Source organism: Pseudomonas sp. PME37.24/006, assembly GCF_055556635.1.
On the sequence record NZ_JBVHNL010000002.1, the window covers coordinates 396,380 to 451,417 of the forward strand.

The 55,038-nt window shown below is 60.0% G+C and carries 56 protein-coding genes, 4 tRNA genes and 2 pseudogenes (2 of these 62 only partly in view); 29 read left to right on the top strand and 33 right to left on the bottom strand.

Annotation, left to right across the window (positions count from 1 at the left end; genetic code table 11):
- From cysW to cysP, 3 genes are all read right to left on the bottom strand, one after another.
- Positions 1-519, bottom strand: partial view of a sulfate ABC transporter permease subunit CysW gene (gene cysW / locus ACZ3GY_RS07295; protein ID WP_465909501.1) — the 5' portion only. The gene continues 312 nt to the left of window position 1, outside the view; only the first 519 of its 831 coding nucleotides appear in the window; its start codon is at positions 517-519; the stop codon falls past the left edge of the window.
- Positions 516-1,364: a sulfate ABC transporter permease subunit CysT gene (gene cysT / locus ACZ3GY_RS07300; protein WP_463564828.1), complete on the bottom strand. Its 849-nt coding sequence runs from the start codon at positions 1,362-1,364 to the stop codon at positions 516-518. Before cysT ends, cysW begins: the two co-directional genes overlap by 4 nt.
- 133 nt (positions 1,365-1,497) lie before the next feature.
- Positions 1,498-2,511: a thiosulfate ABC transporter substrate-binding protein CysP gene (gene cysP / locus ACZ3GY_RS07305; protein WP_465909502.1), complete on the bottom strand. Its 1,014-nt coding sequence runs from the start codon at positions 2,509-2,511 to the stop codon at positions 1,498-1,500.
- 257 nt (positions 2,512-2,768) lie between these two features.
- Between cysP and ACZ3GY_RS07310 the strand changes: the two genes are divergently transcribed.
- The 3 genes and pseudogenes from ACZ3GY_RS07310 (at position 2,769) to ACZ3GY_RS07320 (ending at position 4,282) form a co-directional block, all read left to right on the top strand.
- The gene (locus ACZ3GY_RS07310; protein WP_463564826.1) at positions 2,769-3,665 is read left to right on the top strand and encodes a formate/nitrite transporter family protein; all 897 of its coding nucleotides are present in this window, start codon (positions 2,769-2,771) and stop codon (positions 3,663-3,665) included.
- Positions 3,666-4,074 (top strand): annotated as a pseudogene (locus ACZ3GY_RS07315) (cupin domain-containing protein); the annotation flags it as partial.
- Positions 4,075-4,141: 67 nt separating this feature from the next.
- Positions 4,142-4,282 carry a hypothetical protein gene (locus ACZ3GY_RS07320; protein WP_465909504.1) on the top strand — a complete coding sequence of 47 codons (141 nt, stop codon included), beginning with the start codon at positions 4,142-4,144 and terminating at the stop codon, positions 4,280-4,282.
- Between the two features lie 236 nt (positions 4,283-4,518).
- On the opposite strand, the gene ACZ3GY_RS07325 is transcribed toward ACZ3GY_RS07320, so the two are convergent.
- From ACZ3GY_RS07325 to ACZ3GY_RS07350, 6 genes are all read right to left on the bottom strand, one after another.
- Entirely contained in the window at positions 4,519-5,535 is a 1,017-nt protein-coding gene (locus tag ACZ3GY_RS07325; protein WP_465909505.1) for an ABC transporter substrate-binding protein, read from the bottom strand.
- A gap of 110 nt (positions 5,536-5,645) precedes the next feature.
- The gene (locus ACZ3GY_RS07330; protein WP_465909506.1) at positions 5,646-6,512 is read right to left on the bottom strand and encodes an ABC transporter permease; all 867 of its coding nucleotides are present in this window, start codon (positions 6,510-6,512) and stop codon (positions 5,646-5,648) included.
- A gap of 13 nt (positions 6,513-6,525) precedes the next feature.
- Positions 6,526-7,389 (bottom strand): ABC transporter ATP-binding protein, encoded by an 864-nt coding sequence (locus ACZ3GY_RS07335; RefSeq protein ID WP_463564825.1) that lies wholly within the window; start codon positions 7,387-7,389, stop codon positions 6,526-6,528.
- A gap of 5 nt (positions 7,390-7,394) precedes the next feature.
- Positions 7,395-8,438, bottom strand: coding sequence for an ABC transporter substrate-binding protein (locus ACZ3GY_RS07340; RefSeq protein WP_463564824.1), 1,044 nt, complete (start codon positions 8,436-8,438; stop codon positions 7,395-7,397).
- 51 nt (positions 8,439-8,489) lie between these two features.
- Positions 8,490-9,383: a TauD/TfdA dioxygenase family protein gene (locus tag ACZ3GY_RS07345; protein WP_465909507.1), complete on the bottom strand. Its 894-nt coding sequence runs from the start codon at positions 9,381-9,383 to the stop codon at positions 8,490-8,492.
- A 268-nt stretch (positions 9,384-9,651) separates the two neighbouring features.
- Positions 9,652-10,431: a MetQ/NlpA family ABC transporter substrate-binding protein gene (locus ACZ3GY_RS07350; RefSeq protein WP_465909509.1), complete on the bottom strand. Its 780-nt coding sequence runs from the start codon at positions 10,429-10,431 to the stop codon at positions 9,652-9,654.
- A 221-nt stretch (positions 10,432-10,652) separates the two neighbouring features.
- Between ACZ3GY_RS07350 and ACZ3GY_RS07355 the strand changes: the two genes are divergently transcribed.
- The 4 genes from ACZ3GY_RS07355 (at position 10,653) to tcyN (ending at position 13,992) form a co-directional block, all read left to right on the top strand.
- The gene (locus tag ACZ3GY_RS07355; RefSeq protein WP_465909510.1) at positions 10,653-11,651 is read left to right on the top strand and encodes a D-cysteine desulfhydrase; all 999 of its coding nucleotides are present in this window, start codon (positions 10,653-10,655) and stop codon (positions 11,649-11,651) included.
- A 96-nt stretch (positions 11,652-11,747) separates the two neighbouring features.
- A complete protein-coding gene (gene tcyJ, locus ACZ3GY_RS07360) occupies positions 11,748-12,545 on the top strand; it encodes a cystine ABC transporter substrate-binding protein (protein ID WP_465909511.1) in 798 nt (265 codons plus the stop codon).
- On the top strand, positions 12,542-13,210 hold the full coding sequence (gene tcyL / locus ACZ3GY_RS07365; protein ID WP_465909512.1) for a cystine ABC transporter permease: 669 nt from the start codon (positions 12,542-12,544) through the stop codon (positions 13,208-13,210). Before tcyJ ends, tcyL begins: the two co-directional genes overlap by 4 nt.
- A 26-nt stretch (positions 13,211-13,236) precedes the next feature.
- Positions 13,237-13,992 (top strand): L-cystine ABC transporter ATP-binding protein TcyN, encoded by a 756-nt coding sequence (tcyN, locus tag ACZ3GY_RS07370; RefSeq protein WP_465909514.1) that lies wholly within the window; start codon positions 13,237-13,239, stop codon positions 13,990-13,992.
- 23 nt (positions 13,993-14,015) lie between these two features.
- On the opposite strand, the gene ACZ3GY_RS07375 is transcribed toward tcyN, so the two are convergent.
- From ACZ3GY_RS07375 to gorA, 3 genes are all read right to left on the bottom strand, one after another.
- Positions 14,016-15,395, bottom strand: a complete 1,380-nt coding sequence (locus ACZ3GY_RS07375; protein WP_465909515.1) for an FAD-binding oxidoreductase — start codon at positions 15,393-15,395, stop codon at positions 14,016-14,018.
- A gap of 73 nt (positions 15,396-15,468) precedes the next feature.
- Positions 15,469-16,092, bottom strand: a complete 624-nt coding sequence (locus ACZ3GY_RS07380; protein ID WP_463564816.1) for a trimeric intracellular cation channel family protein — start codon at positions 16,090-16,092, stop codon at positions 15,469-15,471.
- Positions 16,093-16,099: 7 nt separating this feature from the next.
- Entirely contained in the window at positions 16,100-17,455 is a 1,356-nt protein-coding gene (gorA, locus tag ACZ3GY_RS07385; protein ID WP_465909516.1) for a glutathione-disulfide reductase, read from the bottom strand.
- A gap of 119 nt (positions 17,456-17,574) precedes the next feature.
- Between gorA and ACZ3GY_RS07390 the strand changes: the two genes are divergently transcribed.
- Entirely contained in the window at positions 17,575-17,997 is a 423-nt protein-coding gene (locus tag ACZ3GY_RS07390) for a VOC family protein (RefSeq protein WP_465909517.1), read from the top strand.
- A 57-nt stretch (positions 17,998-18,054) separates the two neighbouring features.
- On the opposite strand, the gene galU is transcribed toward ACZ3GY_RS07390, so the two are convergent.
- Positions 18,055-18,891 (bottom strand): UTP--glucose-1-phosphate uridylyltransferase GalU, encoded by an 837-nt coding sequence (gene galU / locus ACZ3GY_RS07395; protein ID WP_465909518.1) that lies wholly within the window; start codon positions 18,889-18,891, stop codon positions 18,055-18,057.
- A 147-nt stretch (positions 18,892-19,038) separates the two neighbouring features.
- On the opposite strand from galU, the gene ACZ3GY_RS07400 reads away from it, so the two are divergent.
- Both ACZ3GY_RS07400 and ACZ3GY_RS07405 read left to right on the top strand, forming a co-directional pair.
- Positions 19,039-19,290, top strand: a complete 252-nt coding sequence (locus ACZ3GY_RS07400) for a hypothetical protein (protein WP_463564812.1) — start codon at positions 19,039-19,041, stop codon at positions 19,288-19,290.
- A 279-nt stretch (positions 19,291-19,569) separates the two neighbouring features.
- On the top strand, positions 19,570-20,358 hold the full coding sequence (locus ACZ3GY_RS07405; protein WP_465909519.1) for an outer membrane protein OmpK: 789 nt from the start codon (positions 19,570-19,572) through the stop codon (positions 20,356-20,358).
- A gap of 128 nt (positions 20,359-20,486) precedes the next feature.
- Here the strand turns inward: ACZ3GY_RS07405 and ACZ3GY_RS07410 are convergent.
- The 4 genes from ACZ3GY_RS07410 to ACZ3GY_RS07425 form a co-directional block, all read right to left on the bottom strand.
- Positions 20,487-20,573: transfer RNA gene (locus ACZ3GY_RS07410), tRNA-Leu, on the bottom strand.
- Positions 20,574-20,762: 189 nt separating this feature from the next.
- Entirely contained in the window at positions 20,763-21,098 is a 336-nt protein-coding gene (locus ACZ3GY_RS07415; RefSeq protein WP_042554592.1) for an ElaB/YgaM/YqjD family protein, read from the bottom strand.
- Between the two features lie 92 nt (positions 21,099-21,190).
- Positions 21,191-21,442 (bottom strand): hypothetical protein, encoded by a 252-nt coding sequence (locus ACZ3GY_RS07420; RefSeq protein WP_463564809.1) that lies wholly within the window; start codon positions 21,440-21,442, stop codon positions 21,191-21,193.
- A gap of 93 nt (positions 21,443-21,535) precedes the next feature.
- Positions 21,536-21,787: a DUF1652 domain-containing protein gene (locus ACZ3GY_RS07425; protein ID WP_463564808.1), complete on the bottom strand. Its 252-nt coding sequence runs from the start codon at positions 21,785-21,787 to the stop codon at positions 21,536-21,538.
- A 224-nt stretch (positions 21,788-22,011) separates the two neighbouring features.
- Here ACZ3GY_RS07425 and ACZ3GY_RS07430 point away from each other — a divergent pair, with 224 nt between their 5' ends.
- Entirely contained in the window at positions 22,012-22,248 is a 237-nt protein-coding gene (locus ACZ3GY_RS07430) for a YgaP family membrane protein (RefSeq protein WP_465909520.1), read from the top strand.
- 273 nt (positions 22,249-22,521) lie between these two features.
- Here ACZ3GY_RS07430 and ACZ3GY_RS07435 read toward each other — a convergent pair whose 3' ends face one another.
- A complete protein-coding gene (locus tag ACZ3GY_RS07435) occupies positions 22,522-22,734 on the bottom strand; it encodes a hypothetical protein (protein ID WP_465909521.1) in 213 nt (70 codons plus the stop codon).
- A 164-nt stretch (positions 22,735-22,898) separates the two neighbouring features.
- Here ACZ3GY_RS07435 and ACZ3GY_RS07440 point away from each other — a divergent pair, with 164 nt between their 5' ends.
- Entirely contained in the window at positions 22,899-23,189 is a 291-nt protein-coding gene (locus tag ACZ3GY_RS07440; RefSeq protein ID WP_463564805.1) for an Arc family DNA-binding protein, read from the top strand.
- Between the two features lie 95 nt (positions 23,190-23,284).
- Here the strand turns inward: ACZ3GY_RS07440 and ACZ3GY_RS07445 are convergent.
- A pseudogene (locus tag ACZ3GY_RS07445) lies at positions 23,285-23,724 on the bottom strand (hypothetical protein).
- 146 nt (positions 23,725-23,870) lie between these two features.
- Here ACZ3GY_RS07445 and ACZ3GY_RS07450 point away from each other — a divergent pair.
- Positions 23,871-24,104, top strand: coding sequence for a hypothetical protein (locus ACZ3GY_RS07450; RefSeq protein WP_225832446.1), 234 nt, complete (start codon positions 23,871-23,873; stop codon positions 24,102-24,104).
- Between the two features lie 214 nt (positions 24,105-24,318).
- Positions 24,319-24,612 (top strand): hypothetical protein, encoded by a 294-nt coding sequence (locus ACZ3GY_RS07455; RefSeq protein ID WP_463564804.1) that lies wholly within the window; start codon positions 24,319-24,321, stop codon positions 24,610-24,612.
- A 173-nt stretch (positions 24,613-24,785) separates the two neighbouring features.
- Here ACZ3GY_RS07455 and ACZ3GY_RS07460 read toward each other — a convergent pair.
- From ACZ3GY_RS07460 to gacA, 5 genes are all read right to left on the bottom strand, one after another.
- Positions 24,786-24,859: transfer RNA gene (locus ACZ3GY_RS07460), tRNA-Cys, on the bottom strand.
- Positions 24,860-24,898: 39 nt separating this feature from the next.
- Positions 24,899-24,974: transfer RNA gene (locus tag ACZ3GY_RS07465), tRNA-Gly, on the bottom strand.
- Positions 24,975-25,040: 66 nt separating this feature from the next.
- Positions 25,041-25,601 carry a CDP-diacylglycerol--glycerol-3-phosphate 3-phosphatidyltransferase gene (pgsA, locus tag ACZ3GY_RS07470; RefSeq protein WP_463564803.1) on the bottom strand — a complete coding sequence of 187 codons (561 nt, stop codon included), beginning with the start codon at positions 25,599-25,601 and terminating at the stop codon, positions 25,041-25,043.
- 33 nt (positions 25,602-25,634) lie between these two features.
- Positions 25,635-27,473, bottom strand: a complete 1,839-nt coding sequence (gene uvrC, locus ACZ3GY_RS07475) for an excinuclease ABC subunit UvrC (RefSeq protein WP_465909522.1) — start codon at positions 27,471-27,473, stop codon at positions 25,635-25,637.
- Positions 27,460-28,104, bottom strand: a complete 645-nt coding sequence (gene gacA / locus ACZ3GY_RS07480) for a response regulator transcription factor GacA (RefSeq protein ID WP_463564801.1) — start codon at positions 28,102-28,104, stop codon at positions 27,460-27,462. The genes uvrC and gacA overlap by 14 nt, the downstream gene beginning before the upstream one ends.
- 322 nt (positions 28,105-28,426) lie before the next feature.
- On the opposite strand from gacA, the gene ACZ3GY_RS07485 reads away from it, so the two are divergent.
- Positions 28,427-28,633, top strand: coding sequence for a hypothetical protein (locus tag ACZ3GY_RS07485; protein ID WP_465909523.1), 207 nt, complete (start codon positions 28,427-28,429; stop codon positions 28,631-28,633).
- A 132-nt stretch (positions 28,634-28,765) separates the two neighbouring features.
- Here ACZ3GY_RS07485 and ACZ3GY_RS07490 read toward each other — a convergent pair.
- Positions 28,766-28,856 (bottom strand) — tRNA-Ser (locus ACZ3GY_RS07490).
- 179 nt (positions 28,857-29,035) lie between these two features.
- Here ACZ3GY_RS07490 and ACZ3GY_RS07495 point away from each other — a divergent pair.
- Positions 29,036-29,704 (top strand): Bax inhibitor-1/YccA family protein, encoded by a 669-nt coding sequence (locus ACZ3GY_RS07495; protein WP_042553664.1) that lies wholly within the window; start codon positions 29,036-29,038, stop codon positions 29,702-29,704.
- A gap of 62 nt (positions 29,705-29,766) precedes the next feature.
- On the opposite strand, the gene ACZ3GY_RS07500 is transcribed toward ACZ3GY_RS07495, so the two are convergent.
- From ACZ3GY_RS07500 to ACZ3GY_RS07515, 4 genes are all read right to left on the bottom strand, one after another.
- Positions 29,767-30,366: an START domain-containing protein gene (locus ACZ3GY_RS07500; RefSeq protein ID WP_465909524.1), complete on the bottom strand. Its 600-nt coding sequence runs from the start codon at positions 30,364-30,366 to the stop codon at positions 29,767-29,769.
- Between the two features lie 36 nt (positions 30,367-30,402).
- A complete protein-coding gene (locus ACZ3GY_RS07505) occupies positions 30,403-30,663 on the bottom strand; it encodes a YkgJ family cysteine cluster protein (RefSeq protein WP_465909525.1) in 261 nt (86 codons plus the stop codon).
- Positions 30,664-30,745: 82 nt separating this feature from the next.
- A complete protein-coding gene (locus ACZ3GY_RS07510; RefSeq protein WP_465909526.1) occupies positions 30,746-32,656 on the bottom strand; it encodes a sensor histidine kinase in 1,911 nt (636 codons plus the stop codon).
- Positions 32,653-34,866, bottom strand: a complete 2,214-nt coding sequence (locus ACZ3GY_RS07515) for a putative bifunctional diguanylate cyclase/phosphodiesterase (protein WP_465909528.1) — start codon at positions 34,864-34,866, stop codon at positions 32,653-32,655. Before ACZ3GY_RS07515 ends, ACZ3GY_RS07510 begins: the two co-directional genes overlap by 4 nt.
- 192 nt (positions 34,867-35,058) lie before the next feature.
- Here ACZ3GY_RS07515 and ACZ3GY_RS07520 point away from each other — a divergent pair, with 192 nt between their 5' ends.
- Positions 35,059-35,601, top strand: a complete 543-nt coding sequence (locus ACZ3GY_RS07520) for a 3'-5' exonuclease (protein WP_463564794.1) — start codon at positions 35,059-35,061, stop codon at positions 35,599-35,601.
- A gap of 83 nt (positions 35,602-35,684) precedes the next feature.
- Positions 35,685-35,966, top strand: a complete 282-nt coding sequence (gene ppnP / locus ACZ3GY_RS07525) for a pyrimidine/purine nucleoside phosphorylase (RefSeq protein ID WP_463564793.1) — start codon at positions 35,685-35,687, stop codon at positions 35,964-35,966.
- A gap of 188 nt (positions 35,967-36,154) precedes the next feature.
- Here the strand turns inward: ppnP and ACZ3GY_RS07530 are convergent, their stop codons facing one another.
- Entirely contained in the window at positions 36,155-36,631 is a 477-nt protein-coding gene (locus ACZ3GY_RS07530; RefSeq protein ID WP_225832476.1) for a DUF1289 domain-containing protein, read from the bottom strand.
- A 395-nt stretch (positions 36,632-37,026) separates the two neighbouring features.
- Here ACZ3GY_RS07530 and acnB point away from each other — a divergent pair, with 395 nt between their 5' ends.
- On the top strand, positions 37,027-39,636 hold the full coding sequence (acnB, locus tag ACZ3GY_RS07535) for a bifunctional aconitate hydratase 2/2-methylisocitrate dehydratase (protein WP_225839719.1): 2,610 nt from the start codon (positions 37,027-37,029) through the stop codon (positions 39,634-39,636).
- 225 nt (positions 39,637-39,861) lie between these two features.
- Positions 39,862-41,211 (top strand): pyridoxal phosphate-dependent decarboxylase family protein, encoded by a 1,350-nt coding sequence (locus ACZ3GY_RS07540; RefSeq protein ID WP_465909529.1) that lies wholly within the window; start codon positions 39,862-39,864, stop codon positions 41,209-41,211.
- Positions 41,212-41,228: 17 nt separating this feature from the next.
- On the opposite strand, the gene ampC is transcribed toward ACZ3GY_RS07540, so the two are convergent.
- Complete coding sequence (gene ampC, locus ACZ3GY_RS07545; RefSeq protein WP_465909530.1) at positions 41,229-42,371, bottom strand: class C beta-lactamase; 1,143 nt, start codon at positions 42,369-42,371, stop codon at positions 41,229-41,231.
- Between the two features lie 268 nt (positions 42,372-42,639).
- Here ampC and alaC point away from each other — a divergent pair, with 268 nt between their 5' ends.
- The 8 genes from alaC to ACZ3GY_RS07585 all read left to right on the top strand — a co-directional run bounded on the left by alaC (position 42,640) and on the right by ACZ3GY_RS07585 (position 52,856).
- Positions 42,640-43,884, top strand: coding sequence for an alanine transaminase (gene alaC / locus ACZ3GY_RS07550; RefSeq protein ID WP_465909531.1), 1,245 nt, complete (start codon positions 42,640-42,642; stop codon positions 43,882-43,884).
- Positions 43,885-44,120: 236 nt separating this feature from the next.
- Complete coding sequence (locus ACZ3GY_RS07555) at positions 44,121-45,521, top strand: sigma-54 interaction domain-containing protein (RefSeq protein WP_465909532.1); 1,401 nt, start codon at positions 44,121-44,123, stop codon at positions 45,519-45,521.
- A gap of 289 nt (positions 45,522-45,810) precedes the next feature.
- Positions 45,811-47,202 (top strand): GntP family permease, encoded by a 1,392-nt coding sequence (locus ACZ3GY_RS07560; protein WP_465909533.1) that lies wholly within the window; start codon positions 45,811-45,813, stop codon positions 47,200-47,202.
- Between the two features lie 52 nt (positions 47,203-47,254).
- The gene (locus ACZ3GY_RS07565) at positions 47,255-48,022 is read left to right on the top strand and encodes a 3-hydroxybutyrate dehydrogenase (protein WP_465909534.1); all 768 of its coding nucleotides are present in this window, start codon (positions 47,255-47,257) and stop codon (positions 48,020-48,022) included.
- Between the two features lie 39 nt (positions 48,023-48,061).
- Entirely contained in the window at positions 48,062-49,408 is a 1,347-nt protein-coding gene (locus tag ACZ3GY_RS07570; protein ID WP_465909535.1) for a short-chain fatty acid transporter, read from the top strand.
- Positions 49,409-49,420: 12 nt separating this feature from the next.
- Positions 49,421-51,376, top strand: a complete 1,956-nt coding sequence (locus ACZ3GY_RS07575) for an acetoacetate--CoA ligase (protein ID WP_465909536.1) — start codon at positions 49,421-49,423, stop codon at positions 51,374-51,376.
- Positions 51,377-51,548: 172 nt separating this feature from the next.
- Entirely contained in the window at positions 51,549-52,268 is a 720-nt protein-coding gene (locus ACZ3GY_RS07580) for a substrate-binding periplasmic protein (RefSeq protein ID WP_465909537.1), read from the top strand.
- Between the two features lie 69 nt (positions 52,269-52,337).
- A complete protein-coding gene (locus ACZ3GY_RS07585; protein WP_465909538.1) occupies positions 52,338-52,856 on the top strand; it encodes a thioredoxin family protein in 519 nt (172 codons plus the stop codon).
- Here ACZ3GY_RS07585 and ACZ3GY_RS07590 read toward each other — a convergent pair.
- A complete protein-coding gene (locus ACZ3GY_RS07590) occupies positions 52,853-53,464 on the bottom strand; it encodes a DJ-1/PfpI family protein (RefSeq protein WP_465909540.1) in 612 nt (203 codons plus the stop codon). The genes ACZ3GY_RS07585 and ACZ3GY_RS07590 overlap by 4 nt on opposite strands.
- 104 nt (positions 53,465-53,568) lie before the next feature.
- On the bottom strand, positions 53,569-54,783 hold the full coding sequence (locus ACZ3GY_RS07595; RefSeq protein ID WP_465909541.1) for a PilT/PilU family type 4a pilus ATPase: 1,215 nt from the start codon (positions 54,781-54,783) through the stop codon (positions 53,569-53,571).
- 148 nt (positions 54,784-54,931) lie between these two features.
- On the opposite strand from ACZ3GY_RS07595, the gene ACZ3GY_RS07600 reads away from it, so the two are divergent.
- Positions 54,932-55,038: the 5' portion of a peptidylprolyl isomerase gene (locus ACZ3GY_RS07600; protein ID WP_463564781.1), read on the top strand. 172 nt of this gene lie beyond the right edge of the window; 107 of the gene's 279 nt are visible here — the first part of the coding sequence; the start codon lies at positions 54,932-54,934; its stop codon lies off the right edge, out of view.

Sequence of the window (55,038 nt, forward strand, 5' to 3'; positions counted from 1 at the left end):
CAGGCACAGCGCAGAGGTTTCCTCGTCATTGCCCTGAGACTGCATGACTGGAATCAAGATGCGCGCCACGTAAGGCGCGGTGACGAACACCGTGACCATGACGATGCCGGGCCAGGCGAACATCAATTGCATGTCGTTATCGTAGAACCATTGGCCCAGGGCGGTTTCCAGCCCGTAGACCACCAAGTAGCAGAGACCGGCGACCACCGGCGACACGGCATAGGGAATGTCCACCAGGGTGGTCAGCAGCTTGCGGCCGCGGAAGTCGTAATGGGTCACGCACCAGGCCAGCAGGATGCCGAAGCACAGGTTCAGCGGCACGGTGAGCGCGGCGACCAGCAGGGTCAGGCCGATAGCGTGCTGCATGTAGTCCTGGGACAGGTTGTCGACCAACGCACTCCAGCCGCCGCTGAGCGCCTTGGTGAAAATCAGCGCCAGGGGAACCAGCAGCAGCAGCGCGACTGCACCGAGGCCAAGGATGATGAGTAACCATTGATGCCACTGCTGAGGCTTTTTCATCGACTTTGCCTCTGCCATTTGAACAGGCGCCCCTGCACTACCTGCAAGGCGAAGAGCAGGAACAGTGAGGCCAGGAGGATCACCGACGCGATCGCCGCCGCAGCCGGATAATTGAATTCCTGCAGGCGCACGAAAATCATCAGTGACGACACTTCGGTTTTGAATGGAATGTTGCCGGCGATCATGATCACTGCGCCAAACTCGCCCAGGCTGCGAACGAACGATTGCGAAGCCCCGGTAATCAATGCCGGCGCCAGGCTGGGCAGCACCACATGAGTGAAACTCTGCACCTTGTTGGCCCCCAGCGTGCTGGCCGCTTCTTCGTACTCCGTACCCAGGCTCTGCAACACGGGCTGTACGGTGCGCACCACAAAGGGCAGGCTGGTGAATACCATAGCGATCAGCAAGCCTGGGTAGGCGTAGGCGATCTTGATACCGGCAGCGTCGAAATACTGGCCAAGCCAGCCACCGGGCACCAGCAAGGTCGCAAGGGTCAACCCGGCGACTGAAGTCGGCAGCGCGAACGGCAGGTCAACCAGCGCATCGACCAGGCGGCGGCCAGGGAATTCGTAGCGGGTGATGATCCAGGCGATCAGCAGACCAACCAGCAGCGCTATCACCGTCGAATAGAAGGCACCACTGATGGTGACCTTGTAGCTCTGCACCACACGCGGGTCACTGATCGCTTGCCAGTATTGCGCCCAGCTCATGTCGCTGACGTAAAGCAACAGAGCGGACAGCGGAAACAGGATGACCAGCGACAGGTAGAAGACGCTGAAACCGAAGCTCAGGCCGAAGCCCGGCAGCAATGGATTCTGCAGAAAGAAAACGGGGGTCTTGCTCACTCGAAAGTCCTTCAATGCACAAACCGCCGGAAGGTCGGCGGTTTGTGAAATACAGCTGATGCGGTTCAGCCCTCAGTGATCATTACGATCTCGGAAGCCGCAGGGCCGACGCGCAGCAGATCGCTGCAGTCAATTACCGGCCTTCGGCCAAAAGCTGGTCAAGAATAGCATTGCCATCGAAGTGCTTGGCAGTGATCTCGTCCCAGGTACCAAGGACTTCGGTCGGGTTGATCAGACGCAGATCCTGGAACTGGCCCGCGGTTTCGGCGGCCACTTCCTTGTCTTGTACGCGGTAGTGGTAGGTGGTCAGCAGCTTCTGGATGTCCTTGCTGTACTGGAAGTCCAGATAGGCTTTGGCGACATCGCGGGTGCCCTTCTCGTCGACCACCTTGTCGACCACAGCAACCGGGAATTCGGCCAGCACGCTTACCGGCGGCACGACCACTTCGAACTCGCCGGATTTGAACTCTTCGCCCTTTGCAATATTGACCACTTCCGATTCGAAGCTCAGCAGCACGTCACCCTGACCATTCTGGGCGAAGGCCACGGTCGCACCACGGCCACCGGTGGGGAAGTTCTCGACGTTGCGGAGGATCTTGCCGACGAATTCCTTGATCTTGGCTTCGTCACCCTTGAACGCTTCGTTGGCGTACAGCCAGGCGCCCAGGTAGCTGTAGCGAGCGTTACCGGAGGTTTTCGGGTTCGGGAACACCAGCTTCACGTCGGAGCGAGCCAGATCGTCCCAGTTTTTGATGTTCTTCGGGTTGCCCTTGCGCACCAGGAAGGCAGTGGTGCTGTAGTACGGCGAGCTGCTGTTGGGGAACTGCTCGGCCCAATCCTTACGCACCAGGCCACGTTTGGCCAGGATATCCACGTCGGTAACCTGGTTGAAGGTCACGGTGTCGACCTTCTTGCCTTGAATGATGTCCTGCGCCTGGCGCGAGGTGCCGGCGAACGACTGGTCGATCTTCAGATCCTTGCCGGTCTCGGCTTTCCAGTGGGCCTGGAACTTGGGGTTGATCTCGGCGAACAGCTCACGAGCGACGTCATAGGAGGCATTGAGAATGGGCTTGTCCGCAGCCAGCGCAGCGGCGCTACCGAGCAGCGAGGTGGTGACGGCAGTCGCCAGCAGGAGTTTCTTGAGCATGATCCAGGGTTTCCTTACGAGGGGGCAGATAAGGGTGGTAGCCTGCCTGATGGCCTTATGCCTTAAAAGAACCTTTTTATCATAATCATATTCCACTACGCACTAGGGGCTGTTGACATTTCACGCACGGCTGCGCCGTAGCCCACTTTGCCGCGAGGCAAGGAACGCCTTTATCACGGCAGAACGAAGCCGGGCGCCTCAGGTCTGAATCCTCAGACAGACGGGCCTCCGTTGTTCCCCCCATGAAGGTAACTGGTATGCAAGAACAAGCAGACGGCAAGACCCCCGGCCTGTCAGCCGAAGAAGAGCGCGAGATCGATGAGAAGCTGCCGCCGCGGGCGGCGGTGTTGCATGAAACCATCAGGATCCAGGGCGACCATGAGCTGGAACGCAGCATCGCAGCATTATGGTGGTCGGCGCTGGCCGCCGGGCTGACCATGGGCCTGTCGCTGATGGCCATGGGTTTGTTCCGCTCTCGGTTGGGCTCCAGCGATGAAAGTCATGTGATCGCCAGCCTCGGTTATTCGGCAGGCTTTCTGGCGGTGATCCTCGCCCGTCAGCAACTGTTTACGGAAAACACCCTGACCGCCGTGCTGCCGGTGATGAGCAAGCTGACCCTGAACAATGTCGGGCGACTATTGCGTCTTTGGGGCGTGGTGCTATGCGGAAACCTAGCCGGCACCCTGCTGGTGGCTTGGGTGATGCTGCGCCTGCCGATTTTCGATGCCCAGACCGACCTGGCGTTTCTGGAAATCGGCCGTAAGGTGATGGAAAACGACGTGTCCCAGATGCTTGCCAAAGGCATCATCTCAGGCTGGATGATCGCCACGATGGTGTGGATGATCGCCTCGATGGAAAGCGCCAAGATCGCCATTATCGTGATGATCACTTACCTGATGGCGCTGGGTGACTTCACCCATATCGTGGTCGGCTCGGTAGAGGTGTCTTATCTGGTGTATGCCGGCGAAGTGAGCTGGGGCGATTTCTGGCTGGTGTTTGCGGGGCCTACCCTGGCCGGCAATATCATCGGCGGCAGCTTTATCTTTGCCCTGCTCAGCCATGCCCAGATCCGCAGCGAGCGTGACGTGATTGCCAAGCGCGAGCGCGACAAGAACAAGTTGCTGGAGGAGTTGCGCCGCAATCGCAAGGACTGACTGTGCAAGATCGCCAAAGGCCTCAAGGTCTCGGTGGCCGCCTTTCTCGAAGTCGAGCCTTAGAAAGCGTCGCACTGATGCCGGTGCGCATCAGCAAACGTCTGGTCAACGCCAGTGGCGCGTTCGTCAGCAGAGCGCTGTTCCCATTCGATATCACGCGCCAATCGAAACTCTACGAACCGCGCCTGGCGCCACTGGGCGAAGAACAAACTGAAGGCCATGCCCCGGAGCCCAGGAAAATCTGGTGATTCAGGGTGTGCAGGAGGTCTGCTTCAACGAGGAGCGCTATCTGCTTTCGACCGGCGACACGATTCTTTTCTACGCCGACCAGACACACCGTTATCGCAACCCGGCCGACAGCGAAGCGCCGTGCTATCTGGTGATGAAGTACCCGGAACGTCTGGACTGAAAAACGCGGAAGCCCGGCGCAAGGCCGGGCTTCTGTTCGCCGCGAGCTACTGCTGTCGAATCAGCAGGTGCGGCACATCATCATGCCGTCGGCGCGCATGCTGCATTCCATGGCGCACTGCGTGGACGGCATCGGCGTGGCGCAATCCATCCTAAACGAAAAAATATTCCCGAACCTCGTCCATAGCCGCAAATCCCTGCTGGTCTGATGCTCTGCGCGCAGATGCAACAAAGCCCGTCTGATTTCCCAGACGGGCTTTGTTGATGGCAACTGAGGTCAGCAGGCGAGCCAGTCGATCCACTTGCCGCCCCTGGTGAACTATGGAGAGCCTGCAAGCCAAGCAGGAACTGCCCTTGCTCGTCGTTCCCCCAGCCATTCCTCGAGTCGCTACGCTGCCAGAAGTGAAGCGCCCAGTATCCAGGGCTCTATCCAGTTCAACGCTGATCAGCTCCCCGGATTGGCGTAGGCTTCCTCGAAGAAGTAATCCTTCCAGGAGCTGGCCTTGTTCTTCAGCACGCCCAGTTCATGCAGCTTCTCGGCGTAGATGAAGGTGCGTTGCGGCGAGACGGTGAAGTCGTTCTCCGGGTCTTCGATGATCTTCTGCACGAACGCCAGCGGCAGCTTGGAGTTCTCGACCTTGATGTAGGTCTCTGCCGCCGCGGCCTTGTCGGCCTTGATGATTTGCGATGCCTCGACCAGTGCATCGTAGAAGGCCTTGTAGGTCTTCGGGTTCTCGTCGTGGAATTTCTCGGTGGCGTACAGCACGTTGAAGGTGGCCTGGCCGCCGAGGATGTCGTAGGAGCTGATCAGCTTGTGCACGTCCGGGTTTTCCAGTGCCTGGTACTGGAACGGCGGGCTGGAGAAATGCGCGGTGATTTCCGAGCCGCCCTTGGTCAGCGCCACGGTGGCGTCCGGGTGCGGCAGGCTCACGGAAATCTTGTCGAAACGCTGGAAGTCGGCATTTCCGTAGCGTTTGGCGGTTTCGATCTGCAGGGTGCGCGACTGGAAGCCAACACCGGCAGCCGGCACGGCGATGCGATCCTTGTCGCTCAGATCATCCAGCGTCTTGACCTCGGCGCGATTGCTCAGCAGGTAGTTGGGCAGCGAACCCAGCGACGCGACGGCCTTGACGTTCTGCTTGCCGTGGGTGCGATCCCAGACGGTGAGCATCGGCGGTACACCTGCCGATACCACGTCGATGGCACCGGCCAGCAACGCCTCGTTCATCGCCGTGGCACCGGAAATGGTCCGCCACTCGACGTCGATATCATCCAGGCCCTGGGCCTTGGCGTGCTTCTCGATCAATTGCTGATCTTTGACAACGTGCAGCACCAGATAACCGATGCCGAACTGCTGGGCGATGCTGATCTTGCCTTCCGCGTGAGCGGCCAGCGGGGTTGCCAAGGCGCCTAGAAGGCCCAGGGCGGTGGCCAGACGGCCGAGTTTGAAAGTGTTGGTCATCGATTTTTCTCGTTATGTCATTTGATGAAATAGTTAGCCTGGGTTGTGCGCAGCGAGACCCGGGAATCGCCACCTGGGTATCGCTGCGCTCAACGCCAGGCTACAAATGCTTAGCGCTGCATCCCCCAGCGTTTGACGGTGACGCGCTCGATGGTGGCGAACACCAGGTTCTCCACCAGCAGGCCGATCAGGATTACTGCGGCCAGGCCGGCGAATACCTTGTCGGTGTACAGCTCGTTGCGGTTCTGAAAGATGTACCAGCCCAGACCACCCTTGCCGCTGGACGCACCGAACACCAGTTCGGCGGCGATCAGCGTGCGCCAGGCGAAGGCCCAGCCGATCTTCAGGCCGGCAAGGATCGACGGCAGCGCAGCGGGCACCAGAATGAACAGCACGAAGCGCAGGCCCTTGAGGCCATAGTTGCGCCCGGCCATGCGCTGGGTTTCCGAGACACCGAGAAAACCCGCGTAGGTATTGAGCGCCAACGCCCACAGCACCGAATGCACCAGCACGAAGATCAGGCTGTTCTCGCCCAGGCCGAACCACAGCAGCGACAGCGGCAGCAGCGCGATGGCCGGCAGCGGGTTGAACATCGAGGTCAGGGTGGAAAGCAGATCTCGGCCCAGCTGCGTCGACACCGCCAGGGTGGTGAGCAGGAAGGCCATGCCGATACCGATCAGGTAACCCTTGATCAGCACCGACAGGGAAATAGCGGTTTTCTCCACCAGCTCGCCGGTGCCCACGCCCTCGATAAAGGCGCGCGCGGTCTGCAGAAAACTGGGCAGCAGCAGGTCATTGCCCTGGTAACGGGCCGCGAGTTCCCAGATCAGCGCCAATCCCAGCAGGATCACCGACTTGCGCAGCCGGCCCTGTTGCCAGAGGCGCTGCCCCAGAGACAGCTCGCGCTCGACCTTGAGGCCAGGCAACGGTTGCAGGGGGATTTCGTATTCCTCACGCCGTGCGGGGGAAAGACTCATGGTTTCAATCTCCTCAGTAGGCGATGCGGATGTCGTGGAAGCCCAGCTCGACGCCTTGGCCGCTGTCGACCTCCTCGTCGAACAGCAGGCGATGGATGCGTTGCGCGGTCTGTTGGAAGCCCACACCACCGAGGCTGTGCAGGTCGAACTGATGGCTGTTGATCTCCGCCCGCACTCGGCCGGGATGCGGCGACAGCAACAGAATGCGGTTACCGACGATCAGCGCCTCTTCGATGGAATGGGTGACGAACAACAGGGTGAAGCGCACCTCCTCCCACAGTTCCAGCAACTCCTCCTGCATCTTGCGACGGGTCAGCGCATCGAGGGCGGCGAAGGGTTCGTCCATCAGCAGGATCTTCGGCTGCATGGCCAGCGCACGGGCGATGGCCACACGGGCCTTCATGCCGCCGGACAGCGTGTGCGGATAGGCGTCGGCGAAAGCGGCCAGGCCAACCTTCTCCAGGTAATGCAGGGCGCGCTCCTCGGCGTCCTTGCGGCCCAGGGTGCGCGAGGCCAGCAGCGGGAACATCACGTTCTGCTTCACCGTCTTCCAGGGCGGCAGTTGATCGAACTCCTGGAACACCACGATGCGATCCGGGCCCGGCTCACGTACCAGGGCACCGTCGAGGCGAATGCTGCCACCCACCGGTTCGATGAACCCGGCGACCGCCTTGAGCAACGTGGATTTGCCGCAGCCGGATGGGCCGAGCAGTACGAAACGATCGGCACGATCCACCTCGAAGCTGACTTCGTGGGTGGCGCGTACGACGCGCTGCGGGGTGCGGTACTCGAGGCTGACCTTCTCCACCTGTAGAACGGTGTCGAAGGCGCCTGGATTCAGTGTGCTGGCCGTGTGGCCTTGCAGAGGGGCATTCATGGTTTTCAGCTTCCCTGACCGATGGCGGCGTCTTCGAAGAAGTAGTCCTGCCAGGTGGCCGGTTTATTTTTGATGGCGCCAACGCGGTGCAGGAAGTCGGCCAGCGGATAGGTATTGGTGGGGGTGACGGTGAACTGGAACTGATCGTTGTCGATGATCTTCAGCAGATACTCGCGGCTGATCTTGGCGCCGGTAACGCGGATGTAGGTGTCCGCTGCCGCGCCCTTGTCCTTCTGGGCGAAATCGGCCGCTTCGGCCAATGCACCGACAAAGGCTTTGTAGGTCTTGGGGTTATCGCTGCGGAATTTCTCGGTGGCATACAGCACCGTCGGCGAGTTCGGGCCAAGCAGCTCGTAGGTATCGAGCACCACGTGCACGTCCGGATTTTCCAGCGCTTGGTTCTGGAACGGCGGATTGGAGAAGTGCCCGGTCAGCTCGGTGCCGCCCGCTTTCAGGGACGCCGTGGCATCCGGGTGCGGCAGCGCCACGGTGTACTTGTCGAGACGGTTGAATTCCTTGTCGCCCCATTGCTTGGCGGCGGCGTACTGCAGGAAGCGCGACTGCACCGACACGCCCACCGCAGGAACGGCGATGCGATCCTTCTCGGTGAAGTCGGCGATGGTCTTGACCTTGGGGTTGTTGCTCAGCAGGTAGTACGGGAAGTTGCCCAGCGAGGCCACGCCCTTGACGTTCTGGCGACCGTGGGTGCGATCCCAGACCGTCAGCAGCGGGCCGATGCCGGCACCGGCGATATCGATGGCGCCGGACAACAGCGCATCGTTGACCGCCGAGCCGCCGGAGAGCTGCTGCCAGTCGACCTTGATGTCCAGGCCTTCGGCCTTGCCATGCTTCTCGATCAGTTGCTGATCGCGCACCACGTTGAGCAGCAGGTAAACGATACCGAACTGCTCGGCGATACGGATCTGCCCCTCGGCATGAGCGACTTGCGGCGCCGCGAGGCTGCCTGCCAGCAGGCTCAGACTCAGGGCGATGCCGCTGGCGAGGCGGCCAAAACGGGGAACAGAGGGAAAGCGCTTACCTGCCGACATGTCGAGGCTCCAGTCAAAGGTGCAGAAAATGGGGACGAGCAGGCGGGCCGCTTAAAACGGCACATCGCCCTGGATCGTGGTGCGGTGCATGCGCCGACGCAGATGGCTCGGGCAGCCGGTCGCCAGATGGATCAGCGCGCGGTTGTCCCAGAACACCATGTCGTTCGGCTGCCACTGGTGGCGGTAGATGAATTCGGGCTTCGCGCTGTGGGCGTAGAGCTCGGTGAGGATCTGCCGACTCTCGTCCTCGGGGACGTCGAGAATGTGGGTGGTGAAGTTCTCGTTGACGAACAGGCCCTTGCGCCCGGTTTCCGGGTGGGTACGCACCACCGGATGGATCACGGCCTTGACCTCGGCCAACTGCGCCTCGGTGAGTGTCGGGCGGCGAATGCCCTTGAACACTTCATCGGCATAGCGAGCGGTGTAGGAATGCGCTGCACGCTTGCCATCGATGGCTTGGCGCAGCTCGGCTGGCAGTGTCTCGTAGGCCAGTTGCTGGCTGGCGAACAGCGTATCGCCGCCCTCTTCCGGCAGCTCCTGGGCGAGCAGCATGGAGCCCAGGCTAGGGAATTCTTTATAGGACAAGTCCGAGTGCCAGAACTTACCGGCGTCACCCAGACCGATCGGCTGACCGTTCTCGACGATATTGGAAATGATGAAGACTTCCGGGTGGTTGGCGAGCAGAAACTGCTTGAGCACGTGGATCTGCAACACGCCGAAACGACGGCTGAAATCGATCTGCTGCTGCGGGCTAATGCGTTGGTCGCGGAACACCACCACGTTGTAGTCGAGGTGAGCCCGATGAACGCGGGCGAAATCGGCGTCGTTCAGCGGGCGGCTGAGGTCGAGGCCGACGATCTCAGCACCGACTGCAGCGGAAAAGGGGCGTACTTCAAAATTCTGCGTTGGCTGATGATTGGCAGAACTCAAGGACACGGCAGACATTCGCGCAACTCCACACGTAAGGGCGCCAGTAAGGCGCGTCTCAGAAGCAGGTGTTCGGCACCTGTATTCAGTCGTGCGGCGCGCCGGTTAGCCAGCGGGTACGCATGGGTAAACTATATCGGTATAAAAAAATTAATTTAAATACCTTTTTAGCATTTGCTTATGGCTATTTTCGCCTTGGAAAACAAAGCGTAAGCACCAACAAAAACGCCGACAGAGGCAAAGCCTCTGTCGGCGTTTTGGACTGCGCGGGTGAGCTCGCGGCGTTTTAGAAGGCAGGGACTACAGCACCCGAATATTTCTTCTCGATAAAGGCTTTCACATCCGGGCTGGTCAGGGCGTCAGCCAGTTTCTTGATGGCTTCGCTGTTCTGGTTGTCCGGGCGTGCTACTAGGTAGTTCACGTACGGCGAATCCTTGTTCTCAAGCACCAGCGCATCTTTGGCAGGGTCGAGTTTGGCTTCCAACGCATAGTTGGTATTGATCAGCGCCAGGTCGACCTGATCCAGCACGCGCGGCAGCATGGCCGCTTCGAGCTGCTTGAATTTGAAGTTATGCGGGTTGCTGGCCAGATCCTTCGGCGTTGCCTGGATGTTGGCCGGGTCTTTCAGCGTCAGCAGACCCGCGTGTTGCAGCAGTTGCAGCGCGCGGCCACTGTTGCTGGCCTCGTTGGGGATGGCGATGGTGGCGCCGTCCGGCAACTCTTTCAGGCTCTTGTACTTGCGCGAATAGCCGCCGAAGGGCTCGACGTGCACGCCCTTGACGATCACCAGGCGGGTGCCGCGGCTTTCATTGAAGCTGTCCAGATACGGTTTGGTCTGGAAGTAGTTGGCATCCAGCTGCTTCTGCTCGACCTGCAGGTTGGGCTGCACGTAGTCGGTGAACACCTTGATCTGCAGGTCGATACCCTGCTCGGCCAGCTTCGGCTTGATCAGCTCGAGAATCTCGGCATGGGGAACCGGCGTTGCCGCGACGGTGAGTTTTTCAGCGGCGAATGCCTGGGTAACCAGGACGGAGACCAATGCAGCCAAGAGAAGCGTTTTTTTCATGATTGTTCTCGGTAGTTGCCGCTGGATCGACAGCGGCATAGGGGTGGTCAGCCGTATGGGTAGGACGGCACGTTGAAGATACGGCGCGCTGATATAAGATGAAAATAATTTTAATTCATTCTCATATTCATTTTAAGAATAAGCAGAGACTAACGCACTTGTTGTGTTTCAGGCTGTCACTTCTAAAGTGTTATTCATCCTCCCTTCCGGCAGTGAATCCCATGATCAGTGAAGCTCTGAGCCGATTCGAGCGTCTCGAACTGGTTCCCCATGTCACTCCGCTGCAACACCTGGTGCGCCTGTCACATCACGTCGGCCGGGACATATACGTCAAACGTGATGACCTGACCCTGTTTGCCCTCGGCGGCAACAAAGCGCGCAAACTGGAGTACCTCGGCGCCGATGCCATGGCGCAGCAAGCCGATACGCTAATTACCGCCGGTGCGATCCAATCCAATCACGTACGCCAGACTGCGGCACTGGCTGCCAAACTGGGCCTCGCGTGCGTCGCCTTGCTGGAAAACCCAATCGATACTCAAGAACAGAATTACCTGCATAACGGTAATCGCCTGCTATTGGATCTGTTTGGCACACGAGTTGAGCTTGTCGACAACCTGGAAGAGCCGGATATGCTGCTAATGGCCAAGGCCGAGCGCCTGCGTGCCACCGGCAAGCACCCTTATGTGATCCCCATTGGGGGCTCCAATGCGCTTGGTACCTTGGGCTATGTCAAGGCTGGGCTAGAGTTCGCTGAGCAAGTCAATGCGCTGGGCCTCGATAGCGGCACTGTGGTACTGGCTTCCGGGAGCGGCGCAACTCATGCGGGCATGGCGCTGGCGTTAGCCCATGTTCTGCCCGATTGGCGTGTACTCGGCATTACCGTCTCGCGGCCTGCTGACTTGCAACGCCCCAAAATACTGGGACTGGTGCAACGAACCGCCGAACTGCTGGGCATCAGCGTGCCGGATAATTTGTCCATCGAGCTGTGGGATGAGTATTACGGCCCCCGCTACGGCGAACCGAATACCGGTACACTCGATGCGATTCGTCTGCTTGCCAGCAGCCAGGGACTGCTGCTCGATCCGGTTTACACCGGCAAGGCATTTGCTGGGCTGCTGGACGGCGTACAGAAAGGGGAGTTTGCAGAAGGCAAGCCGATCGTATTCCTGCATACCGGCGGTGCTCCGGCATTGTTTGCCTACCAATCCCTGACGCCATAATTGGCATATGCAAATAATTTTTTATTATTTTATCGAATAAACCTAGAACGATTAGAGTGCCGCACTTCCGCACACAACAAGACCAGAGGCTCAGCTATGACATTCGCAACATTGCGTCGCCAGTTCCTTATCGGCAGTTTCGGTCTGGCCCTCTGCGCCGGCCTCGGTAGCCAGGCATTTGCTGCCGATGATCTGCAGAAGATCAAGGACAGCGGCAGCATCAAGGTGGGCCTCGAAGGCACTTATCCGCCCTTCAACTTCCAGGACGAAAGCGGAAAGCTCGCTGGTTTCGAGGTGGATTTCTCCGAAGCGCTGGCCAAAGAGCTGGGCGTGAAGGTCAGCTTTCAACCGACCAAGTGGGACGGCATTCTGGCCTCTCTGGAATCGGGTCGCATCGACATAGTGGTCAATCAGGTCACCATCTCGGACGAGCGCAAGAAGAAGTACGATTTCTCCACGCCTTATACCGTCTCGGGGATTCAGGCCCTGACCCGGAAAAGTGACGCTGACGGCGTGAAGAGCGCGGCGGATCTGGCAGGCAAGAAGGTCGGTGTCGGCCTGGGCACCAACTATGAGCAGTGGCTGAAGGAAAACGTCCCGCAGGCCGATATCCGCACTTACGATGATGATCCGACCAAGTTCCAGGACCTCAATGTTGGTCGCATCGATGTGGTTCTGGTCGATCGCCTGGCAGCATTCGAAATGGTCGCCAAGACGGGTGACCGTATGGCCGTTGCTGGCGACGCATTCTCCCGCCAGGAATCGGGGATCGCACTGCGCAAAGGCAATCCCGAGCTGCTTGCGGCCATCAACAAGGCCATTGAAAAGCTGCGCGCTGACGGCACCTTGAAACAGCTCTCTGAAAAATGGTTCAAGGCTGACGTCACTCAATGATGCAAGACAACCTCCAGTTGGTACTGGATTCCTTACCTTTCCTGCTCAAGGGAGCAGTCTGGACGATCGTCCTTAGCCTTGGCGGCATGTTTTTCGGCATGCTGCTGGGCTTCGGCCTCGCGCTGCTCAGGCTCTACGCCATCGCGCCGCTGGGCTGGTTCGCCAGGGTGTACATCTCGTTTTTCCGGGGTACACCGCTGCTCGTGCAGTTGTTCATCATCTACTTCGGCTTGCCTGAGCTGGGATTGCAACTGGAGCCACTGACTGCGGCTCTGATTGGCTTTTCTCTGAACATGGCGGCCTACGTTGCAGAGATCATGCGCGCGGCCATCGCCTCGATCGATCGCGGCCAGTGGGAAGCAGCGGCCAGCATTGGCATGAGCAAGACTCAGACGATGCTGCGCGCCATCCTGCCTCAGGCCGCACGCACTGCCCTGCCACCGCTGGGTAACAGCTTTATCTCGCTGGTCAAGGACACCGCGCTGGCGGCCACCATTCAGGTACCGGAGCTGTTCCGTCAGGCACAGTTGATCACTGCCCGCACGTACGAGGTCTTTACCATGTACCTCGCGGCAACCCTGATCTACTGGATCCTCTCCAGCGTATTGGCGCATCTGCAAAACCGATTGGAAGCGCGGGTCAACCGCCACGAGGCGGAAAACTGATGGCCCTACCGGACACGAGCAGCAGCATGATCACCGTTCGCAACCTGACCAAGGCCTTCAAGGGCCAGACCGTTCTCAACGGCATAGACCTGAATATCGCAGCCGGCGAAGTGGTGGCTATCATCGGCCCTAGCGGCTCGGGCAAGACCACCCTGCTGCGCTGCCTCAACCTGCTGGAAACACCGGACGGCGGCAGCATTCGCGTGGGTGAGATCGAGATCGATGCCAGCAGACCGATCAGCCAGCAGCAGGGGCTGATTCGCAAGCTGCGTCAGCACGTGGGTTTCGTATTCCAGAACTTCAATCTGTTCCCGCACCGCACCGCGCTGGAAAACATCATCGAAGGCCCGGTGGTGGTGAAGAAACAATCGCGCAACGTGGCCATCGAACGCGGCCGGCAGCTGTTGGCGAAGGTCGGTCTGACGGGTAAGGAAGACGCCTTCCCGAAGCGTTTGTCAGGCGGCCAGCAGCAGCGCGTGGCGATTGCCCGTGCGCTGGCCATGGAACCGGACGTGATCCTGTTCGACGAACCCACCTCGGCGCTGGATCCGGAACTGGTCGGTGAAGTGCTGGCGACCATCCGCGCCCTGGCCGAGGAGCAGCGTACCTTGGTGATCGTCACCCATGAGATGGGGTTTGCTCGCGACGTGGCCAACCGCGTCATCTTCATCGACAAGGGCGTAATCGTCGAGCAGGGCGATGCCCGCGAACTGCTCAGCAAGCCCAAACAGGCACGCACCCAGCAGTTTCTCAGCAAGTTTCTCGGCGATGCGCTGAAGTGATCTGGCGGCTTCGCTCTGGATAGTTACTTAGGGTAATAGGCGTCCCACAGACGGTTGCGAAACTTGTAGCTGGGATCCAGCTGGCGTTTGAGCGCGAAGTATTCCGGCGCCCGCGGGTACGCCTGGAGGAATTGCTCGCGGCTGGCGTGAATCTGATAAGGCAGGTAATGCCGCCCCCCACAGCGCAGGGCGGCGGCGATCAGCTCCCGAGTCCAGGCTGCGGCTTTCTGCCGTTCGCCGTCTGAGCTGCCCTGCCGGTAGTAGAGCACCAGAGCGAAGACCTCCTCGGGAGCCCAGCTCAACACGGTATCCGGGTCAGCCTTGGCATGGCGAATGGAGACGTTGATCAGCGTGGCCTGATGCTGATGGGTCAGGAGCGCCAGCTCGCCGATGAAGCGTTCCAGCTGCGCCGGCGGTACGAAATACTCTTGCAGCACATAACTGAAGCCAGGGCCGGATATCGGTTCCAACTCGCTGACATCGAGGCTGGCCTCATGGTTGCGCCACTGCACCTTGGGGCTGCGGAACAGCAGCGGATCGAGCGCCGCTTCACGCAGTTTGATGCCCGAGGAAGAACCGCTGAGACGGATCCCCGCGCGCTGTATAGGGCTCCCTTGCTGCCTGGGGCTCAGCCGCTGCGCTTCGGTCAAGGCAGCGTCGGTGCGCCGGTAGGAAACGGCCCGCACCGTGGAGAAGTCATCGGGATAGAGAATGCCATTGTGCATCACCAGATCCGCCTTGGCCGCAACCTCGCGATAGAACCAGGGGCGATAGTCCTGCAGGGGCATGACCTGGCTTTCCCGGGCGATGCGCGTGTTCTCCACCAGGCCCAGCGTGGCCTCGACTATCACCCCAAGGCCACCATAGCCACCAATCACACCATGGAACAGCGCAGCGTTGTGGCTAGGACTGGCGTCCACCACACGGCCATCGGCGAGCACCACGCGGATACCCCGCACCGAACCAGCGATCGGCCCCTCGCCCACGTAACGGCCATGCACATTGACCGACAGCGAACCACCCACCGTGAAGTTGGCGTAGGACTGCATGATCCGCGGCGAGAGGTCGTACGGATCGACGTATTCGAGTATGGCGCGCCAGGTGATACCGCTCTGCACGCGAATTTCTCGGCGCTCGGCGGAGAACTCGAGTACCTGATCGAGGCCGCGCATGTCCAGTTGCAGCGCGCCGTCCGAGGCCGTCTGCCCACCCATGCTGTAACGACCGCCGCCGATACTGACTGGCCCGGCATGACTGCGCAGCGCCTTGACGACATCCTGCTCGCTAAGCGGCACGACGACCTGCTCGACGACGACCGGGTTGAGGCCGGTGACGTCATTGACCACCTCTTCAGCGCAGACGCCCAGGCTCAGCACGCACAGACACAGGAGCAAACGATGCATCGACCTTCCTTGGTGAACACAAATGGGTAACAGCGTTATCGAGAAGCCTGCCGCGCCCTGACGCGCAAACGTATCAATCGCGGTCGAGCAGGTGGAACCGAGGTAGCGAGAAGTGCCAGCGGATCGCTGCCAGACGGATCACCAGCACAACCAGCATGGCAATGCCGGTGTCCAGCCAGTGAGGCGTTTCCAGCATACGCAGCAGCACGAAGGTCACCGCGCCGGCCAGGCAGGCGGTGGCGTAGATCTCCTTTTTGAAGATCAGCGGGATCTCGTTGCAGATCACGTCACGCATCACTCCACCGGCGACACCGGTCATCACCCCCATGATCACCGCCGTGCTGGACGGCATCGCGTACTGCAGGGCGACCTCGGTACCGATCACGGTGAATACCGCCAGGCCGAAGGCATCGGCGATCAGCAGGCCCTTTTCGTGGATCGGCCGGGTCAGGCGCACCCAGATCACCGTGCCGACGGCAGCCAGGCAGGCGACCAGAATGTAGGTATCGTTGCGAATCCAGCTGACCGGATGATTGTCGAGGATCACATCCCGCAGCGTACCGCCGCCGAGCGCGGTGATGATGGCGATCACCAGCACACCGAACAGATCCATGGACTTGCGCCCCGCCATCAGCGCGCCGGTGATGGCGAATACCGCCACCCCGAACAAATCCGCAAGGTAAAACAGCTGGCTCATCGACAAGTCAGTTCACCGGGGTACGCAGGGTGACGAATTCCTCGGCCGCGCTCGGGTGAACGCCGATGGTTTCGTCGAACACCTGCTTGGTCGCCCCAGCCTTGATGGCGACCGCCAGGCCCTGGACGATCTCGCCGGCATCGGGGCCGACCATATGGCAGCCCAACACGCGATCGTTGTCAGCATCGACCACCAGCTTCATCAAGGTGCGCTCATCGCTTTCGGTCAGGGTCAGTTTCATCGGCCGGAAGCGGCTTTCGAAGATCTTCACCTGGTGCCCGGCCTCGCGCGCCTGCTCCTCCGTTAGCCCGACCGTGCCGATGTTCGGCAGGCTGAACACCGCAGTCGGGATGTTCTGATAATCGACCTTGCGGTACTCCTCCGGCTTGAACAGACGACGCGCAACGGCCATCCCTTCGGCCAGGGCCACGGGCGTCAATTGCACGCGACCGATGACGTCACCGATGGCGAGGATCGACGGCGCCGTGGTCTGGTACTCGTCATCGACCTTGATATAGCCCTTGTCATCCAGGCTAACGGCGGTGTTTTCCAGCCCCAGGTTATCGAGCATCGGGCGGCGCCCGGTGGCGTAGAAGATGCAATCGGCCTGCAGAGTGTGGCCATCCTTCAAGGTGGCTTGTAGGCTGCCGTCGGCCTGCTTGTCGATTCGCGCGATATCGGTATTGAACTGCACATCCAGGCCGCGCTTGCCGAGTTCTTCATGCAGGTGCGTGCGCAGGGAATTGTCGAAACCACGCAGGAACAACTCACCGCGATACAGCAGCGACGTCTGCGCGCCGAGGCCGTTGAAGATCGAAGCGAACTCCACGGCGATATAACCGCCGCCGACCACCAGTACGCGCTTGGGCAGCTCTTCCAGGAAGAACGCCTGGTTGGAGTTGATTGCGTGCTCATGCCCCGGAATATCGGGGATATGCGGCCAGCCGCCGGTGGCGATAAGGATGCGTTCGGCGCTGTAGGTCTTGCCGTCGACTTCGACGCTGTGCTCGTCGAGCAGCCGCGCATGGCCTTCGAGCAGGGTCACGCCACTGCCCACCAGCAGCTTGCGGTAGATGCCGTTGAGGCGCTCGATTTCGCGGTTCTTGTTGGCGATCAGCGTCGGCCAGCTGAACTTGACCTCGCCGGGCGTCCAGCCAAAACCCTGCGCCTGCTCGAACTCATCGGCGAACTGCGCGCCGTACACCAGCAGCTTTTTCGGCACGCAACCCACGTTGACGCAGGTGCCGCCCAGATAACGGCTTTCAGCCACCGCCACACGGGCGCCGTAGCCCGCGGAGAACCGCGCCGCACGTACACCGCCGGAACCGGCACCGATTACAAAGAGATCGAAATCGTAGGTCATCACAGCCTCCTGAACAGATGCAGAGCATACCGTAAACGAAGCGCCCTGCCCGCCTGGCACATGGCGCAAACTTATCCATTGTGTGGCTGGTCTAGGCTCAATAGACAAGGAGCCCACTCATGCGCCCGATCCTCACACACCTGGCATTGCACGTTCCGGATTTGCAGGCCTGCATCGACTTTTATGAAGGCTTCTGTGGCATGCACGTCATCCATCGACGCCCCGGCAAGGGATCGCAGATCGTATGGATGGCGGAGCCTGGTCGTGAGAGTGAATTCATCTTCGTGATCATGCCCGGTGGCGAGCCACGACGCCTGTCGGCCAACGATTACAGCCACTTCGGCTTCGCCCTGCAGAGCCGCGAGGAAGTCGACGCCATCGCCGCCAAGGCCCAGGCCGCTGGCTGCCTGATCTGGGCTCAGCGCGACGAGCCCTACCCGGTTGGCTATTACTGCGGCGTCAAGGATCCCGCAGGCCATTACATCGAGTTCAGCTACGGCCAACCGCTGGGGCCAGGCGCCAAGCCGATCAACGAAAGCTGAACATGAAAAAACCGCCCGAAGGCGGTTTTTCTGTCAGCCAGTCCAGTCAGCGAGCGATCAGCCCTTGCCAGTCTTGTAGAGGTGCTCGTAGCAGAAGTTGGTCGCTTCGATGTAGCCCTCTGCGCCGCCGCAGTCGAAACGCTGGCCCTTGAATTTGTAGGCCAGTACGCAACCGTCTTGTGCCTGCTTCATCAGCGCGTCGGTGATCTGGATTTCACCGCCCTTGCCCGGTTCGGTCTTCTCGATCAGTTCGAAGATGTCCGGGGTCAGGATGTAACGGCCGATGATCGCCAGGTTCGACGGCGCGTCTTCCGGCTTGGGCTTCTCGACCATGCTGTTCACGCGGAAGATATCGTCACGGATCATCTCGCCGGCGATCACACCGTACTTGTGGATCTCTTCCATCGGCACTTCCTGCACCGCGACGATCGAGCAGCGGAACTGGTTGTACAGCTTGACCATCTGGGTCAGCACGCTGTCGCCTTCGAGGTTCAGACACAGGTCATCGGCCAGTACCACGGCGAACGGCTCATCACCAATCAGCGGACGACCGCTGAGAATAGCGTGGCCCAGGCCCTTCATTTCCACCTGGCGGGTGTAGGAGAAGGTGCAGTTGTCGATCAGACGACGAATACCGACCAAGTACTTTTCCTTGTCGGTATTGCGGATCTGCTCTTCCAGCTCGTAGCTGATATCAAAGTGGTCTTCCAGGGCGCGTTTGCCGCGGCCCGTCACCATGGCGATCTCGTTGAGGCCAGCCGACAGCGCTTCCTCCACGCCGTACTGAATCAACGGCTTGTTCACGATCGGCAGCATTTCCTTGGGCATGGCCTTGGTTGCCGGGAGAAAACGAGTGCCGTAGCCAGCGGCGGGAAACAAGCATTTCTTGATCATGGAAGTCCCTGAATGAGAGAGGGTTATCGACGCCGAAGCAGTTTATCAGGACGCCCGCGGCTTACAACGGCAGGACGGTAATCACCTAAAACGTTTGCTCAGCCAGGCAGTCACAAACTGTGAAACCCACCGCAACGCGAGGTTCGCATGTCCATTGACAATGATTTGAAGAAAGAGGTTCTCACCCGCCTGCTGCACGCTCACCCTGCCGGCCTCGGCAAGGAGGTGCTGGATAATTTCCGCGGCGAACACGCGGTCGCCGATGCGCTCAAGCACTTGCAGGACAGCGGGCTGATTCACGATGGTGCCGTCTCGGGCACTGCTGGTGAGCTGTCCCTGAACTACCCCATCAAGCTCAGCGCTTCAGGCGTCGAAACGGCCAAACAGCTCGACGCGTGATCCGGCCCCAGCCTGTCATCGCACTGTATTGAGCGCTGCAAAAAGCGCCGTTTTCTCATCACGAGGAAACGGCGTTCTCGTCTCTGCCACCCTCCCCATATCGACACGATCCACGCTCGCAAATGCTGTACACTCGCGCGCCGCGCTGAGCTGGGACAGGCATTTTAGAGCCCTCGCCTGCCTCTGAGGCAGGTGCGTTGAACTCACCTAGCCCCTCTTATGCTGCCGCTCGCTGGAAACCGGCGGGCCGATCACTCAACACACTCCGGAACACGCCCGATGAAACACACCGCGACTTCCCTGCTGCTGGCGGGCAGCCTGCTGACTCCTGTCCAGAGCATGGCCGATCTCCTGCTGTGGCAGGACAACAGCCTGACCTACCTCAACGGCATCGACTTCAAGATCGACCTGCCTCGCCAGCAAACGCTCACTTTCGAGCACGCCAGCGGCTGGAGCTTCGGTGACCTGTTCCTGTTCGTCGACGGCATCAAGTACAACACCGAGGCCACCAATGGCGCGGGCGACGGGCATACCTTCTACGGCGAAATCAGCCCACGCCTGTCGTTCGGCAAGATCAGCGGTAGCGACCTGTCGTTCGGCCCGGTGAAGGATGTGCTGCTGTCCGCCACCTACGAGTTCGGTGAGGACGATGTCGACGCCTACCTGCTGGGCCCGGCCATCGACCTGGCGATTCCCGGCTTCGACTACTTCCAGCTCAACACCTACCTGCGCCGCCCCGACGGCAAGCGCGACGGCCGCAATGTCTGGCAAATCACCCCCGCATGGAGTTACACCGTGCCGGTCGGTAACTCAGACCTGGTGATCGATGGCTTCATCGACTGGGTGGTCGACAACGACGACAGCTACCACGCCAACCTGCACATCAACCCGCAGATCAAATACGATCTTGCCAAGGCCATGGGCTGGGGCAAGAAGTTCTACGTGGGCGTCGAATACGACTACTGGAAGCACAAGTACGGCATCGACAACGACAGCCCGTTGGGTGACGAAGTCCTGGGCGGCACCAACCAGAGCGCGATCAGCCTGCTGGTCAAGGCTCACTTCTAGATCACTGTCGGTCTTGCTGCCCCTGAAACGGCGGCAAGACTAAGCACGCTCAATTGATTGGCTCGTGACGTGAGTGATTTGGGAGATAGGGAGGATCGCATGAAGGGATCGCAGCCTTGCGCTGCAGATGGTGCCCCGAGCCGGAATCGAACCGGCAAGACCTTGCGGTCGGCAGATTTTAAGTCTGCTGTGTTTACCAATTTCACCATCGGGGCGGCGAAATATGCGAGGGCTGGACTATATACACCCCCAGGCGGCGCTGCAAGGTTAAACGACGCAATAAAAAGCCCCGTAAATCAGTGATCTACGAGGCTATATCAGTCGACCGCAGGCTGACCATGCAGCTGCGCTCGAATCGATTCTGGCGGGTCGCAGCCTGAGGCTGCGCGCCCGCAGGCACCGATTTACTTGCTGCTACGTCCGACCAGCAGGCCGATCAGCAGACCGAAGCCCGAGGCGACGGCAACGGAAGTCCATGGATTGCTTTCGATGCGATCCTGAGCGTTACCGATGGTTTCACGACCCAGCTCGACGGCCTCACGACCTTTGTCGGTGATCGAACCTTTGGCTTCATTGAGCAGCGCGATCACTTTCTCACGAGCTTCGTGTGCCTTGTCACCAGAAAAGGACTCGGCATCGCCCAGCGCTTTGCTGGCCTGGTCGAGAAGTTTCTTCAATTCCTTGGCGCTTTCCTGTTGAAACTGATCCAGGCCGCTTTCCAGCGAAGTTTTACGAGCCATTAGCGAATACTCCATAAAGTGATTGACGCTATTTTGGAGGCGCCGCCAGTCGCCAGAGTTCAGGTTTTTTGCCGATCAGCACTATCAAGCACTTAGGAGTCCAGCTCGATGAGCCCGGTATGGGCGACATGATCGCCGGCCATGCCGCGCACGCGAGCACGCAGATCGAAGGGCATATCGTGCTTGAAGGTGACGGCGTGGCCGATCAACTGGCCGTCCTCGTCGACCCGCTCGCGCTCTTCCACCATCCAGGTTTCCAGCTCATCCTCCGTCAGCCCCAGCTCTTGCGCCAGCAGCGAATGGAAGCGCTCGAGATCGAGGCCATCGAATTTTCCACCGTCCATATCGTCATCCTCTTCAATAGTCAGTACTGCTAACTGAGGCTGCGGGATGTGGAGGCAGTTCACTCTGTCTGATCGGGAGCGCGGCTGACGGCATCAGGCCTCCTTGCGATCACTCCCTGAATTCAGCGTGCGCAGATCCTGACGCAGCTGTATCACCAATTGGGATATTTGCCGTGATGTCGAGAGCTCTGCACGCGATATTCCGGTGACATTCAGATAAATCTGCGCGGTGACAGGATCCTGGATCTGGATAGTCACCGACTCATTGGCATCGATGGTGCAACTACAAACCAATGGTAGAAATGCGCATTCGACGATGCGGCGCTGCTCGAGAATGGACATCATCTTGGAAACTCCTTCCTCACTGTGATGACCCTCGAAGTTTAGTTCGCGCAAATAGACTGTCATGAGGACTTTCTGTCCCGCCTGTCGGCTAGTCGGCATGGTCGATCGAAATCCCGCGGCGCCACGCAATTCAACCGTTGGTAAGCCACCCGGGACATTGCCCCTGCGACACTCTTCACTGTTGCGTTAACTCCATGCGGAGGTACATCCAGATGAGGTGTCACATGCACGCGTACAACAATGTTGAAGGTACCGAGCGCTTGCTCTCACTAGCCGTAGGCATGGTGAGTGCAGTCGGTGGTATCAGGCAGGATGGAGTCGTCGGGCTGATCAAGATCGCGGCGCTGATCGCCCAGCGTGGCATTACCGGTAATTGTCAGCTCAAGGACTTTCTGAGCTGCGCTGAAAAAAGGGAGCGCCATGAGAGCGACACGCCCCCGCCGCAGACCACGATGAAGTGACTATCAGCCGCCAGGCGCAAGGTAGGAAGGCGAAGATGGATAAAGCGCTCAAGGAAACCTTCCCGGCCAGTGACCCTATCTCGCCGTAGGGCTAGCGCCTGCCGATCACGTGGCCAGTACGATAAGTATGTTGGTGGGCGTCATTCTTGGAACAAGCACCGGATGCCCAGCCAGGTTGGCATGCAATATCACTATGCCGTAATTCGAATCATTCGATCATCAAGCGTCGGAGCGAAATATTTGCCGCAGAACACGAGAGCGAATGCACCCTGCTCAATCTCCCCCGCCGCCGCCGTCGCCACCACCGCCAGAATCCGCCGAGACATCGTTGTCGGTAATCATGGTACCGCCAGAGCCGCCACTGGAGCTGCTGGAGTCGCTTTCGGCCTTGCGCTTTTTCGCGGCAGGCCTGAAGTAGGCATAGAGCACGCTGATGGCTAGCACGGCCAGTACCACAAGATAGATCCAGTCAATTGCGCTGAACATCCTTACCTCCAACCATTGATGACTGCCCTGATGTTACGCCATTCGCTTTTCCGGCGTGATACGTCCCACAGCAACATGAATAAACAGCCGATCGTCCAGGGATATGAACTATTGTGCTGCATGGCATCAAATAGCTATTACCACCCAACATGGAGCAGCCTACCGTGACCAAACCAGTATTCAACGCTCGTACTGCTGATAAGTTCGTGGTTCGTTTGCCGGACGGAATGCGTAAGCGTATTGAAGACCTGGCCAACGAGAATTACACCAGCATGAACACCGAGATAATCCAGGCCATCGAAGCCCACCTCGAAGGCCAGGCGCGCCAGTCTCTGCTGATCGACGCACTGCAAGCGAAGCTCAAAAGCGAACTGCAGACCACTGCCAAGCCTGGCAAGAAGGCGCAGGAGCCCAATATCGACTATCTCGATGGCCTCAAGACAGGCACACGCTAAGCCTGTCTGGTTAACGAGATGCGGCCCCGCCCACGCGGGGCCCGAGCCGGTGAAGTGAATGCGACGCGCCCGCCTCGCTCTATCATTCGGCCATTTCAGATGTGGGCTGTGGCGAACTGCACCACCGAGAACGCGCCCAGAATCCCCCAGAACCTGCTGAACATCCATGGCGAGCGCAGCGAGAACAACAGCGACTTGCGATAACGCTCTTCACACGCCTCGGTTTCGCAGAATAGCGGCGAATCATCATAGACATGCCCGAACCGCGGCTCACTGCGCAGCAGCGTGTCCTACTTAAATTGCCAGTGCCCGATGATCGCCGCAGAGGCCCTGATGCAAGGCCATGCGCTCAGCGAACTGACGATCATCAGAAACGACCGTGCCTACAGACGTTGGTACGGCTCGATAACTGGCCCGTCTCGTGATGAACTTCCCGGCGGTAGAAATCCAGGCGCTCCATCGGCGTGCCGAACATCATGTAATCGCTGGCGGATGTTTCAGTTTCGGAGGCATTGGGAGTCGCGATCAGGGGCATAACGGTTACCGCAGGCCATAAGTACAATACTTGGCAATCCAGGATAGGTCGAGGCTGAGCAGCTCCAAACTTGCCTCATGCCGGATAAGAAGTGGTGCCGGATCATTATGGGCAACTAAAGAATCAACAAATACGAAAGAGGCAACATGGGACAGCGTCAAACTCAGATATTGAAACAAGACCTCAAAGCAGTCGCAGAAGACCTGAAATGGGCATCCGTCGACCTGGTCAAAATTGCAGAACGCCTCAGAGGCACAGAGAACGAAGCAGATGCCTGGGCCATTCTTCGCATGGTCGGCGTGCTGATCAACGGCGAGGATCGGCTCAACAAATATGCTGGCGAGGTAAAGGCTGGCCGGATCGTAAGAGCTAAGGGTTGATGATGATCGGCTATCAATGCAGGAGCCTGTCGTAGGCGCGATGCGATGGCTCTCATTGCATCGCCCCTATTAAACGCTGCGGCTTGACGCGCTTACGCCAAAGACTGGCCTTTCATTTTCTGCGACGCGCCCCACATAAATACCGATGCCTTTCGCCATTGACTCAGCTATATCTCACGATCAGGATCATTGAAGACAGTTTCAGGGAGTGAGTATGTTGGTATTTATCGGCGGGCTGATCGAGTGGGTGATGGATTTCGTCACTGACGTCTGGCTCGTGCGCAAAAAACGCTCGCTGAAGAATCGCCCGGAAAACACCTGGAACAAGGCCGCAGAAGATGTTGCCTTGGTGGATGGGCTCACCACGGCGCTGCTTGCGTTCGCCGTTGTGGTTTTCGTCGTGATCCACTTTGTGGTCGGGCTCTCTCTTGGCGTAAGCCTCTCCCTCTCCATAGCACCAGCGTTACTGTACTGCTGCTACCGGTGGATCAAACTGATGAATGGCTGATTGGCACGCCCCGACAAGCGCCCCACCCCAGTAGTATCCAACAGGGTAGCGCCTCCCCTTGATGGATATACAAGTCACCAGTTTGGATATCACGTACAGCGTGCGTGAACTACTACAACTATCCAAACAGACACAAAAAAGCCCCGTAGCTATTAACTACGGGGCTTTCTGTTTGGAGGCTGAGGTCGGAATCGAACCGGCGTTCACGGATTTGCAATCCGGTGCATAACCACTCTGCTACTCAGCCTTTAAACTGAACAGGCCGTACTAGACGGCCCGTTTAAATTGGAGCGGGAAACGAGACTCGAACTCGCGACCCCGACCTTGGCAAGGTCGTGCTCTACCAACTGAGCTATTCCCGCTTGTCTTATCGACGGGCGCCATTCTATAGCTTCGCAACGCCCAGTCAAGCTCTTGATTCAAAAAAGTTATTTCTTTTCTGCGGTCACGCTGAGGTGCGGCCAGGCGGCCAGCAGGTATTGCACCATCGACCACAAGGTGAGCACAGCCGCGATAATCAGCAGCATATAACCGACCAGTACCCAGAAACCGAACAGCGGCGGGTTACCGAGCAGGATTACCAGCGCCACCATTTGCGCGGCGGTCTTCCACTTGGCCAGGTTGGACACCGCAACATGCGCTCTTGCCCCCAGCTCGGCCATCCATTCGCGTAACGCCGAAACGACGATTTCACGACCAATGATGATGGTCGCAGGCACGGTCAGCCACAGGTTGGCGTGCTCGGCGACCAGCAGCACCAAGGCGGTGGCAACCATCAGCTTGTCCGCAACAGGGTCGAGGAAGGCGCCGAACGGCGTGCTCTGCTCCCAGCGACGCGCCAGGTAGCCATCGAGCCAATCGGTCACGGCGGCAAAGGCGAATACCGCGCTGGCAGCCCAGTAGCTCCATGAGAATGGCATGTAGAACAACAAAATGAAGATCGGGATCAGCAGAACGCGGAGCACCGTTAGGAGGTTGGGGATATTCATCGGCTCGACTGGGCGGTTAGGTGAGGCAGCATTCTACTCGCTGTGCAGGGCAGCATAAATCAACCCTGCCAGCTTTTTACTAATGCCGGGTGCTTTAGCGATCTCTTCAGCACTGGCACGGGACAACTCTTGCAGACCACCAAAGTGGTTAAGCAGTTCACGGCGACGTTTCGGCCCTACTCCGGCCACTTCTTCCAGAGTTGAGGTACGTCGCGTCTTGCCGCGACGGGCACGGTGCCCTGTGATGGCAAAACGATGCGATTCGTCTCGAATCTGCTGTATCAGGTGCAGGGCCGGTGAATTGCCCGGCAAGGTAAATTCATGTGCGGCGTCGTTCAGGTACAGGGTTTCCAGGCCGGGCTTACGCGTAGTGCCTTTGGCTACACCCAGCAGAATCAACTCTGGCACCTCCAGCTCGGTCAGCACTTCGCGCGCCATGGCCAACTGGCCCTTGCCGCCATCGACCAACAGGATGTCCGGCAACTTACCCTCGTTCTGCTTAACTTTGCTGAAGCGGCGGGTCAGCGCCTGGTGCATGGCGGCGTAGTCGTCACCGCCGGTCACGCCTTCGATGTTGTAGCGCCGGTAGTCGGATTTGATCGGGCCTTCGGGGCCGAACACCACGCAAGAGGCCACGGTCGCCTCGCCGCTGGAGTGACTGATGTCAAAGCACTCTAGACGTTGCGGCACTTCGTCCATGTCCAGAGCTTCGGCCAGCGCATCGAAACGCCCTGCCATGTGCGCACGGTTAGCTAGTCTGGCGCCCAGCGCCTGCTCGGCGTTAGTCACGGCCAGGGCTTGCCAGCGTGCTCTGGTGCCACGGACACGGTAGCTGATGCCCAGCTCACGCCCACGCAGCTCCTGAATGGCGGCGATCAGCACGGGATAGTCCTCATGGGGCGCATTGACGATCAGTTCGGTCGGCAGATCGCGCTCCTGACTGCCCAGGTAGTACTGACCGAGAAACGCCACGAGCACATCCTGGGCCTCTTCTTCGATCGCCACCTGGGGGAAGAAATTCTTGCTGCCAAGCACGCGCCCGCCACGCACGCTGATTAGATGTACGCAGGCGCCACCTGGGTTGACCATGGCCGCGATGACATCGACGTCGCCGGTACCACCCTCCATGCTTTGCTGGTCCTGCACGCGGCGCAGCAGCGCCATTTGGTCACGCAGTTCGGCGGCTTTCTCGAAATCCAGTGCCATAGAGGCCTGGTGCATGTTTGTGGACAGCTCGGCATTCAAGGCATTGCTGCGCCCTTCTAGAAACATCACCGAGTGACGCACATCCTCGGCGTACTCGGCCGGTTCGACGAGGGCGACACAAGGCGCCTTGCACCGTTTGATCTGGTATTGCAGGCAGGGCCGCGTGCGGTTCTTGAAGTAACTGTCTTCACATTGGCGCACCAGAAAAGTCTTCTGCAATAGCGCCAGACTTTCCCGGATCGCACCCGCGCTCGGGTAAGGCCCGAAATAGCGGCCCTTACTGTTCTTGGCGCCGCGATGGATGTCCAGGCGCGGGTAGTCACCGTCCGACAGGAATACGTACGGATAGGATTTGTCGTCACGCAGCAGGATGTTGTACGGCGGCCGCCATTCCTTGATCAGCGTCTGCTCGAGCAGCAGCGCCTCGGTCTCGTTGGCGGTGATGGTGGTTTCCACCTGGGCGATCTTGCCGACCAGCGCGGACGTCTTGGTCGCCAGCCCGGTCTTGCGAAAGTAGCTGGCAAGACGCTTCTTCAGGTTCTTGGCTTTACCGACGTACAGAAGGTTCGAGCTTGCATCGAACATGCGATACACCCCAGGGCGACCGCTGCAGGTGGCGAGAAAGGCACTGGCATCGAACACGGGAGTGACTTCAGTTTGTGGCATCGACCATGCCGTGGCGGACAGCAAGCAACGCCAACTCCACATCACTGGTGATCGATAATTTCTCGAAAATCCGATAACGGTAGGTATTCACCGTCTTGGGCGACAGGCAAAGCTTGTCGGAAATGTTCTGTACCTTCTGACAGCCGGCAATCATGAGGGCGATCTGGATCTCCCGCTCGGAGAGCAGGTCGAACGGCGAATTGCTGCTCTGTGGCTGAAAGGATTTGAGGGCCAACTGCTGAGCAATCTGCGCGCTGATAAAACGCTGCCCCGAGAAGACCATGCGAATGGCTTGCACCATTTCTTCCAGCGCTGCGCCTTTGGTCAAATAGCCGGCAGCGCCTGCTTGCAGAAGGCGAGTCGGAAACGGATCTTCTTCACACACGGTAACCGCTACGACCTTGAGATCGGGATGGCTGCGGGTCAGCTTACGGGTGGCCTCAAGACCGCCGATACCCGGCATCTTGACGTCCATCAGGACGACATCTGGCTTCAACTCACGAACCTTCTTGAGCGATTCCTCGCCTGAGCTGGCCTGGCCGATGACTTGTAGCCCCTCAATGTCAGCCAACATGCGCGAAATGCCCGTGCGAACCAGGTCATGATCATCGACAACCAATACCTTAATCAAACGAACACCTCGTATCTGTGCGAGCGCCGCACAGCAACTGCGTGGGAGATTGCCACCATATCAAAAAACCTGACGCCTGAGTTAGCTCAAAACGTCAATTTACAAGCGTCAATTACAGGTGCGCGGCCTAACACGCTGACCGTGCACCAAGTAAGATTCTAAAGGGTTCAAAATACCCTTTCGCACGAGACCTGCAATAAACCAATGGCAGGCAATCTGCATAGGTATTGGCAGGCTGACACCCCTTGTAATTTAAGCGGAACGCTAGACCCACGGCACCACTCTGAATCACCAGACAGTGGTAAATACCGAGGGTACACATATGGATATGCTCATCAAGCAGCTCAAGACCGTAAGCGCCGGCCGTTATCACATCGTCACGGAAACCTCATCTGACGGCTTGCAGGTCGATTGCCTCGATCTGCAATGCAACCTTGTAGCGACCCGCAGGCTTTCAGCCGCGCAATTGCAAAACAAGATTCTGATGACCGCTGTGTATGCGGAGCTCAAAGGAACACTGGGGTACTGATAGATAGCCATACCGCTGCATAGCGCAAATTACGATGTCAGAGAAAAGCTCCTTGTAATCATATTTTGCTCCGAGCAAGAGTGCCAAATACAAAAAAAGGCTTAGGTTTTCACCTAAGCCTTTTTTTGTATTTGGTGGAGGGCTAGGGATTCGAACCCTAGAAACGCTATTAACGTTCGCCGGTTTTCAAGACCGGTGCATTCAACCACTCTGCCAACCCTCCAGGTCGACGTGGGTGCTTCATCTTGCCGAAACATCCCTTTGCAACCTTGTTGGTTGCGGTCGGCATCTTACCGGAACGTAACACACTGTCAAACACTCTGATTTGGCAGTACCCAAGGCTCTGCTATGATGCCTCCCGACCTTGGTCACGGAACCATTAGCCTTTACAGGAGTGTCGCCATGCGCGAACAAGATTACGCACACAACCCCACACGGGTTGAACAAACCGCAGTCAGCAGCGTTCTGCGCAATACCTACGGTTTGCTGGCTCTCACCTTGGCATTCAGTGGCATCGTGGCATTCATGGCTCAACGTGCCAATGTGCCGTACCCGAACATTTTCGTCGTGCTGATCGGCTTCTACGGCCTGTTCTTCCTGACAGCGAAACTGCGTGACTCCGGCTGGGGTCTGCTGTCCGCCTTCGCACTGACCGGTTTCATGGGTTACACCCTGGGCCCGATCCTAAACCGTTACATGGGGATGGCTAACGGTGCTGAAGTCGTCAGCTCGGCGTTCATGATGACGGCGCTGGTGTTCTGTGGTTTGTCTGCCTATGTGCTGACTACCCGTAAGGACATGAGCTTCCTGAGCGGTTTCATCACCGCCGGCTTCTTTGTTCTGCTGGGTGCTGTGCTGGCTAGCTTCTTCTTCCAGATCAGCGGCCTGCAACTGGCAATCAGCGCTGGCTTCGTGCTGTTCTCGTCGGCCTGCATCCTGTATCAGACCAGCGCGATCATTCACGGTGGTGAGCGTAACTACATCATGGCGACCATCAGCCTGTATGTATCGATCTACAACCTGTTCGTCAGTCTGCTGCAGATCTTCGGCATCATGGGTGGCGACGACTGATCGGCTACACCCATATGTGAAAAGGCCCGCCAATTGGCGGGCCTTTTCATTTCTGGCGCATTCTACTGACTGGCCTTTTCCCGCATGCCCTTGAGGGTATTGAACGGTGCCTCTACGACGAATTTATTGGAGAGCCACGAAGGAACGCTGCCGCCCGGGTCGGAATGTGCTTCGTAGATGACCTCGACCATGCCGTCAGCCTTGGGGGTCATCGTCCAGTGCCCCTCTACTTCAGCCACCCGCACATAGCCTTTCTCTTCCGGCTTGTAGTCGGGCACGCCATGCAACTTGCGGGTCACACTGCCATCGGCGCCCTGCTCGGTCGTCACTTCTATGATCGAATCACGGGGCGTGACGGGCCATGGAGTATTGAAACGCGTGTATGTCCAGCTCTTGTCCCCTTCGTTCTTGAGCAGCCGCTGCTCCTGGCACTCGTGAATCCAGGCGCACGACGCCTTGACGTCTTCCTGAAGCGCCCTGAGCCTGCTTATATCAGCCTTGATCAGGGTCACGCCGCGATAGGCCTTGTAGGGTGAACCGGCCACGTCGCTCAAGTACACCTTGATGCCCTCTTCGTCCTTCACCAGGCTCCACCCTTCGGCGTGAGTGGCAGACGCGATACACAGGGCAGTGCTTGCTACCAACAATCGGGTCAACGACATTTCATTCTCCGGGGCTGACTTGTTTTCTTGTAGCGCCTAAACAGCTGTTGCCGTAGCACCCTCCAGCCAGGCGAGCAGGCGGATAGCGTCCTCGCTGCTATTACCGCAGACATCGAGATCTGCCGAAAATGCCGAGCAAACTGCGGGGCGATCCGGATGACCGAAGATTGTGCAGCGGTTGCCCTGGTCGAGGTTTACGCAACGCTGGCCCGCCGGTTTGCCGTTGGGCATGCCAGGAATGAAGGAACTGATGGAGGGAGAAATGCAGCAGGCGCCACAACCGGGACGGCATTGCATGGGGAGGAACCTCGAACGAACGACACGGCGCTAAGCGGCGGCAATTCTAGCGTGCCTGGCGGGAGGCTGGCAGCCCCTGCCGTCAGCCCAGGCTCAAGCGAATGCTAAAGCGTGAGCCCTGACCAGGGGCACTGTCTACATCCAATTGAGCGCCGAGAATATCCACCGCCAGCTGGTGGGTGATATGCAGGCCGAGGCCCGTGCCGCCCTGTCCGCGGCGAGTTGTGAAGAATGGATCGAAGATCTTGCCCTGCAGGTCGTCGTCCATTCCACGTCCATCATCGCTGACTTCGATCACGCAATGCCCTTGGGATTCGTCGACCTCACAGCGCACCGTCACCACCCCTTTAACGCCCGGATCGAAGGCATGAATCAGAGCGTTGTCGATGAGGTTCTGCAAGATCTGCCCGAGAGGGCCTGGATAGCTGTCAAGCATGAGATTTTGCGCGACGTCGAGTTCGATACGGTGCGGGCTCTGCCGCAGCTTCGGCTGCAGCAGCAGAACGACTTCATCGACCAACTCGCGCAGATCGAAGCGACGTCGCTCGGTACTGGCACGGTCGGTGGCCAGTTGCTTGAACGCCCGAGTAAGCTGCGACATACGCTCCAGGCTCGTAAGAATGATGCCCAGACCATCATCGGTACGCTGTACGAAACGATCCAGTGTGGTGCGCTTCAAGCCCTCACGCATTCCGGCCTGGAACTCCTGGCTGGCTTTCTCCAGCGTCGAAGCCGCCACACTTGCCGCGCCGATTGGAGTGTTCAGTTCGTGGGCGACACCGGCAACCATGGTGCCCAAAGACGACAGCTTTTCCGCCTGCAACAGGGCGCGCCGGGTTCGCTGCAGTTGGTCGACGGTGCGCTGCAATTGCTCATTGCTGAAGGCCAGGGCTCGGCTGCTGACATGCAACTCGTGCTCAGCCCGCAAACGCTCCGCTTCGTCGATGGCGCGCCGCACGCTGACCAGCAGCCCAAGCCCCTGCAGTACACCGAAGAACAGCAGTACCCGCCACAACACTTCCCAACGCAAGGCATCAAGATTCTCAGCGGGCAGGTGTGACAGCAGCAACCAGTGATCCGCCACGTTTATGGTCGCCGAGTTACCGTCGCCCGGACGGAAATGGTTGTACGCCCAGAAACCGGCGGAGTCGATGAACGAGCCGCGCTGCTCTTGCTGCAATCGTCGCCAGCTCGATGGTTGAAGGCTGGCGAGCGTCATTTCGGGCTTGCCGAGCATGAAGCCCCAGGCATATTCGGGGCGCTCGCCCAGCATCCAGTAGCCTTCATGGTCGAGCAGTTGCAGCGAGCCACCATAAGCGGCGGAGGTTTCCTGCAAGCGGCCAAGCAGGCGTTCGGCTCGGTAGTCGAGGATCAGGATGCCTCGCCGCTCGCCCCGATCACTGAACACGGGCACCGCAGCCCGCAATATGGGCACCAGCGCGCGGATCGAGCCATCAGGCCGATATTGCCGATCGAGGTCGAAGCGCGACAGGTAGGACTCGCCCCGATACAAGTGCATGGTTTCCACGAAATAGTAGGCAGCGGAGTCATTTTGCAAATCCGTTGTGTCTACTGCCCGCACCGCACCGGAAACTGCATCGACACGAACGCGCTCCATGCCGGTTTCATCGAGCCAACGGATGCGCTGGTAAACCCCACGACTGCTGGAAAACTCGACGAACAGCTCGCTCAACGCGGCGTAGCTGTCATTGGAAGCGTACTTGATGGCTCGCGTCAGCAAAGGTTGCTGGCTGAGGAACTGCAGATCACCGCGCAGGCTGGCCAGGTGGCGTTCCAGAACGGCGACGCCCTCCCCCAGGCTGTCGCTTTGCGCATCCAGAAGCGGTTCGAGGCGATCATTGAGCATACGGTCATAGAGCAGTACGCTGAGCACAATGATCAGCAGCGACCAAGGTAGAAACAGAACCAGCAGGTTGCGTGGCAGGGGTTTTGACAGCGCTTTGCGCCACCTTGCCGCTCGGCTGATTATCACCGGTACGCACGCTCACCCAGCCAGCTCAGCAAACGCTCCAGCGGCATGGGTTTGGCAAACAGGTAGCCTTGCGCTTCCACGCACTCATGTTGCGTCAACCACTCGACCTGATCCTGGTTTTCCACGCCTTCAGCAATGACCGACATGCCTACACGCCGGGCAATCTGGATGATGGCCTCGGCGATCGACTGACCATCGTCTTCGGCGCGCAGCTCCTCCACGAAGCTGCGGTCTATCTTCAGGCGATCGGCGGGCAGTTGCCGCAAGTAGCTAAGCGACGAGAAGCCGGTGCCAAAATCGTCGATGGCGACCTTCACGCCCATCTCGCGCAGGGCCAGCAACTGCTCACAGACCTGCTCGAACGAACGCATGGCCACCGATTCGGTGATTTCCAGCTCGACCTGGCTGGCCCGCACCCCTGCCGACTCCAGATGCTGGGTGAAGCGCTCGATGAAATCGCGCTGCAGCAACTGCGTTGCCGAGACATTGATGGCGACCCGAATGTCGCCATAGCCGGCCTCGTCCAAGCGCCTGGCCGCTTGCAGCGACAAGCGCATGAGCAGATCGCCCAGAGGCAGAATGTAGCCGGTGGCTTCAGCGAGCGGAATGAATTGCAGTGGCGGTATCGCCTTGCCGTCGGCTTGATACCAGCGAGCCAGGGCTTCGACACCAGTGACAACGCCACTGCGCATGTCCAGCTGGGGCTGCAGCTCGATACTGATCAGATCGCTGGCCACCGCATCACGCAATGCCAGCAACAAGCGGAAGGATTCGGCGTGAGCCCCCTGCAACTGACGGTCGTGCACCACATGCTGATCATGGCCCAATTGCTTGGCCTGCTTGAGCGTAAGCCGCGCGTCCTGAAGCGCGACGCTGGCGGTGTCGTCAAAATCGCGCAGGTACAGGGTCACGCTGCTCAGGCTATGCACCTGGCCGAGTTCATAAGGGCGATTGGGGCGGCGGAACAACGCCACGATATCCTCGGCGCGTACCTGATCTTCCGGGCCGAGAATGGCAAACAGATCATCGCGTACCCGGGCGATCAGCACGCTGCCATCAAAGGTCTCGCGCAGTCGGTTGGCCACCAGGCCCAGGATGAAATCTCCATAACCAGTCCCGAAAGCGGTGTTGGCGCCGGAAAAGTTGTCGATATCGATCAGCACCAACACCCGCTCGTCCTTATTCGAACTGCTAAGCGTCATGTCGAGCATGCGAATCAGCGCATTGCGGTTAGGGATCTTCAGCAAGTCGTCCTGGTAGGCCATCTCCTCCAGGCGGCTGAACAACGCGACGTTATAGAGGCCACGGCTGATACTGGCACTGAAGACCTCGAGCAGTTCAAGCTCGGTATCATCCAAGGTGCGCTCGGTCGCTACGTAACAGGCGTAGTCAGCGCCGGCCTGAAAGCGCGGAAAAAATAGTACGGTGCAATCGTCGAAGCGCAGCGTGCATTGCTTTTGCAGGCTACAGCGCAAGGCGCTGGCCACGGCATCGTCGCGCAGCCCATCCAGGTCGCCATCGATGGATGCGTAAAAGCGCCCGCTGGCGCTGATCACATGAGCATTGGGAAGGCTGCCGGGGCTAGGCTCCTGCGCCTTGACGCAGACGATGCCTTCGGCTTGCAAGTCCAGCAACGAGGCAATCTCGGAGAGGATCTTGGCTGACAACTCGCGGGTGTTCTTCGAACAAAACAGCGCATTGCTGGACTCGACGATCATCTGCAGGCCACGACGGGCGCGGGCGGTGGCCTTGAGCTGCGAGTAACTGCGCAGCCCGGCGGTCAGCACCGTACGCAGGCGCTCGGCACTCAGCTCGCTTTTGGACCAGTAATCGTTGATGTCGTAATCACGCATGACCTCCTGCACAGGTGCCATGCCAGGCTCGCCAGTGAGTAGCACGACGCGGATCTCGGCATTGCCGATCACCTCGCGCAGGGTCTTGACCAAGCGCAGGCCGGCATCCTCGGTCTCCATCACCACGTCGAGCAGAACCAGGGCGATATCGCGCTGTTCGGCGAGAATCATCGCCGCCTGACGATTGCTGAAAGCCTGCTGTATCTCGATACGCCGCCCAAGAATTTCCATCTCGCTCATGGCGAAAGCCGTGGCGCGTTGAAAGCCGGGATCATCGTCTACGGTGAGAATGTGCCAAACCGGCTGCTGCGTGCTGCCAACAGGCTCATCGTCGAAGAACACTACGGAGTCATCCATGAAACACGCTCACCTATCACCCATACGAAGAGGAACAATACCTTCCGTGCCGCCAAGTATAGCCAGCCTTGGAAAGAGACAAGAGGCATGATGGCATTTCGCAAATGGCACGAATGCGGCCATTCATCGGTCTGAGTCTGCAGCACTCATCACCACCTGAGATGCACCGGGTTTAACGGACAAGGAGAAGCTATGGGGTATTGGCTGGTCATCGATCTGGAAGCCACCACGGAAGAAGGTGGCTGGCCCATCGAGCAGATGGAAATCATCGAGATTGGCGCCAGCCTGGTTAACGCCAATGGTCACGAGATCGACCACTTCCAGCGCTTCGTCAGGCCGCTACGCCGCCCAAACCTCACTCGCTTTTGCCGTGAGCTAACCCATATCAGCCAGGCGGATGTCGCCTCGGCACTGACTCTGCCGCTGCTCTGGCCGCAATTCGAACGCTGGCTGGAACCCCATCGAATGCGCCTGCAAGGCTGGTGCAGCTGGGGCGATTACGACCGTAAGCAGTTGCAACAGGACTGGCAAAACAACGAGCTGGTCAGCCACCTGCAGACTCTGCCACACCTGAACCTCAAGCGACGCTTCGCCGAAGAGCGCCAATTGGCGCGCCCGGTCGGTTTGAATGCGGCATTGCACTTGGCGGGAATCGCTTTCAGCGGCCAGCAACACCGCGCACTGACCGATGCCCGTAATACTGCCCGCCTGCTACCGCTGGTAATGATCAGATGATGGCGCACGTATGCAGGTGACGCAGCGAAACGTGTTGGGCATACTTGCCAGCCATTTATTTCTGCCCGCTAACGAGGATGCACATGTTCAAGGTCAATGAGTATTTCGACGGCACCGTCAAATCCATCGCATTCGGCATGGCAGAAGGCCCGGCCACTATCGGCGTAATGGCTGCAGGTGAGTACGAGTTCGGCACCAATCAGCTGGAAGTCATGCATGTGATCGCCGGCGCGCTGACCGTGAAGCTGCCGGGTAGCGAGAAATGGGAAACCTTCACCGCTGGCAGCCGTTTCACCGTGCCGGCCGACAGCAAGTTCCAGTTGAAGGTCGAACAAGACACCGCTTACCTGTGCGAATACCGCTGACAGATCGCCCTACGGCGTTGGAAGCCCGGCCAAGTGCCGGGCTTTTACGTGGAAGGGACACCATAATTGTCGAGCAGCCCTGACTGCGGGTTTGACACGACCGTAGCCTGTGGTTGAGCGCAGCGATACCCAGGACAACTGATCCCAGCTATTGATGCGCTCAGCGTCGGCCTAAAGAGCTGGCAGGCCTAAACACGAAGCTCCATGCCTTCCTTGAGAAAACGCGGGGCGATGTAGCGCTCGAAATGTGCCTCGGAGAGCAGGAAGAACTCTCTGTCGATGGCGTCACGCAGATCTGGCAGTTCCCAATCGCGAAATTCCGGCAGCAGGGAAATACCGTAGGCGTCCACCTGCGTGATCACCCGAGCACCACGTGCTAGCAGCTGGTAGGCCCAGCAATACGCCGACTGGTGAGGAACATAGCGAATCTGCCGCTGCTGCAGCTGTTTGAGCAGAAGCCCCTCGTCGAAAACTTCCAGCTTGGCCGTCATTACCTGCACCAGAAGCATCTCCAGGCGCAGCCAGACAGACTGCTTCTCCTCGTCGCTGTAGCCGTTCCAGTTGATCACTTCATGGTGGAAGCGCTTGCAGCCGCGGCACACGGAATCACCGAAGACCGTAGAGCACAGGCCGACACAAGGCGTCTTGATAGGTTGATTGGACATGCGTTACATCGATACACAGGACTGTTAAGGGGACATCTTAGCCCTTTGTCTAATACGGAACACCCCAGAGGATGATGGGTCTTTCGCTTAACTTTGCTCCAGTATTCCGCTAGAATCAGCGCGCCTTGCGAAAGGCGCCAATGTCCGTTGGAAGCTGTTTTCAAAGCGTCACGAGCACAGTCGATCCTGCAGGTCGATGTTGGCATGGTCATCCCCCGGCCATGCCAGCCCCTCATCAGCCCCGTCCTGCCGGCGTAAAACTTTGAAAGCAGCTTCCGGATGGAAGCATTGAAACCATCGCGCACAGCCCATGAGGCTGAGCTGCGGATGTGTTTAATGCGTTCCTGCATGCGTCCCGGACACCCTATTTGGGACCACTGATGAGGGTAATAACTGTGCTTGAAGCCTACCGCAAACACGTAGCAGAGCGTGCCGCCCAGGGTATCGTGCCCCAGCCGCTAAACGCCGAACAAACCGCTGGTCTCGTTGACCTGCTGAAGAACCCGCCGGCCGGCGAAGAAGAATTCCTCCTCGACCTGATCACCAATCGCGTGCCGCCAGGCGTCGACGAAGCGGCCTATGTTAAAGCCGGCTTCCTCTCCGCTATCGCCAAAGGCGAAGCCACTTCCCCCCTGCTCGACAAGAAGCGCGCAACCGAACTGCTCGGCACCATGCAGGGCGGCTACAACATCGCGACCCTGGTCGAGTTGCTGGATGACGCCGAACTGGCCGCCATCGCAGCTGAACAGCTCAAACACACCCTGCTGATGTTCGACGCGTTCCACGACGTTGCCGAAAAAGCCAAAGCAGGCAATGTCCACGCTCAAGGCGTACTGCAATCCTGGGCCGATGGCGAATGGTTCAAGAAGCGTCCAACCCTGGCCGACAAGATCAGCCTGCGGGTTTTCAAGGTAACCGGCGAAACCAACACCGACGACCTGTCGCCCGCTCCGGATGCCTGGTCGCGTCCGGACATCCCGTTGCACGCCCTGGCCATGCTGAAAATGGCCCGCGACGGCATCGTGCCTGACGTACAAGGCTCCATCGGCCCGATGAAGCAAATCGCCCAGATGTACGGCGACGGCTTCCCGGTTGCCTACGTCGGTGACGTGGTCGGTACCGGTTCCTCGCGTAAATCCGCCACCAACTCGGTGCTGTGGTTCTTCGGCGACGACATTCCGTACGTGCCTAACAAGCGTGCTGGCGGTTTCTGCTTCGGCTCCAAGATCGCGCCGATCTTCTACAACACCATGGAAGACGCCGGTGCTCTGCCGATCGAATTCGATGTCTCGAACATCAACATGGGCGACGTGATCGACCTGTACCCGCACGCTGGCAAAGTTTGCAAGCATGGTACTGACGACGTCATCACCACCTTCGAAATGAAGACCCCGGTTCTGCTCGACGAAGTTCGCGCTGGCGGCCGTATCCCGCTGATCGTCGGCCGTGGCCTGACCGAAAAAGCACGTGCCGAGCTGGGTCTGGGCCCCACCGACCTGTTCAAGCTGCCAGAAGCGCCGGTCGACACTGGCAAGGGCTACACCCTGGCACAGAAGATGGTCGGCAAGGCCTGCGGACTGCCGGAAGACAAAGGTGTTCGTCCGGGCACCTACTGCGAGCCGAAGATGACCACCGTCGGTTCCCAGGACACCACTGGCCCGATGACCCGCGACGAGCTGAAAGACCTGGCTTGCCTGGGCTTCTCCGCTGACCTGGTGATGCAGTCGTTCTGCCACACCGCGGCCTATCCGAAGCCGATCGACGTCACCACCCACCACACCCTGCCGGATTTCATCCGCACCCGTGGCGGCGTGTCGCTGCGTCCTGGCGACGGCATCATCCACAGCTGGCTGAACCGCATGCTGCTGCCGGACACCGTCGGCACCGGTGGTGACTCGCACACCCGCTTCCCGATCGGCATCTCCTTCCCGGCCGGTTCGGGCCTGGTCGCCTTCGCCGCAGCCACCGGCGTTATGCCGCTGGATATGCCAGAGTCGGTTCTGGTGCGTTTCAAGGGCAAGCTGCAACCGGGCATCACCCTGCGTGACCTGGTACATGCCATCCCTTACTACGGCATCCAGCAAGGTCTGCTGACCGTCGAGAAGAAAGGCAAGATCAACGCCTTCTCCGGCCGCATCCTGGAAATCGAAGGCCTGGACGACTTGACCGTCGAGCAGGCGTTCGAGCTGTCCGACGCCTCTGCCGAGCGTTCCGCTGCAGGTTGCACCATCAAGCTGCCGGAAAAAGCCATTGCCGAATACCTGAAGTCGAACATCACCCTGCTGCGCTGGATGATCAGCGAAGGCTACGGCGATGCGCGCACCATGGAGCGTCGCGCTCAAGCGATGGAAGCCTGGTTGGCCAACCCTGTGCTGCTCAGCGCAGACAAGGACGCCGAGTACGCCGAAATCGTCGAAATCGACTTGGCCGATATCAAGGAGCCCGTTCTCTGCGCACCTAACGACCCGGACGACGCGCGCCTGCTGTCGACCGTTCAGGGCGAGAAGATCGACGAAGTGTTCATCGGCTCGTGCATGACCAACATCGGTCACTTCCGCGCTGCCGGTAAGCTGCTGGATCAGGTCAAGGGTCAGCTGCCTACCCGTCTGTGGCTGTCGCCGCCGACCAAGATGGACGCTCACCAACTGACCGAAGAGGGCTACTACGGCATCTACGGCAAGGCCGGCGCGCGCATGGAAATGCCGGGCTGCTCGCTGTGCATGGGTAACCAGGCACGTGTCGAGCCGAATTCGACCGTTGTGTCGACGTCGACCCGTAACTTCCCGAACCGCCTGGGTGATGGTGCCAACGTGTACCTGGCTTCTGCCGAGCTGGCCGCTGTCGCGTCCATCCTGGGCAAGCTGCCGACCGTCGAGGAGTACATGGAATACGCGAAGAATATCGACAGCATGGCTGCCGACATCTATCGCTACCTGAGCTTCGACCAGATCGCCGAGTTCCGCGAAGCAGCGGCCAACGCGAACATCCCGGTCGTTCAAGCTTAAGGCTTCACCTGCGTTAGAGAGCCCCGCCTGGTGCGGGGCTTTTTTATGCGCGTAGGAAAACGCAGTACCACCGCAGAAACGTCGGACACTCGGCGGCAACTGTACCGGATACAGCTGTACTGGCCGGTCGACTGTAGGGGAAAAGCACCAGAAGGCTGTATCTGCCGGCAAAACAGCTCGCTCGGTTAGGGTTAGCCATCGAATTTCCCTGCCGAGAACAGCCTCATGCACACCGATGAACGCGCTTTACTGGCCGACGCCGATCGTCGCGCCCTCGCCTATTACGACAGTATCGGGCAACGCCGGGTCTACCCGCTGGAAAGCGCCATCGCTGCGCTGGACGGCTTCGACCAGCCTCTACCAACCACCGGAAGTCTTGCCGAGCAGGTGCTACACAAGCTCGACGAACTGGGCACGCCCGCCACCGTCACCAGCAACGGCCCGCGCTATTTCGGTTTCGTGATCGGCGCCACTCTGCCTGCCGCCGCAGCCGCCGAGCGCATGGTGCTGGCGTGGGATCAGTGCGCGTCGTCATTCGACGGCTCCCCAGTTGCCGACAAGCTGGAGAAGGTCGCAGCCCGCTGGGTCTGCGAGGCGCTCGGCCTGCCGACCGAGAGTGCCGTCGGCTTCGGTACCAGCGCAACGGCCTGTACCCTCGCCTGCCTGTCCGCAGCACGCCGCCAGTTGCTGGCGAAGCTAGGCTGGGACTTCGATCAGGACGGTTTGATCGGCGCCCCGGAGATTCGCGCGGTGATCTCCGAAACCGCCCACATCACGGTGAAAAAGGCCTTGCGCGTGCTCGGTTTCGGAATGCGTCGCCTGCAACTGGCGCCGGTCGACGAACATGGCCGCATCGATCCGGCCAGGCTCCCGGAGCTGGATGACCACACCCTGCTGATCCTTCAGGCCGGCGAGGTCAACACCGGCGAGTTCGACCGCTTCGCCGAACTGATTCCCCGTGCCAAGGCCGCCGGTGCCTGGGTGCATGTCGACGGCGCATTCGGCCTGTGGGCACGAGCCTCTTCGTCGGCTGGGCTAGCCGAAGGCATCGAACAAGCCGACAGCTGGACCACCGACGGCCACAAATGGCTGAACACTCCGTACGACAGCGCCATGGCCATCTGTCGCGATGGCGATGCCCTGGCTGCGGCGATGAACAGCGATGCAGCCTATGCCATGGCCTCGAAGGATTCGCAGAAGAATCTGACCCTGGAGTTTTCCCGGCGCGCGCGCGGCGTGGCGATCTGGGCGGCGCTGGCCAGCCTCGGCCGCGACGGCTTGCGCGAAATGATCGACCGCCATATCCGTCAGGCCGGGCGCGTTGCAGAAGCGCTGCGTGACAGTGGCTATCAGGTACTCAACCGGGTGCGGCTCAATCAGGTGCTGGTGCGCGCCGACTCGGACGAGCAAACCGCTGCGATTCTCAAGGCAGCGCAGGACTCAGGCGCAGTCTGGTTCGGCGCCACCGTCTGGCAGGGTCGACCGGCCTTCCGCCTGAGTGTGAGCTCCTGGCGCACCACGGATGCGGATATCGAAACCCTCATCACCCTGCTGCTGCGCCTGAAAAATGCCTGAGCCATACGAGCATGACGTTAGCGCTCGTCTTTCAACACCTGCTGAAGCAGCGTGAAGGCCGCATCTACACGAGGTTCCAACGGCACGTTGCGGTTGGCCAGCAGAACCAGGCCGATCTCTTCATCGGGGATGAAAGCGACATAACCGCCAAAACCATTGGTCGAGCCGGTCTTGCTGAACAGTACGCCCTGATCGGAGGTGTCTCTGTCGCTCAAGCGGCTGGCAGGCTGACTTTCCAGGGCCAGGGCCGGTGCGTTGCCGGCTAACAGCTCCGCACGGGAAACCGGCCATGGGTAGCGCTCCCAGATCATCGCCTGGGTGAACTCGGATGTTCGAGTGACGCCCTGATGCGTCGCTTGTATGGCGGCGGAAAGCTGTTCAGGGATCGCGACTGCGCCCAGGTTGATATCGACGAAGCGCAGCATGTCGTCGATATCCGACTTCAAGCCGTAAGCTTCGGCATCGAGCATGCCTGGATTGACCCGAATCGCCGCGTTGTTGTCACGCGCGTAGCCATAGGCGTAATGCTTCATCTGCGTAGTAGGCACTTCGACGTAAGTATGCTGAAGCGCCAGAGGCTGCAGTACGTTGTCGTGAAGCGCTTGGGCATAGGGCTGCCCGAATGCCTGAGCCGAGATCCGCCCAAGCATGCCGATACTGACGTTGGAGTAAGAGCGCTCATGGCCACTGCCGGCCACCGGCTGCCATTGTTTCAACCAGGTTATCAGGCTGACGTCGTCTTTGGCCTCATCCGGCGGCTGCAATGGCAGGCCGCTGCTCTGGTGGGTGGCCAGATCCATCAGGCTCAGGGCGCCGAACGGTCGTTTGTCCAGCTCGGGGATATGCTTCGCCACCCGGTCATCGAGGGACAACAGCGAACGCTGCTGCGCAAGTGCCGCCAGGGTAACGTTGAAGGTCTTGCTCAGCGAACCCAGCTCGAACAGTGTGGCGGAGTCGACCGGAATCGCTGCTGCCCGGTCCGCCATACCTTGGGTGTACACATAATGCTTGCCCTTCCAGGTCACGCCGACAGCCAGACCCGCAACGTCGTACTGTGCCATCAGCGGCTTGAACACTTCAGCGGCGCGGGCCTGAAACGCCTGCTCGGACATGGCAACGGCAGGAAGTGACAAAGCCAGGCTGGCGGTGAACAGGCCCATGGCAATATATCCGTGATTCATCTCGATGACGGCTCTCTGTTTGTTGTGATGTGACGCCGACTTACTCTGCCTGAGGGTGAGCATCGGTGTTCGAGTCGTGGCCAAGGATATCGTTTCATGCCGGCCACGGGCGACTGGTGCAAAGCACGCGATTGTTTGTGCAGAGCCTCTCGACAAAGCCTGCGGCTGAGATTATTGTCCGCCCAGGCCACCGCAGTGGCCTACGTCGCTCGGACGGTTCCGGGCGCTTACGTTCTCCGAGGAAAGCATGGCTGACCAAGCTCCGCGCCGCTTTGCGCGCATCGATCGTCTCCCCCCCTACGTTTTCAACATCACCGCTGAACTGAAGATGGCCGCTCGCCGCCGTGGCGAGGACATCATCGACCTGAGCATGGGCAACCCCGATGGCGCGACGCCGCCGCATATCGTGGAAAAGCTGGTGCAGGTCGCTCAGCGTGAAGACACCCATGGCTACTCCACCTCCCGTGGTATCCCGCGCCTGCGCCGGGCGATCTCGCGCTGGTACCAGGATCGCTATCAGGTCGACATCGACCCGGAAAGCGAAGCCATCGTCACCATCGGTTCCAAGGAAGGCCTGGCGCATCTGATGCTAGCCACCCTGGATCATGGCGATACCGTGCTGGTGCCCAACCCCAGCTACCCGATTCATATCTACGGTGCAGTGATCGCCGGCGCCCAGGTGCGTTCAGTGCCACTGGTGCCTGGCGTGGACTTCTTCATCGAGCTGGAACGGGCGATCCGCGAGAGTATCCCCAAGCCGAAGATGATGATCCTGGGCTTCCCCTCCAACCCCACCGCGCAGTGCGTGGAGCTGGACTTCTTCGAGCGCGTGGTGGCCCTGGCCAAGCAGTACAACGTGCTGGTGATCCACGACCTGGCGTACGCCGACATCGTCTATGACGGCTGGAAAGCCCCGTCGATCATGCAGGTACCAGGCGCCAAGGACATCGCCGTGGAGTTCTTCACCCTGTCCAAGAGTTACAACATGGCCGGCTGGCGGATCGGCTTCATGGTCGGCAACCCGGAGCTGGTCAACGCCCTGGGGCGGATCAAGAGCTACCACGACTACGGCACCTTCACACCGCTGCAGGTCGCGGCCATCGCTGCGCTGGAAGGCGACCAGCAGTGCGTGCTGGATATTGCCGAGCAGTATCGCCAGCGCCGCAACGTGCTGGTCAAGGGCCTGCACGAGCTGGGCTGGATGGTCGAGAACCCCAAGGCCTCGATGTACGTGTGGGCGAAGATTCCCGAGGCCTACGCGCAGCTTGGCTCCCTGGAGTTCGCCAAGAAGCTGCTGGCCGAAGCCAAGGTCTGCGTGTCGCCGGGCATCGGTTTCGGTGATTACGGCGACGACCATGTGCGCTTCGCCCTGATCGAGAACCAGGATCGTATCCGCCAGGCGGTGCGTGGCATCAAGGCCATGTTCCGTGCCGATGGCTTGATCGAAACCACTGCCACCAAAGCCCCGCGCAAGGCCGCCGACGCCTCCTGAGAACCTGTTCATGATCTGCTGCGCGTCGGCCCTACCGCGTTAAAAACAGGCTCGGAATGCTCATTTACACCAGTAAACTCCGCTTCCTCGCCTGTTTTCGCCTTGCATGGCTCTAGCTCGCTAGATCGTGAACACGTTCTGAGTGAAAAGCGTGGTGCGCCCTGCGTGCCACGCCTGCCCGTCCTCGCGACCATCTGGTTTATGATCCGCGCTCTGCATCTGCCACGATGAGCGCCATGAACGACCTCGGCAATTACCCCTACGTCCGCCAACTGGCCATTCACTCGCTGTTCGAGATCTTCGAGCAGTCCAGCGAAGGCACCATCATCGTCGACCGTGATGCGCGCATCGTGTGGATCAACGAGCGCTACGCCCAGCGCTTCGGTCTCGGGCACGCCAGCGAAGCCATCGGCAGACCCTGCGAAAGCGTGATTCCCGGCAGCCTGCTGCGCGATGTGGTGAAGAGCGGCCGGCCGATCCTGCTGGACATGATGGACACCCCGCGCGAACCGCTGGTGGTCATGCGCCTGCCCATCCATGACGATGCCGGCGAGGTGATCGGCGCCATCGGCTTCGCGCTGTTCGATGAGCTGCAATCACTGTCGCCGCTACTGGCGCGCTACCAGGCGATGCAGCAGGAACTGGCCTCCACGCGCTCGCAACTCAAGTCCCGCCAGGCCAAGTACAGCTTCGCCCATTTCATCGGCACCAGCGCCCGCAGCCTGGAGGTCAAGCGCTTGGCCAGGCGTAGCGCGACCAGCGATTCGGCGGTATTGCTGCTGGGCGAAACCGGCACCGGCAAGGAGCTGCTCGCCCATGCCATCCACAATGCGTCGCCGCGGGCCAGCAAACCCTTCGTCAGCCTGAACACCGCGGCGATTCCGGAAACCCTGCTCGAAACGGAATTCTTCGGTACCGCACCTGGCGCCTTCACCGGCGCCGATCGCAAAGGCCGTGCTGGCAAGCTGCAGATCGCCCACGGCGGTACGCTGTTTCTCGACGAAATCGGCGACATGCCGCTGCCACTGCAGAGCAAGCTGCTGCGCGTACTGCAGGAGAAGGAGTTCGAACCGGTGGGCTCCAACGAAGTGCTGCGCAGCGATGTCAGGCTGATCGCTGCTACCTCCATCGACCTGGAGGCAGCGGTACGCAAAGGAACGTTCCGGGCCGACCTGTACTACCGCCTCAACGTGCTGACCATTGCCGTGCCGCCGTTGCGCGAACGCTTGGAAGACCTGCCTGCACTCTGTGAAGCGATCTTCGACGCGCTGCAGGGGCGCCACGACCTGCACCCCGAGGCCATGGCCCTGCTCGCTCGGCATGCCTGGCCCGGCAACGTCCGTGAACTGCACAACGTGCTGGAACGCGCCTGCCTGCTCAGCGACGAAACGCTGCTCGACCGCGCGGCGGTGGCAGCAGCAATCGGTACGCTGCATGCGGTGCCCGAAGCAAACGACCTGATTGCGGATGACGCTCAGGTCGAAGACTTCCACAAGGCCCGTGCCGGCTTCGAGCGCGAACTGATCCGCAAGGCCCTGGCCGCCACTGCTGGAGATGTGCCGCAAGCTGCGCAACGCCTGGGCCTGGGCCGCTCCACCCTGTACCGGAAAATGCTCGAACTGGGCCTTTCGTCCTGATTTCGGGACTAATCCCGTTTTTGGGACAGGCGCATGAAGCAGGCAAGGAAGGCACGAAGTCCGATTTTCATCCCGAAAATGGGACTAACCGCAGGCAGCGTACCTTAGTAAAAAATAAAGTATTTTAAATTCAACAGCTTATAAACCTGGCATAGAACTCGCTATGAGTCAGCCGCGGGCCCACCCGCCGCCGACAACAAAAACAAAAGCGCCCACAGCGCCTGTGCGAGTTACTCGAAGGCTACGGCAGCCTCTCGATTCGCCGTGCTGCAGGGTCAGGAGATAGACGATGAGTGTCATCATCGCCCTCGCTGCACTGGCTCTACTGATGCTGGCCGCCTACCGTGGCTACAGCGTCATCCTCTTCGCTCCCATCGCCGCTCTCGGTGCCGTGCTGCTCACCGATCCCAGCGCCGTGGCGCCCGCCTTCACCGGGGTGTTCATGGAGAAGATGGTAGGCTTCATCAAACTCTATTTTCCGGTGTTCCTGCTCGGTGCCGTGTTCGGCAAACTGATCGAGCTGTCCGGGTTCTCGCGCTCCATCGTGGCGGCCGCCATCCGTCTGTTCGGCACCGGCCAGGCGATGCTGGTGATCGTGCTGGTCTGCGCCCTGCTCACCTACGGCGGCGTGTCGCTGTTCGTGGTGGTATTCGCGGTCTACCCGTTCGCTGCCGAGATGTTCCGCCAGAGCAACATTCCCAAGCGGCTGATTCCTGCGACCATCGCCCTCGGGGCGTTCAGCTTCACCATGGACGCCCTGCCCGGCACACCGCAGATCCAGAACATCATCCCCACCACCTTCTTCAACACCACTGCTTGGGCCGCGCCCTGGCTGGGGCTGATCGGCAGCCTGTTCGTACTGGGCGTCGGCATGCTCTATCTGCGTCGGCAACTGGGCAAGGCCTTGCGGGCTGGCGAGGGCTACGGCACCGACCTGCGCAACGAGCCGGAAACCCCGGACGACATCAAGCTGCCCAGCCCATGGCTGGCCATCGCGCCGCTGATCCTGGTGGGCGTGGCCAACCTGTTGTTCACCCACTGGATTCCCGAGTTCTACGGCAAGACCCACAGCCTGCAACTGGCCGGCATGGCGGCTCCGCTGCAGACCGATGTCAGCAAGCTGACCGCCATCTGGGCGGTGCAGGCGGCGCTGTTGTTGGGCATCCTGATGGTGCTGGTCAGCGCCTTCGGAGTCATTCGCGAGAAGCTCGCCGAAGGCACCAAGAGCGCGGTGGGTGGCTCGCTGCTGGCCGCGATGAATACCGCATCGGAGTACGGCTTCGGCGCAGTGATCGCATCGCTGCCAGGCTTCCTGATCCTCGCCGACGCGCTCAAGGGCATCCCTGATCCGCTGGTCAACGAAGCGGTGACGGTCACCCTGCTGGCCGGCATCACCGGCTCGGCGTCAGGGGGCATGAGTATCGCCCTGGCGGCCATGTCCGACAGCTTCATCGCCGCCGCCAACGCCGCCAACATTCCGCTGGACGTCATGCACCGCGTCGCCTCCATGGCCAGCGGCGGCATGGACACCCTGCCCCACAACGGCGCGGTGATCACCCTGCTGGCGGTCACCGGGCTGACCCACCGCGAAGCCTACAAGGATATTTTCGGCATAACGATCATCAAGACCCTGGCAGTGTTTTTCGTCATTGGCGTCTTCTACAGCACCGGCATCGTCTAATTTTCATGAGGCGCGCGGTGCTGACAAGGAGCCGCGCGCGTGAGGAGTTCGTATGAATCTGCAAGGCAAGACCGCACTGGTCACCGGCTCCACCAGCGGCATTGGATTGGGTATCGCGTTGAAGCTGGCCGAGGCAGGCGCCGACTTAGTGCTCAACGGTTTCGGTGACAGCGCAGCGGCCCTCGCTGCCGTGCGCGCCCGCGGGGTTCGCGCCGAACATCACCCGGCGGACATGAGCAAGCCCGAGGAAATCGAGGCGCTGATCGAATACGCCAATAGTGCCTTTGCCGGCGTCGACATTCTGGTCAACAACGCCGGCATCCAGCATGTCGCACAGGTTGAAGACTTTCCGGTAGAACGCTGGGACGCGATCATCGCGATCAACCTCACCGCGGCCTTCCACACCACACGCCTGGTCATACCAAGCATGCGCGAACGCAATTGGGGGCGGATCATCAATATCGCCTCAGCCCACGGCTTGGCCGCTTCGGCCGGTAAAAGTGCATATGTAGCTGCCAAACATGGCCTGATTGGCCTGACCAAAAGTGTGGCGCTGGAAACCGCCACCAAAGGTATCACCTGTAACGCCATCTGCCCCGGCTGGGTGCTGACCCCGCTGGTACAGAAACAGATCGACGACCGCACCGTCGACGGTGACAGCGCCCGTGCCCGCACGGAACTGCTGAGCGAGAAACAACCGTCACTGGATTTCGTCACCCCCGAGCAACTCGGCGAACTGGCCGTGTTCCTCTGCAGCGATGCCGCCATTCAGGTGCGTGGTGCAGCCTGGAATATGGACGGGGGATGGCTAGCCCGCTAAACACTTACAACACCCCACAACAATAAAAAGGAAACGCCCATGTTCGCCCAAATGACTCACTGGAGCGTACAGCTCGTCCAGCGCTACCTGCCTTCACCGTTCGTGTTCTCCGCGTTGCTCAGTCTGTTCGTGCTGGCCTTGGCGATGTTCAGTACCCAGCAGGCTCTGCCGACCATGGTCAACCACTGGAACGCCGGGTTCTGGACGCTGTTGGCGTTCGCCATGCAGATGGCATTGGTATTTGTCACCGGCCATGCATTGGCCAGCGCGCCGCCCTTACGCCGCCTGCTTGACCGACTCGCGGCCATTCCGCGCAGCCCCACTCAGGCCATCGTGATGATTACCCTGATCGCCCTGCTCGGTTGCTGGATCAACTGGGGGTTTGGCCTGGTGATCGGTGCAGTGATGGCCCGTGCCCTCGCACGCCAGGTCAAGGGCGTCGATTACCCGCTGCTGGTAGCCTCGGCCTACACCGGCTTTCTGGTCTGGCATGGCGGCCTGTCGGGTTCGATTCCGCTGGCGCTGGCCGGCGGCGGTGCCGACGTCGTCAAAGTCAGTGGTGGGGTAATCACCAGCCCCATTGGCATCGAGATGACCCTGTTCACCCCACTGAACATGACCATCATCGCCTTGCTGCTGATCGGTCTACCGCTGCTCAACCGCGCGATGCACCCCAGCCCAGAGCACAGCAAAGTAGCGGATCCGGCCTTGCTGACCGAACAGGAAGGCGAGCTGCCCGCGCGTGATACACCCGCCCAACGCCTCGATGACAGCCGTCTGCTCGGCCTCGCGCTGGTGGCCATGGCTGCCGTGTATTACGCCGGGCACTTCATTGGTAAGGGCTTCGTGCTCGACCTCAATACCGTCATCGGCATCTTCCTGTTCCTCGGTTTATTGCTGCATGGCTCCCCCGAACGCTACATGCGCGCCGTGGACATCAGCGTGCGCGGCATCGGCGGCATCGTTCTGTTGTTCCCCTTCTACGCGGGGATCATGGGCATGATGACGGGCGCCAATGCCGACGGCGTGTCGCTGGCTGGGCAAATCAGCCAACTGTTCATCGAGGGCTCCTCGGCAGATAGCTTCCCGCTGCTGGCCTTCCTGAGCGCTGGCGTGGTGAACGTATTCGTACCGTCCGGTGGCGGCCAGTGGGCCGTGCAAGGGCCGATCATGCTGCCCGCCGGCCAGGCACTGGGTGTCTCACCCGCGGTCACGGCCATGGCGATTGCCTGGGGCGACGCCTGGACGAACATGATCCAACCGTTCTGGGCCCTGCCCTTGCTTGGTATCGTCGGCCTCGGCGCACGAGACATCATGGGTTACTGCCTGATCGCCCTTATTTACTCTGGCCTGGTGATTGCCGGCTGCTTCTACTTTCTTGCCTGATTGGACGTATTGATGAACGCACCCCTCTGGACGCCCTCCTCCGAACGCATCGCCGACACACGCATGGATGCATTTCGCCGCTTCGTGAACAGCCGCCACGGCCTGAACCTGGCCGACTACCCGGCGCTGCACGCCTGGAGCGTGAGCGAGCGCGAAGCGTTCTGGCAGGCCATCGTCGATGTCTTCGATATTCGCTTCAGCCAGCAACCGCGCGCAGTACTCGAAGAAGGCCCGGCCATGCCCAGCGGCCACTGGTTTCCGGGCGCCACCCTGAACTTCGCCGAGAATCTGCTGCGCCGCCGCGACGAGCACCCGGCCATCGTCGCAGTAGCCGAAGACGGCGGCCGCGAGCAACTGAGTTACGCGCAACTGGCCGCGCACGTCGCCGGCCTGCAACGCAGTCTGCAGGATGCTGGTGTGGGGATTGGCGACCGGGTCGCGGCGTTCATGCCCAATACCTGGCAGACCCTGGTCGGCATGCTCGCCACTGCCAGCCTGGGCGCAACATGGTCGAGCTGTTCACCGGACTTCGGCACCCAAGGAGTGATCGACCGCTTCGGCCAGATCGAACCCAAGGTGCTGATCGCCTGTGCCGGTTATCGCTACGCCGGCAAGACGCTGAACCTGACCGGCAAGCTCAATGAAATCCTCTCGCACCTGCCCACCCTGCAGCAGTTGGTGGTGGTGCCCTACGCCAATCCGAACACTCAACCCGGTGATTTCCAGACCCAGGCCAACGTCGAGCGCTGGGAGGATTTCTACCGTGCCGAGGGCGAGCCGCAGTTCACGCCCGTGCCCTTCGAACAGCCGCTGTACATCCTCTATTCCAGCGGCACCACCGGAGTACCCAAGTGCATCGTCCATGGCGCCGGTGGCACCCTGCTGCAGCACGTCAAGGAGCTGGGTCTGCACAGCGACCTGACGGCCGACGACCCGCTGTTCTACTACACCACCTGCGGCTGGATGATGTGGAACTGGCTGGTCTCCGGCCTGGCGCTGGGTGCCACGCTGGTGCTGTATGACGGCTCGCCGTTCCACCCGAATGCCAATCGCCTGATCGACCTGATCGACGCCGAGGACATCAGTATTTTCGGTACCAGCGCCAAGTTCATCGCAGCGCTGGAAAAAGCCGGCGCCAAACCCCGTGAGAGCCATCGCCTGCAGCGCCTGAAGGCAATACTCTCCACGGGCTCACCACTGGCCCACGAGAGCTTCGATTACGTGTACCGCGACATCAAGGCTGATGTCTGCCTGTCCTCCATCTCCGGCGGCACCGATATCGTCTCCTGCTTCGCCCTGGGCAATCCGGTTTCCCCGGTGTACCGCGGCGAGATCCAGTGCAAGGGGCTGGGCATGGACGTACAGGTCTGGGACGACGAAGGCAAGGCAGTGACCGGTGACAAGGGCGAGCTGGTCTGCGCCCGGCACTTCCCTTCCATGCCGGTGGGCTTCTGGAACGATGCCGATGGCGAGAAATTCCGCAGCGCCTATTTCGATACCTTCCCAGGCATCTGGGCCCACGGCGACTATGCCGAGCAGACGCCCCATGGCGGGCTGATCATTCATGGTCGCTCGGATGCCGTGCTCAACCCCGGCGGCGTACGCATCGGCACCGCCGAGATCTACCGCCAGGTGGAAAAGGTCGAGCAGGTGCTGGAGTCCATCGCCATCGGCCAGCAATGGGACGGCGATGTGCGTGTGGTGCTGTTCGTGCGCCTGCGCGACGGCGTGCAGCTCGACGATACGCTGCAGAAACAGATCTGCCAGGTGATCCGCGCCAATACCACGCCGCGCCATGTACCGGCGCGGATCGTCGCGGTGGCGGACATTCCGCGCACCATCAGCGGCAAGATCGTCGAACTGGCGGTACGCAACGTGGTGCACGGCCAACCGGTTAAGAATACCGACGCGCTGGCCAACCCACAGGCGTTGGAGTTCTATCGCGACCTGCCGGAACTGCAAAGCTGAACGCAGCTGTCTCCCGGCCCTGAGGGCCGGGAGATCCCCGGAACCAGGTAACAGATGAGTCGACCAAGGCAGCGACGCAGCCTGCTCGAACGCTCCATCAAGCCCCCGGAAATGTTCACGGATATCCATCCAAACAACTTCTATACTCGCGATATACCGCCAAGGAATGCTCGTGTTGCGCCTGATCGCCTGCCTGCTGTCATTGCTGCTGCCCTGCTCGCTAGCTGCCGAGCTGCGCGATATCCAGCTTTATATGCCGGACGCTGCGCCTTTGGCTCTGCATGGCGACGACGGCAATGGGATTACCGGTGACATCGCCATCATGGCGCTGCAGCGGGCCGGCTATAACCCCGTGGTCGAGAATGTCCCGTGGCCGAGGGCACAGAAACGCACGCAGGAATCGCGCGACGTGATGATCGTGCCACTCTCGCGCACACCAGCACGGGAGGAACACTTCACCTGGGTGGCCAATATCCAGCCCCTCTACCGCGCCTTCTTTACCCTCGACAACCCGGTCGCTAGCCTGGAGGAAGCGCGCCAACGTTATCGGCTGGTTGCCGTCGGCCTGGGCTCCGCGCAGGAAGAGCTGCTCAGACGCAACGGTTTCACCGACAACCAGCTCTATGTACTCAAGCTCGGTGACAGGCCGATCCAGTTGGTCAGGCGAGGACGTGTCGACGCCTGGTTCACCACCGTACTGGAAGGCCGCCACCAGTGGGACAGTGGCCCCGAGCTGGCGATGAGCGCACCGCTGGCACCGCTGGACATGTACATCGCCTGCTCGCTGCAATGCGACCAGAAACTGGTCAGTACCGTCCACGACGCCCTCGAGAGCATGCGTCGCGATGGCAGCCTGCAGCGCATCACCGAGCGCTACGCACCCACGCGCTAAAACGATCAGCGATTGCCGCACCGCGGATTTTCTGCTGGACTGCCCTGCCACCCTGCACGAGAACTCAGCATGACTTCCTACCAGGCGCTGTTCGCCATCGGCGAAGGTTTCGATGCCTTCGTCAGCCACGGCCTACCCGCCGAAATCGCCGCCGTGCAAAGGGCACAAGAACTGCTGAGTAGCGAAGGCGCCTTGAGCGCCGAAACACACCAACGACTGCAGACTGTGGAAAGTCGCTATCACCTGCTAGCAGCCGGCGAGATGTGGTGCCCGGACTGCCAGCTCAACCTCACGGCCATGGATCACCTGCAGCGTTTACAGCCTCGCGTGGCCCTGGCAATCATCTCCAAGGGCCGTGCCGAGCACGGGCTAAAAGAGCGCCTGGGTCTGGAGCGCATACCGATTCCGCTGGTGGTGGTGCTCGACGAACGTTTCGAGCCGATCGGCCGCTTCGTCGAACAGCCCCAGGCGGTTATCGACGGCGGCGAAGCGAGCAAGGCGGACTACCGTGCCGGGCGCTACCTCGAAAGCACAGTGGAAGATCTGCTGAAGATCATAGAAACCCACGAGAAGCGTAAGCGGCCTTAAGCAATGGCCTCCAGCAAATATGGGCGGATCACTTTCAGTGCCCGCTCGACGAATGCTTCCTTCTCCCCGACTGGCGCTACATAGTGCAGAACTTCCGAACTGACCTGCTCGCCAGCGAGCCGGGTGATGGCCCAGGCGGCCAGATATGGCGCAGCCAAGCAGCCGCCCGCAGTGGCCAGGTTGCCACGGGCAAAGAAGGGCTGGTCAAGGACTTCAACGCCTGCCTCAATCACCCAGGGCTTGGTGGTCAAATCAGTGCAAGCGGGCAACCCTCGCAACATACCGAGCTTTGCCATGAGCAAAGCGCCTGAGCACTGGGCACCGATAAGTTGCCTGCGCGGATCAAGCTGTAGGCGCTCAAGTGTGCGTGAGTCTTGTGCTACCTCGCGGGTCTTTATGCCGCTTCCGAAAAGCACTACATCTGCTTCGCGCGCGAATTCGAGCGGCTGCTGAGCCTGAATCAGCACGCCGTTCATAGACGTGACCTGTTCACTCGGGCAGGTGATCTGCGCCTGCCAGCCACGCTCGCGCAGACGGTTGAACAACGCGCTGGCAATAAAAGAATCGAGTTCGTTGAAACCATCGAATGTCAGTATGGCTACGCGCATGCCCCGCTCCTGGGATTCAAACCAGCAAAGAATCTACGGTTATCGATCAATGCACACCATGCACAGCGCGCCGCAATTTTGCCCATACAGTGATTCCACCTGGTTCAGATGCCGCGGCGGCCCGGATCCTCGGGTGGCGTTTCCACTTCGATGTCTTCCAGCTTCAGTTCCAGCCCCCAGTCTGCGGCTTCGGCAACCTTCGGTGGGCTTACCTCAGCCGCCGGTGCGGCCCGCGCCACGGGCGTTGCAACAGCTGGATTCTCGCGATAGAGCTTGAGCTTGAGGCGTACGTTGTTCGCCGAGTCGGCGTTCTTGACCGCCTCCTCCTCGTCAATGGCCCCTTCGTTCACCAGGTCGATCAGCGCTTGGTCGAAGGTCTGCATGCCGAGGTTCTTGGATTTCTCCATGATTTCCTTGATCTCGGCAAACTCGTTGCGCTTGATCAGATCGCGGATGGTCGGCGTACCGAGCAGCACTTCGACAGCTGCCCGGCGCTTGCCGTCAGTGGTCTTCACCAGGCGCTGGGAGACAAAGGCCTTGAGGTTGTTGCCCAGATCGTTGAGCAGCTGCGGCCGACGATCCTCGGGGAAGAAATTGATGATCCGATCCAGCGCCTGGTTGGCGTTGTTGGCATGCAGGGTGGAGATCGCCAGGTGCCCGGTATCAGCAAAGGCCAGGGCGTGCTCCATGGTTTCGCGGTCACGGATTTCGCCGATCAGGATCACGTCCGGCGCCTGCCGCAGGGTATTTTTCAGCGCCGCGTGGAAACTGCGCGTATCCACACCCACCTCCCGCTGGTTGATGATCGACTTCTTGTGCCGGTGCACGTACTCCACCGGATCCTCGATGGTGATGATGTGTCCGCCGCTGTTGCGATTGCGGTAGTCGATCAGGGCCGCCAGCGAAGTCGACTTACCCGAGCCGGTGCCACCCACGAACAGCACCAGTCCGCGCTTTTCCATCACGGTCTTGAGCAGTACCTCAGGCAGCTTCAAATCCTCGAAACGCGGGATGTCGAGCTTGATGTTACGGGCGACAATGGACACTTCATTGCGCTGTTTGAAGATGTTGATGCGGAAGCGACCGACGCCGTTGATGGAGATCGCCAGGTTCATTTCCAGCTCGCGCTCGAACTCCTCCTTCTGCGCGCTATCCATGATGGCATCGGCGATATCGGCCACGGCCCCAGCCTTCAGTGGCTCGCCACTCAACGCCTTGAGCACGCCATTGAACTTGGCGCACGGCGGCGCACCGGTCGACAGATACAGGTCGGAGCCGTCCTGGCTGGAGAGAATTTTCAGCATTGCTTGAAGGTCCATTAGCTGCATTCCGACTGGAGTTAGAGTCTGTTGACCTTAGGCCAAGGTGTGTTGAGAAACCGGCCAAGTTAAGCCGGAAAAACGACGCCATTCTGATGGCGCATCAAATACTGGCACAATATGCGCCCGAAAAAATGAGGAACCCGTCATGGCAAAGGCAATGGCCCGCCACATCCTGGTCAAGACCGAGGCGGAAGCGGCGGCTCTGAAAAAACGCATCGCGGCGGGCGAGGCCTTCGACGTGCTGGCCCGCAA

Bases quoted from the DNA above. Each gene is read 5' to 3' on its own strand.
- cysP (WP_465909502.1), bottom strand. From the start codon at position 2,511: ATGCTCAAGAAACTCCTGCTGGCGACTGCCGTCACCACCTCGCTGCTC.
- ACZ3GY_RS07310 (WP_463564826.1), top strand. From the start codon at position 2,769: ATGCAAGAACAAGCAGACGGCAAGACCCCCGGCCTGTCAGCCGAAGAA.
- ACZ3GY_RS07325 (WP_465909505.1), bottom strand. From the start codon at position 5,535: ATGACCAACACTTTCAAACTCGGCCGTCTGGCCACCGCCCTGGGCCTT.
- ACZ3GY_RS07330 (WP_465909506.1), bottom strand. From the start codon at position 6,512: ATGAGTCTTTCCCCCGCACGGCGTGAGGAATACGAAATCCCCCTGCAA.
- ACZ3GY_RS07335 (WP_463564825.1), bottom strand. From the start codon at position 7,389: ATGAATGCCCCTCTGCAAGGCCACACGGCCAGCACACTGAATCCAGGC.
- ACZ3GY_RS07340 (WP_463564824.1), bottom strand. From the start codon at position 8,438: ATGTCGGCAGGTAAGCGCTTTCCCTCTGTTCCCCGTTTTGGCCGCCTC.
- ACZ3GY_RS07345 (WP_465909507.1), bottom strand. From the start codon at position 9,383: ATGTCTGCCGTGTCCTTGAGTTCTGCCAATCATCAGCCAACGCAGAAT.
- ACZ3GY_RS07350 (WP_465909509.1), bottom strand. From the start codon at position 10,431: ATGAAAAAAACGCTTCTCTTGGCTGCATTGGTCTCCGTCCTGGTTACC.
- ACZ3GY_RS07355 (WP_465909510.1), top strand. From the start codon at position 10,653: ATGATCAGTGAAGCTCTGAGCCGATTCGAGCGTCTCGAACTGGTTCCC.
- tcyJ (WP_465909511.1), top strand. From the start codon at position 11,748: ATGACATTCGCAACATTGCGTCGCCAGTTCCTTATCGGCAGTTTCGGT.
- tcyL (WP_465909512.1), top strand. From the start codon at position 12,542: ATGATGCAAGACAACCTCCAGTTGGTACTGGATTCCTTACCTTTCCTG.
- tcyN (WP_465909514.1), top strand. From the start codon at position 13,237: ATGATCACCGTTCGCAACCTGACCAAGGCCTTCAAGGGCCAGACCGTT.
- ACZ3GY_RS07375 (WP_465909515.1), bottom strand. From the start codon at position 15,395: ATGCATCGTTTGCTCCTGTGTCTGTGCGTGCTGAGCCTGGGCGTCTGC.
- ACZ3GY_RS07380 (WP_463564816.1), bottom strand. From the start codon at position 16,092: ATGAGCCAGCTGTTTTACCTTGCGGATTTGTTCGGGGTGGCGGTATTC.
- gorA (WP_465909516.1), bottom strand. From the start codon at position 17,455: ATGACCTACGATTTCGATCTCTTTGTAATCGGTGCCGGTTCCGGCGGT.
- ACZ3GY_RS07390 (WP_465909517.1), top strand. From the start codon at position 17,575: ATGCGCCCGATCCTCACACACCTGGCATTGCACGTTCCGGATTTGCAG.
- galU (WP_465909518.1), bottom strand. From the start codon at position 18,891: ATGATCAAGAAATGCTTGTTTCCCGCCGCTGGCTACGGCACTCGTTTT.
- ACZ3GY_RS07400 (WP_463564812.1), top strand. From the start codon at position 19,039: ATGTCCATTGACAATGATTTGAAGAAAGAGGTTCTCACCCGCCTGCTG.
- ACZ3GY_RS07405 (WP_465909519.1), top strand. From the start codon at position 19,570: ATGAAACACACCGCGACTTCCCTGCTGCTGGCGGGCAGCCTGCTGACT.
- ACZ3GY_RS07415 (WP_042554592.1), bottom strand. From the start codon at position 21,098: ATGGCTCGTAAAACTTCGCTGGAAAGCGGCCTGGATCAGTTTCAACAG.
- ACZ3GY_RS07420 (WP_463564809.1), bottom strand. From the start codon at position 21,442: ATGGACGGTGGAAAATTCGATGGCCTCGATCTCGAGCGCTTCCATTCG.
- ACZ3GY_RS07425 (WP_463564808.1), bottom strand. From the start codon at position 21,787: ATGATGTCCATTCTCGAGCAGCGCCGCATCGTCGAATGCGCATTTCTA.
- ACZ3GY_RS07430 (WP_465909520.1), top strand. From the start codon at position 22,012: ATGCACGCGTACAACAATGTTGAAGGTACCGAGCGCTTGCTCTCACTA.
- ACZ3GY_RS07435 (WP_465909521.1), bottom strand. From the start codon at position 22,734: ATGTTCAGCGCAATTGACTGGATCTATCTTGTGGTACTGGCCGTGCTA.
- ACZ3GY_RS07450 (WP_225832446.1), top strand. From the start codon at position 23,871: ATGGGACAGCGTCAAACTCAGATATTGAAACAAGACCTCAAAGCAGTC.
- ACZ3GY_RS07455 (WP_463564804.1), top strand. From the start codon at position 24,319: ATGTTGGTATTTATCGGCGGGCTGATCGAGTGGGTGATGGATTTCGTC.
- pgsA (WP_463564803.1), bottom strand. From the start codon at position 25,601: ATGAATATCCCCAACCTCCTAACGGTGCTCCGCGTTCTGCTGATCCCG.
- uvrC (WP_465909522.1), bottom strand. From the start codon at position 27,473: ATGCCACAAACTGAAGTCACTCCCGTGTTCGATGCCAGTGCCTTTCTC.
- ACZ3GY_RS07485 (WP_465909523.1), top strand. From the start codon at position 28,427: ATGGATATGCTCATCAAGCAGCTCAAGACCGTAAGCGCCGGCCGTTAT.
- ACZ3GY_RS07495 (WP_042553664.1), top strand. From the start codon at position 29,036: ATGCGCGAACAAGATTACGCACACAACCCCACACGGGTTGAACAAACC.
- ACZ3GY_RS07500 (WP_465909524.1), bottom strand. From the start codon at position 30,366: ATGTCGTTGACCCGATTGTTGGTAGCAAGCACTGCCCTGTGTATCGCG.
- ACZ3GY_RS07505 (WP_465909525.1), bottom strand. From the start codon at position 30,663: ATGCAATGCCGTCCCGGTTGTGGCGCCTGCTGCATTTCTCCCTCCATC.
- ACZ3GY_RS07515 (WP_465909528.1), bottom strand. From the start codon at position 34,866: ATGGATGACTCCGTAGTGTTCTTCGACGATGAGCCTGTTGGCAGCACG.
- ACZ3GY_RS07520 (WP_463564794.1), top strand. From the start codon at position 35,059: ATGGGGTATTGGCTGGTCATCGATCTGGAAGCCACCACGGAAGAAGGT.
- ppnP (WP_463564793.1), top strand. From the start codon at position 35,685: ATGTTCAAGGTCAATGAGTATTTCGACGGCACCGTCAAATCCATCGCA.
- ACZ3GY_RS07530 (WP_225832476.1), bottom strand. From the start codon at position 36,631: ATGTCCAATCAACCTATCAAGACGCCTTGTGTCGGCCTGTGCTCTACG.
- ACZ3GY_RS07540 (WP_465909529.1), top strand. From the start codon at position 39,862: ATGCACACCGATGAACGCGCTTTACTGGCCGACGCCGATCGTCGCGCC.
- ampC (WP_465909530.1), bottom strand. From the start codon at position 42,371: ATGGGCCTGTTCACCGCCAGCCTGGCTTTGTCACTTCCTGCCGTTGCC.
- alaC (WP_465909531.1), top strand. From the start codon at position 42,640: ATGGCTGACCAAGCTCCGCGCCGCTTTGCGCGCATCGATCGTCTCCCC.
- ACZ3GY_RS07555 (WP_465909532.1), top strand. From the start codon at position 44,121: ATGAACGACCTCGGCAATTACCCCTACGTCCGCCAACTGGCCATTCAC.
- ACZ3GY_RS07560 (WP_465909533.1), top strand. From the start codon at position 45,811: ATGAGTGTCATCATCGCCCTCGCTGCACTGGCTCTACTGATGCTGGCC.
- ACZ3GY_RS07565 (WP_465909534.1), top strand. From the start codon at position 47,255: ATGAATCTGCAAGGCAAGACCGCACTGGTCACCGGCTCCACCAGCGGC.
- ACZ3GY_RS07570 (WP_465909535.1), top strand. From the start codon at position 48,062: ATGTTCGCCCAAATGACTCACTGGAGCGTACAGCTCGTCCAGCGCTAC.
- ACZ3GY_RS07575 (WP_465909536.1), top strand. From the start codon at position 49,421: ATGAACGCACCCCTCTGGACGCCCTCCTCCGAACGCATCGCCGACACA.
- ACZ3GY_RS07585 (WP_465909538.1), top strand. From the start codon at position 52,338: ATGACTTCCTACCAGGCGCTGTTCGCCATCGGCGAAGGTTTCGATGCC.
- ACZ3GY_RS07590 (WP_465909540.1), bottom strand. From the start codon at position 53,464: ATGCGCGTAGCCATACTGACATTCGATGGTTTCAACGAACTCGATTCT.
- ACZ3GY_RS07595 (WP_465909541.1), bottom strand. From the start codon at position 54,783: ATGGACCTTCAAGCAATGCTGAAAATTCTCTCCAGCCAGGACGGCTCC.